The organism is Actinoplanes regularis (genome assembly GCF_900188005.1).
GTDB lineage: Bacteria > Actinomycetota > Actinomycetes > Mycobacteriales > Micromonosporaceae > Actinoplanes > Actinoplanes regularis.
Window position 1 is genome coordinate 1 of record NZ_FZNR01000038.1, and the last position, 41,859, is coordinate 41,859.

The following is a 41,859-nucleotide window of genomic DNA, read 5'->3' on the forward strand; positions in this document are numbered from 1 at the left end:
CGCCGCCGGTGTGCCGGGCGGCGGAAGTTCCGCCGGTACCGGCGCGACCGCGTTCCCCTCGGCCTCGGCTCGATCGCCCGTTTCGCCGCCGCTGGTGCGCAGCGGCGCGGTCACCGATCGCCGGTCCTGGTCGAGGGGTTTCGCATCGATCGCGGCCTCGTCGTCCGTCTGCACCGACACGGAGTCGGTGTGAATCGACGTCACGACCCGATCGTGGATCTCGGGTCCGGACTCCAGCGGCTGAACGGCCGCCTTCAGGAGTCCACCGACCACGGGTTCGTCGCCGGTCGCCGGTTTGGCAGCACCGAACGCGGTCTCGAGGGAGGAGCCGCTCACCGGCTCGAGCTCGGGACCCGCGGCATGCGCGGCGGCGCCGGTGAGCAGCCAGGCCGCCCCGGCCAGGCCGCCGATGACGAGTGCACGCAGGACCCACCGGGAACCGGCACGTCCGGCGCGGCGCTCCAGCCGCCGCTCCACCCCCTGGCTTGGGGGCGGCATGAACGGGGAGCCGCCGAGGGCGGACGACACGGCACCGGACGCCGCGCGCGGCGTGCGCTCGACCCTCCAGCCCGGCATCGGACCCACCCCTCGTCGTCGGCCTCGCTTTAGTATTCCGGTTCTTCCGGAACAGGCGATGTCGGCCACTCGGTATTGGTAACGAGGTGAGCGAGCGGAAAGTCACGCGAACAAAACGGGAAAATGATCGCCGGAATCGGTCGTAAAATCACACCAGCCGGGTACGCGGACCGGCCCTCAGAACGCCCGACGAAAGGGAGCGGCCGACCAGACGTTCGGCCAGTCCGGCCGCATCGATCAAACTATCCAGGTCGATTCCGGTGTCGAAACCCATATCGTGCAGCATGTGCACGACCTCCTCGGTCGCGACGTTGCCGGACGCGCCGGGAGCGTAGGGGCATCCGCCCAGTCCGCCGGCGCTGGCGTCGAACTCGACAATCCCCAGTTCCAGCGCCGTCACGATGTTGGCCAGGCCGGTACCGCGCGTGTCGTGGAAGTGGAGCAGGTCCGGGCGTACCACGGAAAGCAGGTCACGGACCCGGCGCGGAGTCGCCATCCCCGTCGTGTCACCGAAGGCGATGCGATCCGCGCCGTCGGCGCGGACCCGCTCGACGATGCCCGCCACCCGCTCCGGCGCGATGTCGCCCTCGTAGGGGCAGCCGAAGCTGGTCGCGACGATCACCTCGAGCGTCCCGCCGGCCTCGTGCACCAGCGGAATCAGCCCGGCGATGTCCTCCAGCGACTCGTCGGTGGAGCGGTTGAGATTGCGCCGGTTGTGGGTGTCGCTGGCCGAGACGACCACCTCGATCTCCCGGAAACCCGCGGCCAGCGCGCGCTGCGCGCCTCGGGTGTTCGGGATCAGCGCGGAGTACCGGACGTCCTGGCTCCGGGTGATCCGCGACCAGACCTCGTCCGCGTCGGCCATCTGCGGAATGGCCTTGGGGTGTACGAACGAGACCGCCTCGATCCGGCCCACGCCGGTCCGGCTGAGCGCGTCGATCAGCTCGACCTTGCCGTCGGTCGGGACCGGCTCCTCGTTCTGGAGGCCGTCCCGGGGTGCCACCTCACGGATGCTGATGAAGGTCATGACTCATCTCATCCTTTCATCCGGGGCACGATGCCGGTGTCATAGTCGCCGGAGACGAACTCGCCGTTCTCCAGCAGCTCGGCGAAGAACGGCAGATTGTTCTTCGGGCCCTCGATCCGGAAACCGGCAACGGCCTGACGGGCCTTCGCCAGCGCGTCCGCGCGGTCGGCGCCGAAGAGGACCAGCTTGGCCAGCAGGGAGTCGTAGAACGGCGTGACCGTGTTGCCCTCGGTGTAGCCGGAGTCCACCCGGACGCCCTCGCCGGCCGGTTCCACCCAGGTGACGACCTTGCCGGGGCCGGGCAGGAAGCGCTTCGGGTCCTCGGCGTTGACCCGCAGCTCGATCGCGTGACCCGTCGTCTCTCGATCGACGTCGAAGTTCACCGCCAGACCCGAGGCGATCCGCAGCTGCTGCTCGACCAGGTCGATACCGTGGATCAGCTCGGTGATCGGGTGCTCGACCTGGAGCCGGGTGTTCATCTCCAGGAAGAAGAACTCGCCGGTGGCCGGGTCGAGCAGGCACTCGACGGTGCCCGCGTTGCGGTAGTTCACCGCCTCTCCCGCCTTCACCGCGGCAGCCTTCATCCGCTCGCGCAGCTCCGGGGTGATCGCCGGGGACGGGGCCTCCTCGACCAGCTTCTGGTTGCGGCGCTGCACCGAGCACTCCCGCTCGGAGAGGGCGATCACCCGTCCGTCGGCCAGGCCGAGAATCTGCACCTCGACGTGCCGCACCCGGGGGAAGTAACGCTCCAGCAGCACCGAACCGTCACCGAACATCCGCTCGGCGAACGCCTGGACCTTGCCGAACTCGGTGCGCAGGGCGGCCTCGTCGGCCGCCACGCCCATGCCCATCCCGCCACCGCCGGCAGCTGCCTTCACCATGATCGGATAGCCAATTCCGGCGGCCGCCTCGATCGCGGCGTCGACGTCGGCGACCGGCTCCGCCGTGCCGGAGGCGACCGGGACGCCGGCCGCGGCCATCAGGTTGCGGGCGTTGATCTTGTCGCCCATCGCGGTGATCGCGTCGGCGCCGGGTCCGATCCACACCAGGCCGTTGGCTTCGACGGTACGGGCGAAGGCCGCGTTCTCGCTGAGGAACCCGTACCCGGGATGGATAGCCTGGGCGCCGGTCGCCTTCGCCGCGGCCAGGATGGCTTCGGTGTTCCGGTAGCTCTGTGCCGGGTTCGCCGGGCCGATACAGACTGCTTCGTCGGCCTCCCGGACGAACGGCAGGTCGGCGTCGGGCTCGGAATGCACCGCGATGGTGCGGATGTTGAGACGCTTCGCGGTACGGATGATCCGGCGGGCGATCTCGCCGCGGTTGGCGACGAGCAACGACTCGATCATGAGGCTCCCAGTGTTCGGCTTGCCGGCCCACCCTGTGGGGCGGCCGGTTTTCCGCAGCCGTCAGCCTCTTGTACGGCTGTCCGGCTCTGCTCGATGGCGAATCTTCAGCGACCGGTCAGGGCGTGCAGGGTGGCTTCGCGCAGCAAGTCGGCGCTCCGGCGTTTCTCCACCTCACCGCCCAGGAACGGCGTCGAGTTCATCAGGCCGAAGGCGGCATGGGCCAGCACCCGGGCCTCGGCCGGCTCCAGCTCGGGGCGGAGCAGGGTGAGCACACCCACCCACTCCTCCACATAGAGCCGTTGCAGACGCCGGATCTGCCGGCGCGGCTCCTCCGGCAGGCGATCCAGCTCATGCAGGTGCAGGGCGATCACGGCCGGGTTGGCCAGCGCGAACTCGACGTGGAAGTCGATCAGGTCGGCAAGGGCCGCCTCGGCGTCGGCCGTGTGCCGGGCGACCCGCTCGCGGCCGCCCTCGAGCAGGCTCTCGCTGACCGGGATCAGCGCGGCGACCAGCATCGCCTCCTTGCCGGCGAAGTGGTGATACAACGCCGGGCCGGTGACGCCGGCCGCCGAGCCGATGTCGTCCATCGAGACACCGTGATAGCCCCGGGCCGCGAAGAGCCCGACCGCGATCTCCAGAATCTCCTCGCGTCGAGACCGCCGCCGGGGCGCCGGTGGGGTGGTCCGGTGCCGCTGATCTACCGTCGTCACCTCGCCACTTTAACGCGTCGTCAAGTCCTCGCTTAACGGTCGTTCAGCCGATCGACGACTTCCCGCGCTTCGTCGTACACCTCGGGAATCCTCGCCTCCGGCGGCAACGTCTCCAGCAGGCCCAATGCCTCGACCGCCCGACCGGACCGGAGCAGCGCCTCGGCTCGCATGCCGGTCACCCGATCAGCCTCCCGGTCCGCCCCGATGGAGCGAAGCCGCTCCGGGGCGCCGGCCAGGTGCGGCACCGCCTCGGCCCACCGGCCACGACGCATCAGCAGATTGCCGATCTCGAAGGCGAACACCCCGCGTTCCCACTGCACGGCGGGCTCTTCGACCAGCTCGGCGGGGAGTTCCGCACACCGGCTCGCATGGAGCGGGATCACCTCCTCGGCCTCGGCGACCTGGCCGGCATAGTTCAGCGCCATCAGCCGGCGCCGCAGCACCCGCAGCTCACCGACCGGGTCACCGGCCTCACGAAGCGCCTCGGCCGCGGCCTGGAAGGTAAGCGCCGCCTCGGCGTCCCGGTCCAGTTTGTAGAGCAGGTCGCCGGCCTCCTCGCCGATCTGGCCGCGACCGTCCGGGTTGTCGGCCAGCGCCTCGATCAGCTCTCGGAACAGGCCCAAGGCCCGGTCACTGTCATCAAGATCACGATAAACGCGAGCGAGTAGGAACCGGGCGTCATTGGCCCGCTCGACGAAGCCCAGCCGCTCCAATCCGAGCAGCGCCTCCTCGGCCACCTCGGCCGCCTCCACCAGACGACCGGCCATCCGGTACGCCTGCGCCAGGTCCTGCCGGGCGAACATCCCGGACCGCTCGTTCTCCTGCTCGGCGCAGATCGCGACCGCCTCGACCAGATCGTCGATCGCCTCGTCCTGCCGCTCCAGGGCGATCAGCGCGCGGCCACGCAGCGCGTGCCCGACCAACTCGGCGCCGGGCACCCCGCCGGCCAGCGACTCGGTCATCGCGGTCACCACCTCGGCCGGGTCTTCGGCAAGCTGCCCGTAGACGGTCGCCGCCTCGGCACCAGACCGTCCCGGGCCGTGTTCCCGGTAGAAATTCCAAGCGATCCGGGCAGCCTCGCGCGCCTCGTCGAGCCGGTTCGCCGCGCCGCGGTTCTGCGCCCGGATCAGCGCGTGGTACGCCAGCCGACGGTGTTCGCCACACTGGGCGGCATGCTCGTCGGCCCGGTCGCCGGCCTTGTTGGCCTCATCCAGCCGGCCAAGCATGAAATACACCATGGACAGCCGCAGCCAGGCGCTCGACCGATCCCGGTGAGTGCCGTTGTCATCCTGATGAGCGATGTCGGCCTTGATCGTGGCCAGCGCCTCATCCGGATCACCGAGCTCGGCCCGGGCCCGCTCCGTCGCGATCCGCGCCCGGAGGCCGCTCGCCTTACCGGGCTCTCCGGCCTCCTCCCACGCCGCGGCCGCCCTCTCCCAGGCCGCAATGGTGCCCTCGTGGTCGTCGCCGGGAATCTGAATGCCACGGAAGGTCCAGAGGCGCCCGGCGAGCCGCGGGTCGACCGGGTCGGGGAAGCGGCTCGCATAGGCCTCGAGCACCGCGCCGAAGCTGTCGAAGTCGTCCTCGTCGAGGTGGCTCTCGGCCAGGTCGAGCAGCTCGGCCTCGGTGGCCTCCACCGGGATCTCGACGGTTTGCGGCCGCGATTCGATCTTCGGTGCCTCCGGCACCGGTGTCCGACGGGCCGTCGGGGACAATCGCAGACCGACCGCGTACGGCACGGCGGACATCCGCTCCGCGATCGATTCGCCCTGGTGGTCGGTGCCGTTGCGGGCATCGAAACGGCGGGCCAGCTCGGTCGCGTAGGCCGCCAGTTCGTCGGCGAGTGCAGCGGCCGTGATCTCCTCCCGCCCGGTCCGGCGGATCAACGTGTCGCCGTGGTCCAGCGCGACGAGCCGGCGCAGCAGCGCAACGCCGGCGGCCGCGAAGCTCATCCCGGCGGACGGCGACGGCGCCCGGTCCAGCCAGTCGATGTGCCGCTGCAGGATCTCCAGGCCACGGGCCTCGTTGCCGGTCCGCGCGCAGAACAGGATGTGGTCGCCGATCCCCGCGAGATCGGCCAGATTGCCCCGCTCGACCAGGTAGGAACGCCGGTGCGCGTCGGCGGCCTCGGCCGGGCGACCGCTCTGCACGTACGACACCATCAGCTCGCTGAGGATGCTCTGCGGCTGCTCGGTGCAGTTCAGCCGACCGGCCAGCACCGGAGCGGCCAGTTCCACCGCCTCGTCGTAGCTACCCCGGTCGTTCAGGTGCCAGACCAGGGTGGTGGGGTCGCAGCCCTCGCAGTCGGAGAGCTCGGTCCGCGGCGCGGCCCGCCACTTCTCGAACCAGGAGTGCGCCTCCTCGGCCGCGCCGATGTGGCTGGCGACCAGGTAGCGGTGCTTGTACACCGGCTGCATGCCGTGACCGCTCTCGCGGTAGCGACGCTCCATGTCGTCGAGCACCGCGTAGGTCCGCGCCAGCGGAATCTCGGGGAACTTGGTCAACGCGCTGATCATGGTCTTGAACAACCAGAGAAGATTGTGCGTCCAGCGCTCGTGGTACGGCTGTGGATTACGGTCGAAGTCGCTGACACACCAGGAGAAGGTCGCGAACGCCTTCACCGACTCGCCGCCGTAGATGTACGCGGTGGTCGCGAAGAGCCGGGTATAGAAAGCCAGCGCCGGGTCACCGGCCCCGTCGGCGTACCGCAGCACCTGTTCGACCAGCGCGATCTGGGCCGCGCCGTACGGAAGGTCGTGTGCCTCCTCGATGACGTCCCAGAGCTCCTCCGCCGTCTTCATCGGCTCTCCTCCCCGTTTCCGCCGGGAACGGCCCGGTCCAGCAGGCCCAGGAACGAGGTCGTCAACAGGGCCGCGTCGGCCGGCCGGATCGGATGATGGCCGAGCAGCAGGGCCTGGCCGTAGAGCGACTCGACCGCCAGGGCGGCGAGTTCGGCGTCACCGAGCGCCGCCACCCGCCGGATCAGCGGGTTGCGGTGGTTGAGGACCAGCTGCGGCCGGTCGTTCGGCACCGTCGAGGAGAGTGCGTCGAGCACCCCGCCCCACAGGTCGTCGGCCTGGTCACGGCTCGCGGTGAACTCGTCGTGGAAGGCGGCGGCACGGCTCACCAGATAGAGCGCGGGAAGGCCGGCCGGGTCGAACGAGCGCACCACGACCTCGCAGCCGAGCCGATCCAGGCGGCGCTGGGCGGCCGACAGGAACGGGCGCAGGCGCAGCTCGGTCTCCGCGTCGACGGCGGTGAACCGGGTCGTCAGATCGGTCGGGTCGAGACGTTCGGCGTGAACCTCCGGATCGACGGCGGCGAGACGCTGGATCAGGTCGGCGTCGTAGACGTAACCGCCGTTGATCAGGCCCACGTCCTGCGCGCCCGCGACGGCGGCGAGCTGCCGGAACTCGTCGGCGGTGGCGGCGTAGCGGAGCACCCCGTACCGTGCACGGAACTCGGCCAGGGTCAGCTCGCCCATGTTTGTCTGCATCGGATACCACTGCTCGACCAGGCGCAGCATCTCGTCGTCGTGCAGAGCCAGCGCCTTCACGCCGAGATGGTGGATCTGCAGGAACTGGGCGAGGCGGCGCGGGTCGGTGGTGGCGAGCCGGACCAGCCAGCCGCGCAGTTGGTCGGCGATCGCGTCCCGCGTCTCGGCCAGCATGCCGTCGTCGTAGAGCGCCTCGCGGCTCGCGGTCGGCCGCAGCTCGGTGCTGTCGACCACGCAGCGGGCGAAGAACGCCCAGTCGGGGAGCAGGCCCTCCACGTTCTCGGAGAGCAGCATGCGCTTGAGGTAGACCCGGTGACCGCCGCGGGTCGCCGGGTTGACCGGGGTGGGCAGCACGAAGGCCGCGCCGGTCAGGCCGGCACCGGGCACGTTCAGATCGATCACGTCGAAGGGGCGGAACCCGAGCATCGACTCCGCGTACGTGTTGCGTTCGCTCGCCGGGAGTGCCCAGGGCACCGTTCCGGTGGTGACCTGGTGACCGTCGGCGGTCACCTCCACCGGCAGCAGCGAGCCGTAGAGCCCGGCCAGCTCGACGACGGTCGCGCTGGTCAGATAGTGCTCGGAGCCACGGCGCGGCAGCAGGGTGACGGTGGTCCCCGGCTCGCGCTCGTCACCGGGCCGCACGTCGTAGCGGCCGTCGGAATATCCGGTCCAGAGGACCGGGGTCGCACCCTCGCGCCGGGTGTGCACCCGGATCTCGTCGGCCACCAGGAAGCAGGAGAGCAGGCCGATGCCGAACTGGCCGAGAAACTCGTGCCGGGCGAAACCCAGCTCATCCCGTTTCGAGCTGCGGCCGATGGTGGCGAGCAGCTCGTGAACCTGCGCCTCGGTGAGCCCGATGCCGTTGTCGGTGATCCGCAGCGCCTCGCCGGTGGTGATCTCGACCCGGCCGGCGTGGTCGGGGCCGACGGCGGTGATCGCGTCGACGGCGTTCTGCAGCAGCTCTCGGACGTAGACGCGTGGGCTCGCGTAGAGGTGGTGACTGAGCAGGTCGACGATGCCCCGAAGATCGACCTGGAACGTGTTGCTCACGGCGACGCACGGTACCGGGTCCGTCTGACAAAAGCGGCGTCATTTGGGATGGCGCGGCCTTCCCCGGCCGCGCCATCCCAGACGTCCGCTGCGGAGGATCAGCTCAGCCCGCCGGGCTCCGCTCCCTTGGCGATCGGCGCCCGGACCAGGTTGCCCCACTCCGTCCAAGAGCCGTCGTAGTTGCGAACCTGCGGGTACCCCAGCAGGTGGTGCAGGACGAACCAGGTGTGGCTGGACCGCTCGCCGATCCGGCAGTACGCGATGATGTCGTCCGCCGACTCCAGGCCGAGCTCGTCCCGGTAGATCTTGACCAGCTCGTCGTGCGCCTTGAAGGAGCCGTCGTCGTTCGCCGCGGACTTCCACGGCTTGCTGACCGCGCCCGGGATGTGCCCGCCACGCAGCGCGCCCTCCTGCGGGTACGCCGCCATGTGGGTCAGTTCGCCGGTGTACTCCTGCGGGGAGCGCACGTCGACCAGCGGCCGTCCGCTGGCGATGTGGCCCATCACCTGGTCACGGAACGCCCGGATCTCCGCGTCGTTGCGGACCGGCACCGCGTACTCCGCCCTGGGCCGGGTGGTCTTCTCCCGGGTCACCGGGCGACCCTCGGTCACCCACTTCTGCCGGCCGCCGTCGAGCAACCGCACGTCGCGATGCCCGAAAAGGCTGAAGACCCAGAGTGCGTACGCCGCCCACCAGTTGAAGTTGTCGCCGTAGAACACGATCGTGTCGTCCCGGCCGATGCCCTTGGCCTCGCACATCGCGGCGAACGCGGCGGGGTCCAGGTAATCACGGGTGACCTGATCGTTCAGCTCGAGGTGCCAGTCGACCTTGACCGCACCCGGGATGTGGCCGGTGTCGTAGAGCAGCACGTCCTCGTCCGACTCGACCACCACCAGGCCGGCGGTGTCCAGATTCGCGGCGAGCCACTCGGTGGTGACGAGTTTGTCGGGATGTGCGTAGGCCTGGAACGCCTGCGCCGGATCGTTCGGAACGGACATGCCTGTCACGTTAACCCTTCTCAGTCGCTGATCGGTCCCAGCACCGGTCGCTTTGCCGTGACGAGATCGCCCAGCGAACGTCCGCGCAGGTGCCGCCCGACCCAGGGCGCCAGGTGCTCCCGGGCCCAGCGCAAATCCGCGCTGCGCGCCAGCAGCCACGGTGTCGGCTGCGGCGCCGGCGGGACCAGCATCCAGTCCTCCTCGGCCCCGACGCCGAGCGCATTCAGCACGTGCCCGGCGACCCGCCGATGCCCGGTCTCGGAGAGGTGCAGCCGGTCGTCGCTCCACATGTCGCGGTGCAGATAGGCATGGTCGGCGAAGAGGTCGACCAGATACGCCCCATGCCGCTCCGCGATCTCCCGCATCCCGTCGTTGAGGGTGGCCGCGCGGCCGCCGATCATCCGCTGCCCGCCCGGAAGGTGCACGGCGACGTCGGCGAATCGGAACAGGATCACGTCCGCCCCGGTCGCACGGATCCGGGCGATGACCGGGGCGATCTTCTCCACCAGGGACCACGGATCGACCCGTGGCCGCAGGATGTCGTTGCCGCCGGCCGAGAAGCTGACCAGGTCGGGTTTCATCGTCAGGGCTGCTTCGAGTTGCTCCTCGATCACCTGGTCCAGGAGCCGGCCACGAATCGCCAAATTGGCGTAGCCGAAGTCCGGGCCGGAATCGACCGCGAGGCGGGTGGCGACCAGATCGGCCCAGCCTCGGTACGTGCCGTCCGGGTATTCGTCGCACATGCCCTCGGTGAAGCTGTCACCCATCGCCACATAGCTGCGCCAGACCATCGCGCCCCCCCTAACGCCTGCTCAGCTCGGCCAGTTTTCCACCGAACAGCCAGCGATCGGTACGTGACGATGGCGACACCTAGATAAGCACGTGATTTAGTCGTAGGGCGCACCGGCTTCGGCCACCGCGCGGCCGGCGGCTCTACACCCGATCGCGCGACCGTCGTACGGGCGGGGGTGCACCCTTTGTGGACACCGGCGGGGTAATCGCGGGAAGACTGGGTAGGCGACGTGTCGACGGCGGGAGGGCTCGAGTATGGCCAGGTTGGTTGCTGAGGCGATGACCCGACGGGTGGTCTACCTGCCGGCGGACACTCCTCTCGACGAGGCCGCACAGGCGATGCGGGACCAGGGCATCGGCGATGTGGTGGTGACGCGCGGCCCGACCATGTCCGGGATCGTCACCGCCCGGGACATCGTGGTCCGGGCCGTCGCCGAGGGTCTGTCCCCGGCGGCGACCACGCTCGGCGCGATCACCACCCGCGAGATCATCCTCATCGAGCAGGGCGCCACAGTGGAGGAGGCGGTACAGGCCATGCGGTCGCGGGCCGTTCGCCGCCTTCTGGTCTGCGACGCCGACCGGAAGATCGTCGGCCTGATCGGTCTGAGTGATGTGGTTCTGCGCTCGAATGCGGCCGCCGCCTGACCTGCTCGGGCCCGCCACCGGGGTTGCCGCCGACACCGCCTGCTCACCCCGTCCGTCCGCATTGCCCCGCTGCCGCCCACACCGCCCGCTGTCACCACCCGGATGCCGCCCACACCGCCCGCTGACACCACCCGGATGCCGCCCACCCCACCCGGGCGCCGCGGGCATCACCCATCCGCACCACCTGGCCGGCCCCTGCCGCGCGGCCACCGCCTGGTCAAATTTGGGATGTAGCACTCCTCTCGAGTGCGGTTGGCCGCTCGCTCTCTGCGCGTAGTTTGGTCGTCGTGAGTGACATGCCGCCGAAGCTGGCCGAGATCGTCGAGGACTTCGCCTCCGCACCCCGCGAGGTGGTCCTGGAGATGCTGCTGGAGTTCTCCGATGCGGTGCCACCGCTGCCCGCCGAGCTTGCCGCACACGACGGCATGGAGCAGGTTCCCGAGTGCCAGACGGCGTTCTTCCTCAAAGCCGAGGTGCAACCGGACACCACCGTGGTCACATGGTTCGACTGCCCGCCGGAGGCACCGACCACCCGGGCGTTCGCCGGCATCCTCGCCGAAGGACTGGCCGAGGCGTCGGCGGCCGAGATCCTCGCCATTCCCGATGATCTCTACGCTCGCATGGGCCTCGCCCAAGCGATCAGCCCGCTCCGGATCCGCGGCGGCACGGCGATTCTGGGTCGCCTCAAGCGTCAGATCGCCGAACAGCTGAACTGAGTTCCAACCTCACCCCTTGACTTCACCCTGAACGGAGAAGCATGGACATCCAGGTCTGGTCCGATGTCATCTGCCCATGGTGCTACATCGGCAAGCAGCGTCTCGAGAACGCGCTTGCCGAGTTCGACACGGAGGCGACGGTCACCTATCGGGCCTACCAGCTGGACCCGTTGCCGTTGCCGCAGCCGGTTCCGATCAGGCAGGTGATGGCCGCGAAGGCCGGTGGCGCGGAGCGGGCCGAACAGATGTTCAAACACGTCGCCGAGATCGGCGCGGGTGAGGGCCTGGTCCTCGACTTCGACCGGGCGATCGCCGCCAACACGTTCGCCGCGCATCGACTGATCGCCTGGGCCGCCGGCCAGGATCGGCAGGCCGACATGCTGAACGCCCTGCAGCGGGCCCACTTCGCCGACGGCATCAACGTCGGCTCGCTCCCCGCGCTCGCCGGAGTGGCCGGCTCGATCGGACTGGACGCGGCGACCGCCCTCGCCTACCTAGAATCCGACGCCGGCACCAACGCGGTCACCACCGATCTGATCGAGGCCCGGGAGCTGGACATCACGAGCGTCCCGACCTTCGTAGTCAACGGGAAGTACAAGGTCCAGGGCGCCCAGGAATCCGCCGCCCTGCTGGATGCCTTCGCCGAGATCACGCGCCGCGAAGGCGTCAACGCCGGTCGATAGCGTTTCACGTGAAACGATATCGGCGACCATCACTCAAATGATCGGGCCATTCAAAGGTCTGAGGGCCCGCCCGCCGATGTCGCCGCCACATGTCGCGTCATTCACGCTTCTGACAGTGGGGTCCCCTACTCAGGTTTCAGCTGATCCTGCCGAACGTCTGGGTTGTGGGGGATGGCAGCGCTCAGGAACGCCGCAAGGCTCGCGTCGGGACCCTCAGCGGTCTCGCATTGATGACCGGTGCAACGGCGATGGCCGCGGTGGGCCATCACTCCGTCTTCGCGACCAGCCTCCTGGCACTCCTGGCGCTCGGCATGGCGCACTCCTTGACCGTGGAGATCCAGCGCCAGGCCCATCGCCGCAGCGGGCGCTGGGAGCGGCACGACGTGGTCAACACCGTGCTGCTCGCCAGCTGGGCGGTCGGCTCGCTCACGATCGCCGCACTGCCCTATACGTCCCGCCCGATCCGGGTCCTAGGCCTGATTCTGGCCCTGAGTTACGCCTTCGCCTGCGCCTACTTCGTCGCCGAGCGCCGGCGGGCCGTCGCGGCGCCGCTCTCGACCGCTCCGTCGGTGTCCGAATCATCGCCGGTCTGACGACCAGCCTGCGAGGCCATCGTCGGCAGCACCACCATCAGCGGCGGCACCGGTACACCGTTCGTCTCGATCGGCAACTCCGGCACCGGCAACCAGTCCAACCCGAGCGGTTCGGGACCGATCCCGTCATCGTGCCCGGCCCGCGGCTCGCCGTCGGCCACCGACACCGCGAAGACCGAGGTCATGCCGGATGGGTACGGCATCTCCAGCACATACCTCAGGTCGCTGACGACCAGGCCGGTCTCTTCGAAGACCTCACGCCGCACGGCGTCCTCGGCGGTCTCGCCTGGCTCCAGCCCGCCACCCGGCAGGGTCCACCATTCGCCGCCACCGGATCGCCGGCTGCGCTCGTGCACCATCAGCACACGGCCGTCCCGCACGATCACGGCGGCGGCCCGTCTTCGTTCGCTCACGAGTCGCAGGCTAACCGTCGAACAGGCCTTCCGCAGGATTCCTTCATTCCTCTGTGGATACTTGGCAGCCCCAGATCGGGCATATGCGTTGCTACACCGTCGGAACGGTGACCAGCAGATACATCCTTGCCTCCAGCAGTTCCCCGGTTAGATGGAGCCGGGTTCGCGCGTCGATGCACGTGATCGCCGTCTCGATGGGATACGTCACGTCCGTCTCGAGCCGCCCCTCCCGGTGGACGCGCAGCGACCCCTGCCGCATGGCGTCGCACCGATACTCGGTCCCCGCCGACAACGGCTCCACGATTGTGCTGTCCAACCCGACGCCGTCCTCCAGGAGCAGCGGCCGACCGCCCCCGGATTGGCGACTCCGGCGAAGACGGCCCGCGCCCCGGCCCCACCAGTTGAGACCAGAAGACGGTCTCGTGACCCGTCCCACCGATCGTCGGAACCACCCCGGTTCGACCGCACCCCACACACCATGGTCAGATGGAATCGTGCCCCAAACGGCTCACTCAGAGATGCGCCTCGTCATCGTTCACAGGTTCGAAAGCCATCCGCGATCCGCCGCACCCGGTCATTGCCGCAAGCACCGTCGCCGCCGTCAGAAGAGCCAGCCGCGTCACCACGCCAGGAGATCGAAGCTCGCATCGACAGATGCCCCCGGCAAGGAGGCCTCCGTCTTCATAGGATCTCGACACAACCAGCTTGAATCAGTCGAAACGACTGATGCCCTCGCTGGCGACGGGTAAGAGCTTCATCACGTGGAGCCTAATGAACTTGAACCCGAATGCATGATCATCAATGAAAGAGCTCCTTGTCGCTCCTAAACTGCGGCTCCTTAGATCACCTTCTGTTGCCTGACATCGCCTTCTTGCTGATCATCCAAACGTTGCTCCGTCGAGGCCAGATTATGATCTTGCTCATTGCAGGAACAAATTTATGCATGGTTAAGTCACGAGAAGCGATCTATAGATCTGTATTCTTCTGACCGAACGGGGTTTCGATGCACAACATCTTGAAGCAGGCGGGAATCGTGCTGGCTGTCTCCGGTGCCGTCCTCGCGGGAACGGCCACCGCGGCCCAGGCGACGAGTCGTAGCTGCTCGGTCAACGGATATAACCCTCTGCTGCCCAACACTTGCCAGACCGCTAGCGTAGGGGCGTACTCGAACCACACCGTGAAAATCAGCGTCGGCGCGTACGCCGGATGCAAGTTCGACTACAAGGTCCGGGACATCGCCAACAACAAGGTGGTGAACTCCGGACGCGTGGAAACTCTGAGCAAGACCATCTCCGGCGTCTACAGCTTCTACCGGCTCGAACTGTCTCGCGTTGGCCGCGGCTGCGGCGGCGTCGGTTCGATCGAAGGCGTCTGACAAGACTGCTTGAATACGCGTGCTGGCATGCGGCCCAGGATCTGTTCAGTGGCCTGGGCCGCGTGCCAAGCCGTATCCCGACCAAGTGGCTTCCAACGGTCTTAGCCGGCGCACCGGCCGAAGGCCGCCAGCAGGCCGAGCGCGGCCGGCCCGCGCCGCGCTTGCGCGGCGCCTTGATCCAGAACAGCCCAATTCGGCAGTACAACCCCGAAGACCTCTGCCCTCCGTCAAGTGATGCGCGATAGTCGTCCGCCAAGTGATCTGCGACCGGCGAGCACGAATCGCGGCATGTGAGCATGTCGACACAAGCGGCCAAGGTCCACTCTTGCTCCTGCACTGGGATAGATCCCGTCAACTATGCGGTGGAACCAGAAATGGCCCCACTGAGCGTCGATGGCCACCTCCTTGATAGCCGCTCTGATGGCGAAGAACGTCCATGTTAGCGGCGCCCGGAAATCAGAGGTGTTGTAGTGCGAGATGCCAGGGGTAGGTACTCAGGCGATCACCTCCGGCTCCGGGAACGTGGGGTTCAAATTCGCCCTGCCCGAAAAGGACCTGGATTCCTTCGGCTCGTAGTTGTTCGATGCTGCGGAGGAACGGTGCACGGCCGGCAAGCGCGCTGTTGACGAAGGGCAGAACAACGACGGGGATGTCGAGTCCGGGTGCCTCGGCAAGGAGACCGAGGGCGTAGGTGTCGGAGATTCCCTGGGCAATCCCGTTGATCGTGTTGTAGGTGGCCGGGGCAACAATGATCGCGTCGGCTCGGAGACTTCGAAAATCGCCGGGTTTGCGGTACTGGCTGCATCCGGGACGGCCGGTCTGTTCCTCCACCGGCGGGGATGTCGATGAAGTCAAGGGCTGGTGGCGTGGCGATGATCTGGACGGTCCAGCCATCGTCCTGGGCGAGTTTGACGAGCTGGCCGACTTCGCCAGCAGGGCCAGCGGCGCAGACGACGATGTAGAGGACTTTGCTGTCGGTGCTCATCCGGCGATTCCGTGAGCGTCGGCGAACTCACGGGCGTCGCGGCGGACGCTGATCGGTGCGGTGGCGACCAGGTCGCCGACGAGTTGGCGGATCCGAGGGCGTCCGGTGATCTCTTCCGGCGCGATCTGACCGGCGGCCTGGATCGTACGGAGGGCCTGGTCGCGCTTGCCCCACATCAGGAATGCGCGTGTGACGTCGAGCAGAAGGACGGCCTTGCGTTCGTTGATGGGGCAGCGCGTCGAGGTCGACGCGACGGGCGTAGTCGATGGCAGTGCCGGCGTCGCCGAACCGTAGGGCGGCGCTGACGCGGTGACACAGGACGTTGTTGGGGCCGAAGGCGGTCCACATGTGGTTGCCCTCGTGGCCCAAGCGGTCGCCAGCCTGCTCGGCTTCGTCGAGGAGTTCGGTGCTGGTGTGGCGGTCGCCGTTATGAGCGGCTGCGATCGCACCACGGAGCAGAAGCGAGCCGTAGACCGACAGGTCGTCATCAGTCGGCTGGCTGAGAGCAGCGTCCATGCGCTGGGCTGCACTGCTGGCGTTGCTAGCTGCGGCGCGGTGATGGCCGCCATCCATCAGGGCGTGGGTGATGATCCGGGCGCTGAAGCCGATCATCAGTGGGATCTCGGTCTGCTGAGCGGCCTGCACGCTGCGGTCCGCGGCAAGCCAGGCCAGTCCCTTGTCGCCCTGTTTGAGCAGGGTGGAGGCGGCGAAGCCAGCGGAGTGAAGATCGGGCAATCGCGCCGATCTTCAGAACCGCCGTCCCCCAGAGTCTCAAAAAGTTCCATCGACGCCCTTGACGATGTGCAAGCCCGGTCGACCAGGCGGCATCAGGACGTTCCTGACCTGCCTCGTCAGAAGGTCGGCCCGCCGAAGGACGTGCAGCGGGCGCTTCGGCCGGCTTCGCCGTCGATCACATTGGAGGCCTATGTGCACTTCTGGCCGCGCCGTGAGCGTCGTCGCGGGGTCGTCGGCGAGGCGTTGAAAGCGGCTGCCGCTGGTCGGTGGGACCTGGGATGAGGTGGTCCCAAAGTGGTCCCAACGATCTTGGTCTTGCGTTTCGCCTGGTGAGAGGCTTGAAATGTGGAGCCTAGGGGACTTGAACCCCTAACCCCCGCCTTGCAAAGGCGGTGCTCTGCCAATTGAGCTAAGGCCCCGGACAGCGCCTCAGCGCAGGTCGGGAGCGGTGGTCGCCTCATGCCACAGGGCACGCTCGTCGCTGGAGGCCTTGACTTTCTTGACCACCAGCGCAGCCGCACCGACGACAGCCGCCACGATGAGAAGCTTCTTCAGCATCGAGTACCCCCAAATCCGGGACCGCAGACGCACAAAGGGCCATAAGACATAACGGGCGATCCTTGATCCGCTCGACTTGCGGATCGGAATCGCCCGATCGCCTGTGGGGCTAGCTGGAATCGAACCAGCGACCTCAGAGTTATCAGCTCTGCGCTCTAACCGACTGAGCTATAGCCCCCTCAACTGCGGATTGAACGTTACCGCATCGGGTTGTGAGCCACCAAAGCGGGGGTGGCCCACAACCCGATCAGGTACGTCAGTCTCGCTCCGCGAGCGTCAGCTCGATGCCGCCGACCAGGTCGGCGCACACGTTGTAGATGAACGCTCCGAGCGTCGCCAGCGCCGTGAACAGCACGACGTTGACCGCGCCGATCAGCATCGACGTGCCGATGACGCCCCACGCGGTGATCCGGAAGCCGCCGGTGTCACCGGTACCGCCGCTCGCGCTGACCAGTTCCTTGAGGCTGTCGTTGACCGAGGTCCAGACGCCCATCGTGTCCAATGCCAGGTAGAGCACCGAGGTCGCGACGACCACCACGATGAACAGCACGATCGAGACCGCGAACGCGAACTTCATCACAGACCACGGGTCGATCCGCTTGAGGTTCAGCCGGGCCCGACGCGGACCACGTGCCGCGGCCGAGGAGACCGTGGAACGGGCCGAACGAACCGCTTCGGAGACCCGGGCGGCCCCCACTGCCGACGTCCCACCCGGACCGGCCGGCGCCGCGGCCGACCCGGAGACCGGCACGGTGCGCTGATTCGCGGCACCGGGCGGGGTCACCGTGGGCACACTGCCCGCCGGGCGCGCAGCGGCGCCCGTAGGGGCGCCAGGCACCGTTCCAGGGCGCGCCGAGGCGGCCCCGGGCGCGGCGCCCTTGCCCTTGGTCACGACCGGCACCGCCGCCGAAGCCTTGGCCACAGCGGGACCGCTGGGCCGTTTGGCGTCTGCGTCCGATCCGGCGGCGGATGGCTCACCGGGCGGCGGGGCCATCCCCGGCGCCCTGGTGAACTTCGGCGGGGACGGGGCATCGGCGGGGACAGCGGCGCGCCCAGCGGTCTCGCGTCCAGTCGCTGCGGCGCCGTCCTTCTTCGCCGCATCGCCCGGAGTCGCTGAGGTCCCGGGGCCCCCCGACTTCGCCTGTGTCTCCGGCATCAACTAGTCCTGTTCGTCAGGCTCGTCGGCATTGCGAGCAAGCGCCACGATGGTTACACCTTCAGGGAGGTCCATCAGCTTGACCCCCATTGTGTTCCGATCCCGTGTGCGCCGTACAGGCTTCACGGGAGTCCGGATGACACCACCATTACTGGTGATGGCAAACAGTTCATCCTCCGGGCTGATCACCAGAGCGCCGACAAGTCCACCACGACGTTCGGTGATCTTCGCGGTGAGCACCCCCTTGCCGCCACGCCCCTGCACCGGATACTCCTCGATCGGTGTCCGTTTGGCATACCCACCGTTGGTGGCAACCAACACATCCATGCCCTCGCGGACGACCTCCATGGCCAGGAGCTCGTCGTTGTCACCGAATCGCATGCCGATCACACCGGACGTCGCCCGCCCCATCGGGCGCAGCGCCTCGTCGGTCGCGTTGAAACGAATGGCCTGGGCGTTCTTGGAGACCAGCAACAGGTCATCCTCCGAAGCCGCCAGGGCAGCGCCCACCAACTCGTCATCCTCCCGCAGGTTGATGGCGATGATGCCACCGCTGCGGTTGGAGTCAAACTCGTCGAGGCGGGTCTTCTTCACGAGACCATTCTTAGTGGCGAGCACAAGGTACGGCGCGACCTGGTAATTCGGGATCTGGATGACCTGCGCGATGTGCTCGTCCGGCTGGAAGGCCAGCAGGTTCGCGACGTGCTGTCCCTTTGCGACGCGATTCGCCTCGGGCAGTTCGTACGCCTTTGCCCGATAAACCCGGCCCTTGTTCGTGAAGAACAGCATCCAGTCATGCGTGGAAATCACGTAGAAGTGCGACACGATGTCGTCCTGGCGCAGGGTCGCACCGCTGACACCCTTGCCGCCGCGCTTCTGCGATCGGTACATGTCGACCTTGGTGCGCTTCGCGTAACCAGTTCGTGTGATGGTCACCACAACGTCCTCGCGCGCGATGAGGTCCTCCATGGAGACCTCGCCGTCGAACGGGATGATCTGGGTGCGCCGGTCGTCGCCGAACTTCTGCACGATCTCGCCGAGTTCCTCGGAGATGATCGACCGCTGCCGCTCCGGCTTCGCGAGGATGTCCTTGAAGTCGGCGATCTCCAACTCGATCTTCACCAGCTCGTCGACGATCCGCTGCCGCTCCAGGGCGGCCAGGCGGCGCAACTGCATGTCGAGGATCGCGGTGGCCTGGATCTCGTCGACGTCGAGCAGCGTCATCAGGCCCTGACGGGAATCCTCGACCGTCGGCGACCGCCGGATCAGGGCGATCACCTCGTCGAGCATGTCCAGCGCCTTGGCCAGACCACGCAGGATGTGCGCCCGCTCCTCGGCCTTGCGCAGGCGGTACGCGGTCCGCCGGCGGATGACCTCGATCTGGTGCTCGACGTAGTACCGGATGAACTGGGCGAGGTTCAGCGTGCGGGGCACGCCGTCGACCAGCGCCAGCATGTTCGCGCCGAACGTCTCCTGCAGCTGGGTGTGCTTGTAGAGGTTGTTCAGCACCACCTTGGCGACCGCGTCCCGCTTGAGGACCAGGATCAGCCGCATACCGGTACGTCCGGACGACTCGTCCCGGATGTCCGCGATACCGGTGAGCTTGCCCTCCTTGACCAGCTCCGCGACCCGCTCGGCCAGGTTGTCCGGGTTCACCTGGTACGGCAGCTCGGTCACCACGAGACATGGCCGGCCCCGGGTGTCCTCCTCGACCTCGACCACCGCGCGCATCCGGATCGAACCCCGCCCGGTCCGGTACGCGTCCTGGATTGCCTGCTGACCGACGATCAGGCCGTACGTCGGGAAGTCCGGGCCCTTGACGATCTCGAGCAGCGCGTCGAGCGTGGTCGCCTCGTCCGCGTCGATGTTGTCCAGGCACCACTGGACGGCCGCCGCGATCTCGCGCAGGTTGTGCGGCGGAATCTTGGTCGCCATTCCGACCGCGATGCCCTCGGACCCGTTGACCAGCAGGTTCGGGAACCGGGCCGGCAGGATCGTCGGCTCCTTGGTACGCCCGTCGTAGTTGTCCTGCATGTCGACGGTGTCCTCGTCGATGTCCCGCAGCATGTCCATGGCCAGCGGGGACAGCTTCGACTCGGTGTACCGCATGGCGGCCGGCGGGTCGTTACCCGGCGAGCCGAAGTTGCCGTTGCCGTCGATCAGCGGGTACCGCAGCGACCACGGCTGGCCCATCCGGACCAGGGCGTCGTAGATCGACGAGTCGCCGTGCGGGTGGTAGTTACCCATCACGTCACCGACCACGCGCGCGCACTTCACGTACCCGCGGTCGGGCCGGAAGCCGGCGTCGTACATCGCATAAAGAATCTTGCGGTGTACGGGCTTCAGGCCGTCCCGCACGTCGGGCAAAGCGCGGCCGACGATGACGCTCATCGCGTAGTCGAGATACGAGCGCTGCATCTCGACCTCGAGCCCGACGGGCTCGACGCGCTGGGTCACCCCACCGCCGTTCTCATCCTGGGATTCGTCGCCGTCGGTGGGTTCGGGAATGTCAGTCACTGTTAACCCTTACTCAAGGTGTAGCCAGGCAAATTCGGCCAAAGCCCGCAAATAGCTGTGGATAACATTGTGGAAAGGTGCCCCACGCTGTGGACACGTGACCAGCGATGCCAGCCAGGGGTCAGATGTCGAGGAACCTGACGTCCTTCGCGTTGCGCTGGATGAACGACCGCCGAGCCTCGACGTCCTCACCCATCAGCACGCTGAACAACTCGTCAGCCACCGCGGCGTCGTCCAGGGTCACCTGACGCAGGGTCCGGGTGTCCGGGTCCATAGTGGTGTCCCACAGCTCGTGGAAGTTCATCTCGCCGAGACCCTTGAACCGCTGGATGTCATCCGGCTTGGCGTTCGCCTTCTTCTGCTGACGCAGGGCGATCAATCCATCACGCTCACGGTCGGAGTACGCGTACTGCGCGTCGTCGCCCCGCTTGTTCCACTTGATCTTGTAGAGCGGCGGCGACGCCAGGTAGACGTGCCCCTGCTCGACGAGCGGCCGCATGAAGCGGAACAGCAAGGTGAGCAACAGCGTCTGGATGTGCTGGCCGTCGACGTCGGCGTCGGCCATCAGAATAATCTTGTGGTACCGCAGCTTCCCGATGTCGAACTCGTCGTGGATACCGGTGCCCAGCGCGGTGATCAGCGCCTGGACCTCGTTGTTCTTCAACACCCGGTCGATCCGGGCCTTCTCCACGTTCAGGATCTTGCCGCGGATGGGCAGGATCGCCTGGTACTTGCTCGACCGGCCCTGCTTGGCCGAACCGCCGGCCGAGTCACCCTCGACGATGAACAGCTCGGTCTCGCGCGGGTCAGTGGACTGGCAGTCGGCCAGCTTGCCCGGCATCGAGCCGGACTCCAGCAGCGACTTACGGCGGGCCAGCTTGCGGGCCTGCTGTGCGGCGATCCGGGCGCGAGCGGCCTGGTCGGCCTTGGTGATGATCAGCTTGGCGTCCGCGGGATTGCGGTCGAACCAGTCGGCAAGCTGCTCGTTGGCGACCCGCTGCACGAAGCTCTTCATGTCGGTGTTGCCGAGCTTCGTCTTGGTCTGACCCTCGAACTGCGGCTCACGCAGGGTCACCGAGATGATCGCGGCGAGACCCTCGCGGATGTCCTCACCGGACAACTTCTGGTCGCTCTTGAGGAACTTCTTCTCGATGCCGTACTTGTTGACGATCGTGGTCAGCGCGGCCCGGAAGCCCTCTTCGTGGGTACCGCCCTCGTGGGTGTTGATGCGGTTCGCGAAGGTGTAGACCGACTCACCGTAGGACTCGTTCCACTGCATGGCGATCTCGACGCCCATGCCGGCCTCGTTGTCCTCGGTACCGAACTCGATCACCGTCTTGTGGATCGCGCTCTTGGTGGCGTTGAGGTGCCGGACGAAGTCCGAGATGCCGCCCGCGTACATGAAGGTGACCTTGCGCGGCTCACCGTTCTCGTCCGCGAACTCGGTGCGCTCGTCGGTGAAGTTGATGGTGAGCGCGCGGTTCAGGAACGCCATCTCCTGGAGCCGGCGGTAGATCGTCTGGAAGTCGAACTCGACGGTCTCAAAGATGTTCGGGTCCGGCCAGAACTGCACCGTCGAGCCGGTGGACTCGGTGGTCTCGCCCTTGATCAGCTCCTCCGGCACGGAGGCGTTGTACTTCTGCCGCCAGACGAAGCCGTTCTTGTGGATCTTCACCGCCATCCGAGTGGAAAGCGCGTTCACCACCGAGACGCCGACGCCGTGCAGACCGCCGGAGACCTTGTAGGCCTGGTTGTCGAACTTGCCACCCGCGTGCAGCACGGTCAGCGCCACCTCGACGCCGGGCTTCTTCAGCTTGGGGTGCAGGTCGACCGGGAAACCACGGCCGTTGTCGGTGACCGAAACGCCACCGTCGGCCAGCAGCACCACGTCGATGGTGTCGCAGTACCCCGCGAGCGCCTCGTCGACGGCGTTGTCCACCACCTCCCAGATCAGGTGGTGCAGACCCCGCTCGCCGGTAGAGCCGATGTACATGCCGGGACGCTTGCGAACCGCTTCAAGGCCTTCGAGCACGGTGATTGAATCGGCACCGTACTCCTGATTGTTCTCTGCCACCCTCGGCCGCTTTCTCGCACCGGACCCATGGGGCCCCGCACGGGGTTGGCAGGCGTCCAGCAGCAATCAGCGCACACGAGACACCAGCTTGATGACACCGCGGAAGAAAGCGGACCACCGGTGGAACCGTGCACGCCGGTCGCCGCGGGCTGCCCGCGGATCGTGATCGGCTGGAAAAACCGCGTAGCGTGACGAAAGTGGCTGCGTGTAACAGCTCAACCACCGTCAAGCACAGTTTTCCCGGTCGCTGTCGATTCTACTCCGCCGAAGCGAGTTGGCGAGGGTCCGGCACCCCTTCTGGGGGCCTGAGACATCCGTAGCGCGATTTAGCCCGCCTCCCGCGTCTCCCCCTACACGGAACAGCTTGCTCGCAGAATGGCAAACGCTGCGGGCCGGGCGCGCCTGCCGGACCCGGCCGACGCCCGCTGCCACACTGCCTGTCAACAGCAGGCGTTGGTGTCGTAACCTCGCCCGCACAGGCCGTACATGGCCGAACGGCCATGAGGTCGGGTCGAGAAAGGGTTGCCCCGATGGCGCACGACAAGGGCCTGGACAACGTCGCGGTGCACTGGCCGCGGACGAACCAGTACTACGACCCGGTGGCTCCCGCCGAGTTCGTCGACTTCGGGGCGATCGCCGACGCTCCCGAGATCGCCGCGCCCACCGGGGCACTGGCGCTGCACATCGCCAAGACCGGCACGGTGCGCGCGACCGCCTACACCGAACTGGTCGACCTGCTGCTCGGCCTCGAGGGCGTGCTCTACGCCACCGACGCGGCCGCGGAGGACGAGGACCCGGTGATCGACCCGGACGGCTGCGCGTGGATCGCCGGCGGCTTGGAGCGCTTCGTCGAGGGTCACGAGAAGTTCGGTGACCTGGTCACCTTCGACACGGTGGCCGAGGTGATGCGGACCGCGATCGCCGGTGGGCGCCTGGCCGACCAGCAGTTGCGCTGGCTCGACCACCGGCTCACGGCGTTGCGCGACGACGCGGGCAACGCCCCGCACTGGAGCTTCGCCCGTACCGAACTGGCGATCCTGGCGGGTTTCTACCGCCGCTGCGCCGATCGTGGTTTCGCGGTCTTCGCGGACTACTGATCCTCGCACCGTCCGCGAGCGGTCACGGTCACACCAGGCCGGAGATTCCCGGACCCGCCGCGGTCAGCCATAGGTGTCGCGAGGGCCACGGCCCTGCACCCGACGTGGGCCGCGGTTCCACGACGGCGCCGCCGGCCCGTGGATGTTCAGCTTGGTGACCACCTTGTGCCCGACCTCAGCGGCGATCTGCTTCAGCAGCCGGGCGGTGAGCATCCGCAATTGGGTGGCCCACGCGGTGGACTCCGCCTCGACGGTCAGCACCCCGGCCTCGAGCTTCACCGGCCGGCTGTGCGCGGCGATGTCCGGCCCGACCACCTTCTCCCAGGCGCCGAAAACGGTCGCCTCGGCCTTCGGCCGCTCCCAGCCCCGCGCCTTCATCAGACGCTCCAGCATCGTCCCGAACAGCTGGGGATCACGCGGATCCGGTCCCGGACCGGAATAGCCGCGGAGCCGCTTCTCGCCGCTTCCGCCGCCGGTCCGCCTGCGCGGCTGGCGGGCCGCATCCCGGCGCTTCGCCAGAGCCGCGTCCAGGACCGCCCGCGCCAGTTCCGGCCCCGCCTTCCCGGCCTCCGAGGCGAGGGGACCATCCGCACCCGAAGCGGCGGACTGTCCCGCAGGGCCGCCATCGCCGCTCGGAGCAGCCGGTTCGGCTGCCCGCGACGGCCGCGAGCCAGGTCGCCCGTCGTCCGTCCCGCTCACCTCACGTGGCATTCCGTCACCTCCTGTGGACAACCGCCACTCGTGCCACCGGCCGACACCCCGTCAACAAGCTCACCAGGGCCCGCAGAATCCACGATCCACACCCAACCCGGCGTCCGGGCCCCACACCCGCTCCACGACACGCTCAGGGCCGCAGAGCGACGACTAGACCGCATCGGCGAGCCGTGCTCGACGCTGTCGGCCGTTGCGGGTCGAACAATCCGTGCGGTTCTTCGCGAATCACCGCAACAGTTATCCACAGGTTGTGGAACCCTCCGCAGAAATCATGACGCACGGATCACCGACCCGCTGGTCACGTCGAACCGCGCGCCCCGCAGCGCCGCCGGCACGTCCTCGGGAACCGCACAGGTGACCAGCAACTGGGCCGCATCGGACACCAGCGCCGCCAACCTGTCTCGCCGACCGGCGTCCAGCTCGGCGAAGACATCGTCCAGCACCAGCACCGGCTCGATCCCGTCCGACCGCAGCAGGTCGTACGCCGCGAGACGCAGGGCCAGCGCGAACGACCAGCACTCGCCGTGGCTCGCATAGCCCTTGGCGGGCAGCTCGCCCAGCGACAGGGCGAGGTCGTCGCGGTGCGGGCCGACCAGCGTCGTACCCCGCTCGATCTCGGCCGGCCGCCGCTCCCGCATGCTTGCCAGCAGCCCCGCCTCCAGGGCTGCCCGGTCCGGCGTCACGTTTTCGCCGAGGCGGGACGCGTACGCGATCGAGGCCGTCGACTTCCCCGCCGCCACCGTGTCGTACGCCTTGGTCAAATGCGGCCCGAGAGCCGCGGCGAGCTCCAGCCGGCCGGCCAGCAGCTCCGCCCCGTGGTACGCCAGATGCTGATCCCAAACGGCCAGCGTCGACAGGTCCTGCCCACGCGTCCCGCCCACCTTGCGGGTCAGGTACGCCGTCCGCAGCAACGCGTTGCGCTGCTTGACCACCCGGTCGTAGTCCGCGCGTACCCCGGCGTACCGCGGCTGCCGGGCGACCAGCAGATCATCGAGGTAACGACGGCGCTCGGACGGATCGCCACGGACCAGTTCCAGGTCCTCCGGCGCGAAGAGCACCATCCGCAGGGCGCCGAGCACCTCCCGCGGCCTGCGGACCGGTGATCGGTTCAGCCGGGCCCGGTTCGCCTTACCGGGCACGATCTCCAGCTCGACCAGCAGTTCCCGGCCATCATGGACGATCGCGCAGCGGATCACCGCCGAACCGGCACCGAAACGGACCAGTGGGGCGTCGGTGGCCACCCGGTGACTGTCCAGGGCGGCCACGTAGCCGAGTGCCTCGATGAGGTTCGTCTTGCCCATGCCGTTCTGCCCGACCAGCACGGACACGCCGGGATCGAGATCGACAGCCACCCGCTCGTAGGAACGGAAGTCGACGAGCTCGACCCGGCGTACGTGCATGGATCAGCGCTTGACGGCGTGGCCGCCGAACTGGTTGCGCAGCGCGGCGACGGCCTTCATCGCCGGAGAGTCGTCCTGCCGCGAGGCGAACCGGGCGAACAACGACGCGGAGATGACGTGAGCCGGCACTGCGAGGCGAACCGCCTCGTCGACCGTCCACCGGCCCTCGCCGGTGTCGTCCGCGTAACCCTTCAGACCGGCCAGCTTCGGGTCCTCGTCGAGAGCCCGGTCCAGCAGGTCGAGCAGCCACGACTTGACAACGCTGCCCTCCCGCCAGCTCTTGATCACGGCGGGCACGTTCTCGACAAGCTCAGACGCCTCGAGGATCTCGTAGCCCTCGGCGTACGCGTGCATCAGGCCGTACTCGATGCCGTTGTGCACCATCTTGGCGTAGTGACCGGCGCCCGGACCGCCGGCGTGCGCGAACCCGAACTCACCGGCCGGCTTGAGCGCCTCGAAGATCGGCATGCAGTGCGCCACCGTCTCCGCGTCGCCGCCGACCATCAGGGCGTACCCGTTGGTCTTGCCCCAGACGCCGCCGGAGACACCGACGTCCATGTACTTGATGCCCTTCTTCGCGAGGCGCTCGGCCCGCGGGGCGTCGTCGGTGAACTTGGAGTTTCCGCCGTCGATGATGACGTCGCCGGGTGACAGAACCTCGGCGAGAGCGTCGATGGTGTCCTCAGTGATCTTGCCGGACGGCACCATGGTCCAGACCACCCGAGGCGTGGCGAGCTTCTCGGCCAGGTCGGCCAGGCTGCTGGCATCACTGACAGCCAGATTCTGGTCGAATCCGACGACTTCATGCCCGGCGGCACGAAGTCGTTCCCGCATGTTGCCACCCATTCGACCGAGACCGATCAGGCCGAGTTGCATCGTCTCTCCCCTAGGAGTGCGAATGTTGCTCGCTCAGTATCAGCGCGTTACCCGGATCGGCATGATCAGATAGCGGTATCCCGGGATGATTTCGCCGCTTTCGCCCGCGGGCGAGATCACAGCGGGCTTGAACGCGTCGACGAAGGAGAACACCGCGGTCGGGGCTCCGAGGTTCTGCAGACCGTCGATCAGGTACTGCGGATTGAAGCCGATCGTCAGCGCCTCACCGGTGAACGACGCCTCCATCGCCTCGCTGGCGCGCGCCTCCTCGGTGGTACCGGCCTCGACCACCAGACCGTCCTCGCTGAAGCTGAGCAGCACCGGAGTGGTGCGCTCGGCGACCAGCGCGACGCGGCGGACAACCTCGACCAGTGCGGAGACGGCGATCCGGGCCTCGGCGTTGTGCGAGGCCGGGAAGAGCGAACGGACCGGCGGGTAGTTGGCGCCGTCGAGCAGGCGGCTGGTGGTCCGCCGGGTGCCACCGGCGAAACCGATCATGCCCTCGCCGGCATTGCCCTGCGCCAGGGCCAGCGTGACCGAACCGCCCAGCGGGCCGAGCGCCTTGGCCGTGTCGTTCAGCGTCTTCGCCGGAACCAGAGCGTTCAGGCTGATCTCCGGGTCGTCCGGGGTCCACTCGATTTCACGCATGGCCAGCCGGTAGCGGTCGGTGGCGAGCATCGCCATCGTCGAGCCGTTCAGCTCGATCCGGACACCGGTCATCATCGGCAGCGTCTCGTCCCGGCCGGCGGCGATGGCCACCTGGGAAACCGCTGAGGCGAACGTAGCGGCGTCGACAAGGCCCGCGCTGGACGGCATATCCGGCAGGGTCGGATAGTCCTCCACCGGCATCGTGGGGAGGGTGAAACGCGCGCTGCCACAGACCAGCTCCAGGTGGGAACCGACAGCGGCGATGTCGACCGGCTTGCCGGGCAGCGCCTTGGTGATCTCGGCGAGCAACCGGCCGGAGACCAGCGCGGCGCCGTCCGCGTCCGACTGGACCTCGACGGAGACCTGGCTGGAGACCTCGTAGTCGAACCCGGAGACCTGCAGCCGGCTGTCGGTGACTCGCAGCAGGACACCGGCGAGCACCGGCACTGACGGCCGGCTGGGAAGGCTCTTGGCTGTCCAGGCCACGGCGTCGGCGAGCGAGTCTCGCTCCACCCGGAACTTCATGCTGTCCTCCGCGATGCTTCCTCTACGGGGCGTGGAGCCCACTGGAACTCTATGGCGCTGACCGTGTTCACGTGTGCCCGACCCCGGGGTCGCGAGGCCGGGCCCGCCTTGCCTTTACGACCGACCTACCTTGCCTTGCTCCGGCCCGGAAGCGAAATGTCGATGCCCCGCCGGAGTTGACGATCTTCCGACTGAGGGCTGGACGCCCCGGGATCCGGCCCACCGAGGTACCGGCTTCTGTAGGTGCCAACTCTCCATCGACTCCGGAGGGTGCGTCCACACCACTTCACCGGAGCGAGGCCGCAGTGCTCCGGAAGCAGGGCACCGGTACCTCTCGGTGCTGGCTTCTCTTCGAGCCGAGAACCGGGACCTGCCGAACTTCCACAGCCCTACTATTTCTTTTTCTCTCTTAGAGAAATATCTAGTCGTCTTCATAGGGCCTGTGCAAACTGTGGAAAACCAGCGTTTTCGCAGGTGACAGCGTTATCCACCGGTGAGCCACATGTGGGAAACCCGGGTACAACCTGGGGTCTGTGTCCACAACCACCGGCTGCGCGGCCCGTTGTCCACGGTTATCCACCGGCTATCCACCGGTAATCCACCGGGTTGGTCACCTGACCTGTGGACAGCACTGGGACGGTACCGACTCGTCATCCCCAGAACCTTCAACAGGTAATCCACATTCATCCACAGGCAGCTGACTAATCGCTAACTCTCCGTGTCTGTCCACATCGATTTCCCCAGGGTCAGTCCACATCTGTGGAGTACGGGCCGAGCGTTGTCCACCGACTGGGGAGAACGCCTGTGGATGCCTGTGGATGAGTGTGGATAACGTTGGCACGAAACAGACCCGTTCCGACGTTGACAACTTTGCCTCGGCCGCCCTCAAAAGTTGGCATCGAAGTGAGCCAATTTATGCAGGTCACCGGCCGATCTGGGGGTAACTCTGTGGAAAACCCCGTGTAAAACCGGTGGATAAACGTGTGGATCCCGCGTTGCCCCAGTTCAGCCCCGTTGTCACCTGCCTGTGGGTAACCGCGTGTTCCTGTGGGTAACTCGAATCCGCACATGTCGGCGCTCTGGATCCCGTTGCGATCTCGGATCGGGCCGGCCGCCCGGGCGGAGGTTCCGTGCCGGGCGCGATGCTCCAGGACGGCGACCCTCGATGCGCGGTGGAGACGGTGAACGCGCTACCCAGGATCCGAGGCCGTTCGAGGCGGGGAAACGCTTCAGCCCGCCGGCGGGATGCGCGACGGGCTGGCGGCGTTGCGGTTGGACCGGGCTCAGGTCGTACCGGATCAGGAGTTCTGTTTGATCCTGTTGGTGAGCTCGGCGATCTGGTTGTACAGCGAGCGGCGTTCGGCCATGTGTTGACGGATCTTGCGGTCGGCGTGCATGACCGTGGTGTGGTCGCGGCCGCCGAAGGCCTGTCCGATCCGGGGCAGGGAGAGATCGGTCAGTTCGCGGCACAGGTACATGGCGACCTGACGTGCGTTGACCAGCACCCGGCTGCGGGAGTGGCCGCGCAGGTCCTCCAGGGAGACGCCGAAGTAGTCCGCGGTGGAGACCATGATCTGGTCCGCGGTGATCTCCGGGCCCGCACCGTCCGGCATGAAGTCGCGCAGGACCTCCTCGGCCAGTGACAATTGGACCGGGGAACGGGTGAGACTGGCGAACGCGGTCACCCGGATGAGGGCACCCTCGAGCTCGCGGATCGAGTTGGAGACCCGGGACGCGATGAACTCCAGTACGTCGTCGGGGGCGTACATGCGCTCCTGCGCGGCCTTCTTCTGCAGGATGGCGATTCGCGTCTCGAGGTCCGGCGGCTGGATGTCGGCGAGCAGACCCCATTCGAAGCGGGTACGCATCCGGTCTTCCAGAGTGGCCAGCTGCCGCGGCGAGCGGTCGGAGCTGATCACGATCTGCTTGTTCGCGTTGTGCAGCGTGTTGAAGGTGTGGAAGAACTCCTCCTGCGTCCGCTCCCGGTTCTCCAGGAACTGGATGTCGTCGATCAGCAGGATGTCGACGTCCCGGTAGCGACGCTGGAACGCCTGCGTCTTGTCGTCCCGCAGGCTGTTGATGAAATCGTTGGTGAATTCCTCGGTCGAGACATAGCGCACGGAGCGTGCATGCCCGAGGGTGGTTGCGTAATGGCCGATGGCGTGCAGGAGGTGGGTCTTGCCCAGCCCGGAGCTGCCGTAGATGAACAGCGGGTTGTACGCCTTCGCCGGTGACTCGGCCACCGCGACCGACGCGGCGTGCGCGAAACGGTTGGACGAGCCGATGACGAATGTCTCGAACATGTACTTCGGGTTGAGCCGATTCCCGTCGTTACCGCCGGGACGCGGCGACGCGCCGGGGCCGCGCAGGTCGATCGGGGCGCGGCCGGGACCGTTGTCGCCGGCGCGCATCGGCATCTGGTCGTCGCGGCGGTTGTCCGGATGGCGCTGGTTCTCGCGCAGCTGTGCCGGGTCAGCGGGCATCCGGAGAGCGGCGGGCTCGTTCGGTGCCGGGGGAAGCTCACGCTCGGGGTGCTTCTCCGGGGCGTGGGCGGTCTGCGGCGCGGGCGGCATCGGGTCGGCGAAGAGCGCCTCCTGGCCGTCCCGGGCGGTGGGCACGCTGCGGATGTACGGCGAGGCCGGCGCGGAGTGCTGCGCGGAGCCGGTGGGGTACGGCTCGGGCGCGCGGTCCGGCGGTCCGAAAGCCGGCGGCTGGTATGGCGACTCGGCCGGGTAGGGGGGCAGCTCCGGCTGGTAATGCTGTGGATCCGGGCTGCGTGGTGGCTCGGCGTAGTGCATGGGCGGCGCCTCGCGGGGAGCCGGCTCGGTGTCCGTCTCGACCGGGGTGCCGTAGACCGTGCCGGGCATGCCGGTGCCGTCCTCGGGCGGGCGGACGGTGACGGCCACCTGGATCGGCCGGTTCAGCCGCCGGGTGAGCGCCTCGGTGATCGCCGGTCGCAGCCGCAGCTCGATCACGTCGCGGGTGTACGCGTCCGGAACCGACAGCAGCGCGGTGTCCTCGACTATCGCCCGCAACCGGGTGAACCGGAGATAGGCACGCTGCTGCCGCGAAGCGATCTCCTCGGACAGTTCGCTGAGCGTGTCCTGCCACAGCATGCCCAGGTCGACCTGATCGGCCACCGCCGCGCCACCCCCATCGCCACCGACCCCCGGTGGACCTTGTGTCCGGCCTTCCCCTGTGCCTGTCGGCGCCAGTGCAGGCAACCGATCGGCTCCCCCAACCCAGCACAGTTAACGCGCTGAACACGCACGGCGCCACCGGCTATCCACAGGTTATCCACAACCCGTGGTGGTGCCGATGGCGCTCCCGGCCGGATGGTCGGCAGATTCACCGGAGCCTGTAGCGGCGCGGGCTTAAAACAGGCTCACCTTGGCGAACGATCCACCTGCTTGTCCGGTTTTGGCCGCTGCCTCGCGGTATGCGAACGACCGGGTAAGACCAGCAACCGCGCACGCTAACAGCGCTTGTGGGGGGACTACAACCGCTGTCCCGACCATCCCCTGCTCGTTCGCAGGAAAAGATTCACTTTGTGCGTGGAAAGACCTGCTGGCCGCTCGGAGGTTCGTGCATGTCGGCGTGCCGACCCAGGATATGGTTGACCGCTGCAACAGCCCTGCGTAGGGTTATGCGGTTGCTCCGCCGCGCTCTGATAAAGTGGCGTCTTGCAGCGGATGCCCCCTGACGTAGTTGAAGACGGAGTTCTGACGTGAGCAAGCGCACCTACCAGCCGAACAACCGCCGGCGCGCCAAGACCCACGGCTTCCGGCTGCGCATGCGCACCCGTGCCGGCCGTGCCATCCTTTCCGCCCGCCGTACCAAGGGCCGCGACAAGCTGTCGGCCTGAGTCGGCGCTTAGTCGGGTCGGAATGTCCAGGTAGTCGTGCTGGCCGCGACGCAACGACTGCGGCGTAGCGCGGACTTCGCCGCGGCGATCCGCGGTGGCCGTCGAGCCGGTCGCGGAACTCTGGTCGTTCACCTGCTTATCGAGGAGCCGGCGCACGCCTCCACGGCGCGCGCCGGCTTCGTCGTATCCAAAGCCGTTGGCAACGCGGTGGTGCGGAACAAGGTCCGGCGCCGACTGCGTCACCTGGTCCGGCCCCTGCTCATCGACCTTCCGCCGGGTGCTTCGCTGGTGGTACGGGCGTTGCCGCCGGCCGCCGAGGCGGGGTACGCGGATCTCGCCACCGACCTCACGGGCGCGCTCGCGTCCGCTCGTCGTCCCCGGCGGCCCCGATGAGCCTGGCCGCCCGGCTCCTGACCGCGGCTGTCGTCGCGTACCGTCGATACTTGAGTCCGGCGCTGCCGGCACGCTGTCGGTTCTATCCCTCGTGCAGCGCGTACGCCCAGGAGGCCCTGGCGCGGCACGGCGCGTTGCGAGGGACGGGCCTGGCGATCTGGCGGCTCCTGCGTTGTCATCCCTTCCACCCTGGCGGGTACGACCCGGTCCCTGACCCGATCCGTCACCGTCCTGCCGATGTGACTGGAGCTTAGATTGAGTCTCGACTGGATCTACTACGCCATTTCGTGGATCCTCCTTCGCTGGCATTCCCTCTGGGACGCGATCGGGATTCCCGAAGACCGGGTGCTCGGCACGAACTGGGCCTGGGTTCTCTCGATCTTCTTTCTGGTGGTGACGCTGCGCGTCATCCTGTTCCCGGTCTTCGTCAAGCAGATCAAGAGCCAGCGGGCGATGCAGGCACTGCAGCCCAAGGTGAAGGCCCTTCAGGAGAAGCACAAGGGTGACCGGGAGACGCTCCAGAAAGAAATGATGGAGCTGTACCGGACGGAGAAGGCGAACCCGCTGATGGGTTGCCTTCCGATGCTCCTGCAGATCCCGGTCTTCCTCGGCCTGTTCCACGTGTTGCGGCACCTGGACCCGAACTTGCCGGAACGTTACAAGACGATCTATGGCTGGACGCTCGAGCAGTTCAACAGCGCGTCCGCGGCGCGCCTGTTCAACGTGCCGATCAGTGCCAAGTTCGGCTCGACCGACGCTGAGCTGGCCGCCATGAACGCGAACGGGACCACGGTTAAGATCCTGGCCGGCGTCCTGATCCTGGTCATGATGGGCACGACGTTCCTGACCAGCCGCCAGATGATCCTCAAGACCGGCTGGGCGGAGGACCCGCAGCAGAAGATGGTGCAGCGACTGATGCTCTACGGCATCCCGTTCTCGCTGCTGATCTCCGGCTCGCTGTTCCCGATCGGTGTGGTCATCTACTGGGTGACGAACAACCTGTTCACCCTGGCCCAGCAGCAGTGGGTGCTGCGTAAGTTCCCGCCGCCGCAGATGGCCGGCGCCAAGACCGGTTCGAGCGCGCGCCCGAGTTCTTCTTCGCGTGGCAACGACCCGAAGAACCCGGTGCAGCCGGGCCGCAGCGGCGGCCTGTTCGGCCGCAAGAACGCCGTCGAGGAGCCCGTCAACCCGGTTGTCGACACTCGGGCGCTCGCTCCGAAGCCCGGCGCCAAACCGGTGAATCCGAAGAAGGGCGCCCGACCGGCGAACAAACCCAAGGGATGATCGCGGCGCGGGGCCGGCATGCCGGCCCCGCGCGCTCCCCTTGCTACAGACCTCCCCACGACCTGTACGCATGCCGGGCGGCGTGGGAAACAGCGGACCGATCTTGGTCCGGCCGAATGACAACGGAGATGAAACCGTGACCGACACCAGTACTCCCCCCGCTTCCGACTCCTCTGCTCCGGTCTCGGAACCCGCTGAGGAGACGGCTGCTCCGGAAGCCAAGAAGTCGGAGAGCGTCGCGTCGGACAGCGACCTGTTCCGGCAGAGCGAGATCGCTGCGGACTACGTCGAGGGTCTCCTGGACATCCTCGACTACGACGGTGACATCGACGAGCTGGTCTCCGCCGGCCGTCCGATGGTCGAGGTCGTCGGTGGCCGGCTGCAGCCGCTGGTCGGTCAGCGTGGTGCCACCCTCGAGGCGTTGCAGGAGCTGACCCGGCTGGCGATCTTCCGGGCCACCGGATCGCCGAGCCGACTGCTGTTGGACATCGGCGGCTACCGGGCGGCCCGGCGCAAGGAGCTGGCCGCGGTGGCGCGGAACGCCGTTGAGAAGGTCAAGGAGCACGGTGAGCCGGTTCGGCTGGAGCCGATGTCGGCCTTCGAGCGCAAGTGCGTGCACGACGTCGTGAATGCCATCCCGGGCGTGCAGAGCGAGTCCGAGGGCGTGGAGCCGGCCCGGCGCATCGTGGTTCGTACGGCGGAGTGAGATGACTGACCCACGCTTCGGCGCGGGTGACCTCGGCCCGGGCGTCACAACGCCCGGGCCGTCGTCTTTCCCCGCCGCTTCTTCGAGTCCGTCCGGGTTCGATCCCTCCTCCTCCATAGGTGATTTTTCAGTGGTTGATGTTCGGCAGCCGCCGGCCGAGGTGACCGCCGCGGCGGTCGAGGTGTTCGGTGATCGGTTGGCGCTGGCGGGTCGGTTCGCTCAGTTGCTGGCGACCGACGGTGTTGTACGCGGCTTGATCGGGCCACGGGAGACGCCTCGACTCTGGGAGAGACACCTCGTCAACTGCGGGGTAATGGCCGAATTATTCCCTATCGGGGCATCTGTCGTGGACGTCGGTTCTGGTGCTGGTTTGCCCGGTATCGTGCTGGCAGTGGCCCGGCCGGATCTCGACATCACGCTGGTCGAGCCGCTCGCTCGGCGTACCGCCTTTCTGACCGAGGCAGTCGACGAGCTCGGCCTGGACAACGTCACGGTTGTGCGGGGGCGAGCCGAAGAAGTCATCGAGCAGGTGGCCGGTGCGGACATCGTTACGGCGCGAGCGGTGGCCGCCCTGGATCGACTGGCGGGTTGGTGTCTGCCGTTGGCGCGAGTCGGGGGCAGGCTGCTGGCACTCAAGGGGGCGTCGGCGGACGAGGAGATCGGTGAGCACAGGGCCGCGATCGAGCGGATCGGTGGCGGGGAGCCGCAGATCCGGTTGTGCGGGGTCGGGCTGATCGACCCGCCGGCGACGGTGGTGGAGATCGTCAAGGAGCGGGAGGTGGAGGTCGGTCGGGGCCGCAGTGGCGGATCCAGCCGTCGTTCCAGCGGTGCCGCCGCGGATGGCTCGGTTCGGGGCAGCGCTGGTAACGCTGCGGGCCGCTCCAGGCAGAGCGGCGGTGGTGGGCGGTACGGGCAGAGTGGCCGGGCTGGTGGGTCCGGCGGCCGGGCGGCCGGTGAGGGCCGCGGCGGCGGACGGGGGAACAAGCGGAGGGGTTAGATGGGTCGGCGGGGTGCGAGGAAGCGAACTGCGCGCAGGGCGCACCCTCCTACCGTACGGATGGAGCAGCCCCGCGCGGCGGCTGAGCCGAAAGGCGGTCCGGACCCATTGGAACCACCTGAGCAGGGCGGCAGTTTGCGGCGTGTGCCGGGCATAACGCCTTTTGCCGAAGCGGCCATGAACGAGAATGCGACGTTGCGCTCGACTCATCCTGTGCACGGACGTGGCGACGCTCGCCTGTCGGCCGTAGGCTGGCCAAGCGTCGATAGTGTGGACCGGATCTCTCCCGCCGGGACACTCGTTTCGCCGGCCGACCCGTTCCTAGCCAACAGGGATAAAGCGGTGCATGAGTACGGTGTTTCACGTGAAACCGAGTCGCCTCTCGACCGACCGTCGGCAGTAAGCGCGGGTGGACTCCACGCCGGTGGGCAGGGCGTTCCTCAGCCACGGCCCAGCGGCTACTACCCGACAGCTTCCGGGGCAACCTACGGGTACGGCGCCGGTACGCCGCACCAGCCGGAGGACCCACACGCCCCCGCCCCGGCACCGAGGTCTGGCCCTCCCGCGGTGGGCCAGGTGTCCGTCGCGCCCACTTCTGCCTCGCCAGCCTCCGGGTCCGCCTCTTCTGGTGCGTCTGTTGAGCCTGACGAGCATGTTTCACGTGAAACGCCGGGTCGAATTGAGGACGATCCGCCCTTAGCCATGGAAGCGTTGCGAGCTGTGCAGATCCTCAACCCGAGCGGCGAGATCATGATGCCGCGTCCGGACCACTCTCGGGTGATTTGCGTCGCCAACCAGAAGGGCGGCGTCGGGAAGACGACGACCACCGTGAATCTGGCGGTGGCGCTCGCGCTTCACGGCAACCGGGTACTGGTGGTCGACCTGGACCCGCAGGGTAATGCGTCCACCGGTCTCAGCGTGCCGCACCATGCCGGCGTTCCGGATGTCTATGACTGCCTGATCGACAACGTGCCGCTGGCCGAGGTCGCCCAGGGCGTCGAGGGCATTCCGAACCTGTTCTGCGTGCCGGCCACGATCGACCTGGCCGGTGCCGAGATCGAGTTGGTGTCGGTGGTGGCTCGCGAGTCACGGCTGGCCCGAGCGATCGCCGGTCATCCGGAGAAGTTCGACTACGTTTTCATCGACTGCCCGCCGTCGCTCGGCCTGTTGACGGTCAACGCACTCTGCGCGGCGCAGGAGGTCCTGATTCCGATCCAGTGCGAGTACTACGCGCTTGAGGGCCTGAACCAGCTGATCAACAACATCAACCTGGTCCGGCAGCATCTGAACCCGACGTTGGACGTCTCCACCATCCTGCTCACCATGTACGACCGACGTACCCGCCTGGCCGACGCGGTGGAGCAGGATGTCCGGAACCACTTCGGAACCAAGGTTCTGAACGCGGTGATCCCCCGGAACGTGCGAGTGTCCGAGGCTCCGAGCTACGGCCAGTCGGTGATGACCTACGATCCGGGATCAAGAGGCGCAACTAGCTACTTTGAGGCGGCTCTGGAGATCGCGGTGCGCGGGGTCAACACGGGAGGCACGGCATGAAGAACCGTCCGCGGGGAGGCTTGGGTAGAGGCCTCGGCGCGCTGATCCCCACGGCGCCTGCGGCCGAGCCGGCGGAGAACGGGTCGGAAGCCACCGCGTCGGCAGTTCCCGCCGGGGCGGTCGCCGTTGTACCCGATAGCCCACCCGCATCGCCGCTAGCTCCGGCCGTGCCGGTACCGGTGCAGGCACCCGTCATGGAGAACGAGCTCGCACCGGTTCCTGGAGCGCACTTCGCCGAGCTGCCCGTCTCCTCGATCGAGCCGAACGCGAAGCAGCCGCGACATGTCTTCGACGAGGAGGCGCTCGAGGAGCTCAAGACCTCGATCCAGGAGGTCGGCTTCCTTCAGCCGATCGTCGTGCGGGACCTCGGTGACGGCCGGTACGAGCTGGTCATGGGTGAACGCCGGTGGCGTGCGGCCCAGGCCGTCGGGATGGAGAGCATCCCTGCGATCGTCCGTAACACGCCGGATGATGCCATGCTGCGGGACGCGCTGCTGGAGAACATTCACCGGGCGAACCTCAACCCGCTGGAAGAGGCGGCGGCGTATTCGCAGTTGCTGGAAGAGTTCCGGGTTTCGCATGAGGAACTGGCTCGGCGGATAGGTCGCAGTCGGCCGCAGATCTCCAACACCATTCGGCTGATGAATCTGCCTGCGCCGGTGCAGCGGCGGGTCGCGGCGGGAGTGCTTTCCGCGGGGCATGCTCGGGCACTGCTCGGGTTGGACGGTGCGGAGGCGCAGGAGGAACTCGCCGGGCGGATCGTGCGGGAAGGGCTCTCCGTTCGGGCCACCGAGGAGATCGTTCAGGTGGCGCAGCAGGAGGGGCCGACCAAGAAGGCAGCCCCGGCTCGGCGAGCGAAGGTGCACGCGCCGGCGCTGAATGATCTCGCCGAGCGGCTGTCCGATCGGTTCGACACTCGGGTGAAGGTCGACATCGGCCGGAACAAAGGCAAGATCACGATCGAGTTCGCGACCGTGGACGACTTGGAGCGGATCGTGGGCATGATCGGTGTTGAAGAGGAGGGGGCGCGCTCCGATACAGAGGAGTAGATCCCCGTTTGGCAAGGAGGAGCGCGCGTTCTGAATGCGCGCTTTTCTCGTTTTCAGGTTCTGTGAGAGCCATTCTCCTGGGGTTTCGTAGGAGCGGGAAAGTCGGCCCAGCGGCCTTTCAGAAGCCCGAATTCGGGCGTTGAGGGGTGCCCGAGCGCACTCGCGGTCCGTGCAGCGCCATGACCGCTCCCCCTGCTGTGATGCGTTATGGGGCCGCTCCTCACTCTGGTGCGTCACGACCTCATTGCTGTAGTGCGTTACGGCCTCTCTCTGCCGTGGCACCTATCCCTCGCTGTGGTGGCTAGAGCCGTCCGTCTTTACGGCGGCGCGGCGCTCTTCCGTGCCGTGGCGCTCCGACGTCTCTGCCTCCTCATGGCGTGGTGGCTTTTCGTCGTTGCTGTGTTCCGTTGCAACCGTGCCGTCTTCCGGTGGCGCGGCGCCTTCTTCGTGCTGTGGCACAGCGACGGGCTCTGCCTCCTCGTAGTGCGGTGGCCTTCCGTTGTTGCTGTGCTCCGTTGGAACCGTGCCGTCCTACGGCGGCGCGCACCCCCTTCTCGCTGTGGTGCCGCGACGGCTCTGCCGCCTCGTAGTGCGGTGGCCTTTCGTTGTTGCTGTGTTCCGTTGGAACCGTGCCGTCTTCCGGCGGCGCGGCGCCTTCTTCGTGCTGTGGTGCCGCGACGTCTCGGCCTCCTCGTGGCGTGGTGGCCTTTCGTAGTCGCTGTGTTCCGTTGCAGCCGTGCCGTCCTACGGCGGCGCGCACCCCTCCTTGCTGCGGCGCTGCGACGCCCCTGCCTCCATCGCGCGACTGCGCTCGTCTTCGCTGTGGCTCGCGACGACCTTTTTGGCCTTGCTGTGGCAGATTCGTTGTTGGCCCTGGCCTGACCCTCCCCTCCGATGGCATAGCAGCCCGAGACTTGTTAAGGCCATTGCGATCGTCTTCCCTGCTTTGCGCATCGCGACCAGCCTTGCTTTCTGTGGTGAGCGTTCGCCGTTAGCGATCTCCGGGCATCGGGGCGCCCAATGGAGCCTGACGGTGGCGGGATCCCCGAGTTGCGCGACCCCCTTTGCCGTTTCACGTGAAACGCCGGCTTGACGGTTGCTGGCTTGAGGGGCGAGCGCCGGACCCCTGCGTCGCGGGCGCAGAACCTGGAGCGAGGCCAGACAGGCGGGCATGGGGAATCCAGGGGTCGGCGGGGAGTCCAGGGCTTGAGCCGGGGAGGCGGCAGGCGTCGGGAACGGAGACAGGGAGGCCCAGCGGCGGTGATGGGGAATTGGCAGAACCTTCGACCGTGATACCGGCGCCGATCCGTGCCTGCTGCCGTCTGGAGAGCCGAGGACGGAGAGAAGAGGAAGCAGCGGCCTGGGAGGAAGCGGCGGCCCCGGGGGGAGATCGGCGGCCCAGGGAAAGCGGTGGGCCCGGGGGTCCAGGGGAATCGGCGGCCCAGGGGAAGCGGTGGGCCCGGGGGTCCAGGGGAATCGGCGGGCCCGGGGGAATCGGCGGGCCCGGGGGGTCCGGGGGGTCCGGGGGGTCCGGGGGGGCGGGGGGAAGCGGCGGGGCCGGAGGAAAGCGGTGGGCCCGGGGGGTCAGGGGGAAGCGGCGGGCTGAGTCGGAGAGCTAGGAGTCGGAATCCGAGAGCCGAGGGCAGAGACGAGTCCGAGAGCCGACAGGGGAAGCAGAAGGCGGAGACGGGGAGCGTCCGGCGAGGGTGATGAGAATTGGCGGCGGCTTTGGAGAGCGAAGGCGGAAAGGGGAAGCAACGACCAGATACGGAAGGGGCGGGCAGAGAGCGGAAGCGGCGGGGAAGGGGCGAGTGGAGAGGGAGCGGCCGGTGGGGTCGGAGAGGCGCTGGGCAGAGGCGGGGGCCTGGGGAATCGAGGCGCGCCAGACGTAGGCGCGAGGAGACCGCGGCCAGCAGCAGAGGGGGTAACCGTCACTGATCGAGCCGGTCGAGTGTGGCCGCCGACACATGGGTCGGGCCCACTATCCACAGGCTGTGTGTTGAGCCGGTTGGACAACCAGTGCGACCCGTTTCACGTGAAACGACGCCGATGCGGCGAGAGTTGTCCACGGCGCTATCCACAGGGCTTGCAAGCGTTCTACGTCGTGTTTCACGTGAAACAGGAGGGGCTGTGGATAACTTCTGTGGATAACTACGCGTCCTGTGCACCGGGGTACCTGCGCTGACAATTGTCGAAGCGTGAAGGGTGCGAAGATCCCCGGATTTGACCCGGCGCTGACTCATTAGGAACATCCCCCCGATCGTGCGAAATTGACCCGGGACAGCCCGTCCTGACCTGGGCTAAGGTCACGTCGTGTCTGAGAACACCGCCCCCATGCCCGACTTCACCCGCTGGCCGTCGTTCCCGTTCGAGGGGGACATGCGAGTCAAGAAGCTCGCCCCGCCGGTGGAGGTTGAGCCCCCACGGAGCGGTGAGGACGGCTCCGAGTGCGTGGCCTGCGGGACGCCCGATGACGCGTACATCTGGGTCTCGGAGCGCTGGCGAGTTCGGGCGATGGATCGGCCCACCGGCCTGCCGATGGTTTTGATCCTGGAGTGCCGATCACATCTGGACCTGGGCGACCTTCCCAATCTCCTCGCGGCCGAGCTTGGCGTGATGACGGTCCGGCTGGAACGTGCGATCCGGTCACTCGACGGCGTGGCTCGTGTCCATGTCAACCGGTGGGGAGACGGTTCCGCGCACCTACACATGTGGTTTCTTGCGAGGCCCTATGGCCGGCTTCAGCTCCGCGGGACCTTCCTCTCGCTGTGGGACGACATACTGCCGGTCATCCCCGAGCAGCGGTGGCGGGAGAACCTCGCGCTCGTCGCTGCCTGGCTGGCCGACTTCGGCGGCACGGCCATCGCGGAGCCGGCGCACATCGAGTGGGAGTCGTCGGGCACCTTGAACGTTCCGACGACCGGCGCTGAAGAGGAACGCCGCCCCGCAACGTTGGGCGACGTCCAGACAGCCGGAGGTCCGGCTGATTCTTGGGCGCGGCATGACGACTCCCCCACAGCCGGCGGCGTTCCCGGACAGCCGAATTCGGCAAGAGGTCTCGTGACACAGGCGGGCCCGGCCGACATCGAAGAGATCGTGCCAGGATCTGAGACCTCCGGGCTGGGAGTCGCACCGTCTCGCGATGCATCGTTGGGGACAGCCCGCAACGCAGCAGGCTTTTCCCCGGGAGGCGCCACCTCGGCGGGCTCTGCCCCGGGAGGCTTTGGAACGGCAGGCGCTGCTGCGGCAGGGTTTGGAACCGTAGGTTCTGGAGCAGGAAGGTCTGAAGCGGCAGGGATTGGATCTGCGGGGTCTGGATCTGCGGGGTCTGGAACTGCGGGGCCTGGGACCGCGGGAGCTAGGACCGCGGGAGCTGGGACCGCGGGAGCTGGGACCGCGGGAGCTGGGACCGCGGGAGCTGGGACCGCAGGGGCTGGAACGGCAGCTGGCGGATTCGTCGGTACGGGCGTACTCAGCACCGGCGCCGGGGGCGCGGCTGCTGGTGCCGGAAACATAGAGCCCTAGGCCCTATCCGCCGCTCCATGTTTCACGTGAAACGGCCGCCGAAATCAGCGCCCGCTTCACAGCGACAGAACGCCGCGGCGGATGAGACCGCAAGGTACTGAAAGGCAAACGGGCACAGCTTCTCGAAGCTGTGCCCGTTCCTTAGACCGTGGTTCGAGGCCAAGGCTTGAGGGGTTAGCCGAGGCCGGGCGATCGGAGGTCGCAAGGCGCTGGATTGGTAACGGGCACGGCTCCTAGGAGCCGTGCCCGTTTTAGCTCCTGATCGACGGCCGCGCGCGAGGAGAGAAAGTCAGGCAGAGGCGAGGGGGCCAGCCGAGGCTCCGAGAGTAAGTCGACTGAGGTGAGCCGGGAGGTCTTGGCCTGGGGCGAGGGGTCGACCGGGGCGAGAGCGGGAGGTTAGCCGGGGCGACAGATCGGTCGTGGGTGAGGGGCGACAGGTTAGTTGGAGGTACGACTTCGACTGAGGCGTGGGCCGTGGGGCGTGGGCCGAGAAGTCGGCCGGCGGCGAGAGGTTGCCAGGCACAGGACCGAGAAGTCGGTCGGGAGGCGAGGGGCCGGCCAGCGCGCGGGGACACAGTCGACCGGGGTGCACGCGAGAGGTTGGCTGGGCGCGAGTTCGGCTGAGGCGAGAGCCGAGAAGTCTGCCGGCGGCGAGAGGTTGCCAGGCACAGGGCCGAGAAGTCGGTGGTCACGTCCACCGAAGTGGTGTACGACCTGGTTTTCCGAGTGAACGGAGGCGGCCATCGCAGATCCTTCGGATTGATTGAAGATCACGAAGGAG

The 41,859-nt window shown here is 67.6% G+C and carries 36 protein-coding genes, 2 tRNA genes and 1 pseudogene; 16 read left to right on the forward strand and 23 right to left on the reverse strand.

Annotated elements, in window-relative coordinates; genetic code table 11:
* From CHC09_RS43180 to CHC09_RS43215, 8 genes are all read right to left on the reverse strand, one after another.
* On the reverse strand, positions 1–576 hold a 576-nt coding region (locus tag CHC09_RS43180), incomplete at its 3' end, for a hypothetical protein (RefSeq protein WP_143232922.1).
* Positions 577–724: 148 nt separating this feature from the next.
* A complete protein-coding gene (locus CHC09_RS43185; RefSeq protein ID WP_089299079.1) occupies positions 725–1,603 on the reverse strand; it encodes a hydroxymethylglutaryl-CoA lyase in 879 nt (292 codons plus the stop codon).
* Between the two features lie 8 nt (positions 1,604–1,611).
* Positions 1,612–2,949, reverse strand: a complete 1,338-nt coding sequence (locus CHC09_RS43190; RefSeq protein WP_089299080.1) for an acetyl-CoA carboxylase biotin carboxylase subunit — start codon at positions 2,947–2,949, stop codon at positions 1,612–1,614.
* Between the two features lie 104 nt (positions 2,950–3,053).
* The gene (locus CHC09_RS43195) at positions 3,054–3,659 is read right to left on the reverse strand and encodes a TetR/AcrR family transcriptional regulator (protein WP_089299081.1); all 606 of its coding nucleotides are present in this window, start codon (positions 3,657–3,659) and stop codon (positions 3,054–3,056) included.
* 32 nt (positions 3,660–3,691) lie between these two features.
* Entirely contained in the window at positions 3,692–6,460 is a 2,769-nt protein-coding gene (locus CHC09_RS43200; protein WP_089299082.1) for a tetratricopeptide repeat protein, read from the reverse strand.
* On the reverse strand, positions 6,457–8,205 hold the full coding sequence (locus CHC09_RS43205; RefSeq protein WP_089299083.1) for an HSP90 family protein: 1,749 nt from the start codon (positions 8,203–8,205) through the stop codon (positions 6,457–6,459). The genes CHC09_RS43200 and CHC09_RS43205 overlap by 4 nt, the downstream gene beginning before the upstream one ends.
* Positions 8,206–8,303: 98 nt before the next feature.
* On the reverse strand, positions 8,304–9,203 hold the full coding sequence (locus tag CHC09_RS43210) for a sulfurtransferase (RefSeq protein WP_089299084.1): 900 nt from the start codon (positions 9,201–9,203) through the stop codon (positions 8,304–8,306).
* Positions 9,204–9,223: 20 nt separating this feature from the next.
* Positions 9,224–9,994: an SGNH/GDSL hydrolase family protein gene (locus CHC09_RS43215; RefSeq protein WP_089299085.1), complete on the reverse strand. Its 771-nt coding sequence runs from the start codon at positions 9,992–9,994 to the stop codon at positions 9,224–9,226.
* Between the two features lie 256 nt (positions 9,995–10,250).
* Here CHC09_RS43215 and CHC09_RS43220 point away from each other — a divergent pair, with 256 nt between their 5' ends.
* The 4 genes from CHC09_RS43220 (at position 10,251) to CHC09_RS43235 (ending at position 12,632) form a co-directional block, all read left to right on the forward strand.
* Positions 10,251–10,640 carry a CBS domain-containing protein gene (locus CHC09_RS43220; protein ID WP_089299086.1) on the forward strand — a complete coding sequence of 130 codons (390 nt, stop codon included), beginning with the start codon at positions 10,251–10,253 and terminating at the stop codon, positions 10,638–10,640.
* Positions 10,641–10,927: 287 nt separating this feature from the next.
* On the forward strand, positions 10,928–11,356 hold the full coding sequence (locus CHC09_RS43225; RefSeq protein WP_089299110.1) for a SufE family protein: 429 nt from the start codon (positions 10,928–10,930) through the stop codon (positions 11,354–11,356).
* Positions 11,357–11,397: 41 nt separating this feature from the next.
* On the forward strand, positions 11,398–12,039 hold the full coding sequence (locus tag CHC09_RS43230; protein ID WP_089299087.1) for a DsbA family oxidoreductase: 642 nt from the start codon (positions 11,398–11,400) through the stop codon (positions 12,037–12,039).
* 230 nt (positions 12,040–12,269) lie between these two features.
* On the forward strand, positions 12,270–12,632 hold the full coding sequence (locus CHC09_RS43235; protein WP_089299088.1) for a hypothetical protein: 363 nt from the start codon (positions 12,270–12,272) through the stop codon (positions 12,630–12,632).
* On the opposite strand, the gene CHC09_RS43240 is transcribed toward CHC09_RS43235, so the two are convergent.
* Together CHC09_RS43240 and CHC09_RS43245 are read right to left on the reverse strand one after the other, a co-directional pair.
* Complete coding sequence (locus CHC09_RS43240; RefSeq protein WP_275407986.1) at positions 12,551–13,045, reverse strand: NUDIX domain-containing protein; 495 nt, start codon at positions 13,043–13,045, stop codon at positions 12,551–12,553. The two genes, CHC09_RS43235 and CHC09_RS43240, sit on opposite strands and share 82 nt — an antisense overlap.
* Before the next feature lie 91 nt (positions 13,046–13,136).
* Positions 13,137–13,361: a hypothetical protein gene (locus tag CHC09_RS43245; RefSeq protein WP_089299090.1), complete on the reverse strand. Its 225-nt coding sequence runs from the start codon at positions 13,359–13,361 to the stop codon at positions 13,137–13,139.
* Between the two features lie 687 nt (positions 13,362–14,048).
* Between CHC09_RS43245 and CHC09_RS45955 the strand changes: the two genes are divergently transcribed.
* Positions 14,049–14,420, forward strand: coding sequence for a hypothetical protein (locus CHC09_RS45955; protein ID WP_143232923.1), 372 nt, complete (start codon positions 14,049–14,051; stop codon positions 14,418–14,420).
* Positions 14,421–14,876: 456 nt separating this feature from the next.
* On the opposite strand, the pseudogene CHC09_RS43260 reads toward CHC09_RS45955, so the two are convergent.
* Both CHC09_RS43260 and CHC09_RS43265 read right to left on the reverse strand, forming a co-directional pair.
* A pseudogene (locus CHC09_RS43260) lies at positions 14,877–15,405 on the reverse strand (flavoprotein).
* The gene (locus tag CHC09_RS43265) at positions 15,402–15,581 is read right to left on the reverse strand and encodes a hypothetical protein (RefSeq protein ID WP_089299093.1); all 180 of its coding nucleotides are present in this window, start codon (positions 15,579–15,581) and stop codon (positions 15,402–15,404) included. Before CHC09_RS43265 ends, CHC09_RS43260 begins: the two are co-directional and overlap by 4 nt.
* Before the next feature lie 184 nt (positions 15,582–15,765).
* Between CHC09_RS43265 and CHC09_RS48230 the strand changes: the two genes are divergently transcribed.
* Positions 15,766–16,422 (forward strand): hypothetical protein, encoded by a 657-nt coding sequence (locus tag CHC09_RS48230; RefSeq protein WP_239138909.1) that lies wholly within the window; start codon positions 15,766–15,768, stop codon positions 16,420–16,422.
* A 64-nt stretch (positions 16,423–16,486) separates the two neighbouring features.
* Here the strand turns inward: CHC09_RS48230 and CHC09_RS43275 are convergent.
* The 6 genes from CHC09_RS43275 to gyrB form a co-directional block, all read right to left on the reverse strand.
* Positions 16,487–16,559: transfer RNA gene (locus CHC09_RS43275), tRNA-Ala, on the reverse strand.
* A 10-nt stretch (positions 16,560–16,569) separates the two neighbouring features.
* The gene (locus tag CHC09_RS47310) at positions 16,570–16,698 is read right to left on the reverse strand and encodes a DLW-39 family protein (protein WP_212847121.1); all 129 of its coding nucleotides are present in this window, start codon (positions 16,696–16,698) and stop codon (positions 16,570–16,572) included.
* A 104-nt stretch (positions 16,699–16,802) separates the two neighbouring features.
* Positions 16,803–16,876 (reverse strand) — tRNA-Ile (locus CHC09_RS43280).
* A gap of 78 nt (positions 16,877–16,954) precedes the next feature.
* Positions 16,955–17,854, reverse strand: a complete 900-nt coding sequence (locus CHC09_RS43285) for a DUF3566 domain-containing protein (RefSeq protein ID WP_089299095.1) — start codon at positions 17,852–17,854, stop codon at positions 16,955–16,957.
* A gap of 3 nt (positions 17,855–17,857) precedes the next feature.
* Positions 17,858–20,371 (reverse strand): DNA gyrase subunit A, encoded by a 2,514-nt coding sequence (gene gyrA, locus CHC09_RS43290; protein WP_089299096.1) that lies wholly within the window; start codon positions 20,369–20,371, stop codon positions 17,858–17,860.
* Positions 20,372–20,492: 121 nt separating this feature from the next.
* Positions 20,493–22,445 carry a DNA topoisomerase (ATP-hydrolyzing) subunit B gene (gene gyrB / locus CHC09_RS43295; protein WP_089299097.1) on the reverse strand — a complete coding sequence of 651 codons (1,953 nt, stop codon included), beginning with the start codon at positions 22,443–22,445 and terminating at the stop codon, positions 20,493–20,495.
* 530 nt (positions 22,446–22,975) lie between these two features.
* Between gyrB and CHC09_RS43300 the strand changes: the two genes are divergently transcribed.
* On the forward strand, positions 22,976–23,542 hold the full coding sequence (locus CHC09_RS43300; RefSeq protein ID WP_089299098.1) for a hypothetical protein: 567 nt from the start codon (positions 22,976–22,978) through the stop codon (positions 23,540–23,542).
* Between the two features lie 63 nt (positions 23,543–23,605).
* Here CHC09_RS43300 and CHC09_RS43305 read toward each other — a convergent pair whose 3' ends face one another.
* The 5 genes from CHC09_RS43305 to dnaA form a co-directional block, all read right to left on the reverse strand.
* Positions 23,606–24,253, reverse strand: coding sequence for a DciA family protein (locus tag CHC09_RS43305; protein ID WP_089299099.1), 648 nt, complete (start codon positions 24,251–24,253; stop codon positions 23,606–23,608).
* A gap of 272 nt (positions 24,254–24,525) precedes the next feature.
* Positions 24,526–25,656: a DNA replication/repair protein RecF gene (gene recF, locus CHC09_RS43310; protein ID WP_089299100.1), complete on the reverse strand. Its 1,131-nt coding sequence runs from the start codon at positions 25,654–25,656 to the stop codon at positions 24,526–24,528.
* 3 nt (positions 25,657–25,659) lie between these two features.
* The gene (gnd, locus tag CHC09_RS43315; protein ID WP_089299101.1) at positions 25,660–26,532 is read right to left on the reverse strand and encodes a phosphogluconate dehydrogenase (NAD(+)-dependent, decarboxylating); all 873 of its coding nucleotides are present in this window, start codon (positions 26,530–26,532) and stop codon (positions 25,660–25,662) included.
* Between the two features lie 39 nt (positions 26,533–26,571).
* Entirely contained in the window at positions 26,572–27,705 is a 1,134-nt protein-coding gene (gene dnaN / locus CHC09_RS43320) for a DNA polymerase III subunit beta (RefSeq protein ID WP_089299102.1), read from the reverse strand.
* A gap of 1,298 nt (positions 27,706–29,003) precedes the next feature.
* On the reverse strand, positions 29,004–30,845 hold the full coding sequence (gene dnaA / locus CHC09_RS43325; protein ID WP_373872032.1) for a chromosomal replication initiator protein DnaA: 1,842 nt from the start codon (positions 30,843–30,845) through the stop codon (positions 29,004–29,006).
* Positions 30,846–31,432: 587 nt separating this feature from the next.
* Here dnaA and rpmH point away from each other — a divergent pair.
* From rpmH to CHC09_RS43375, 9 genes are all read left to right on the forward strand, one after another.
* On the forward strand, positions 31,433–31,570 hold the full coding sequence (gene rpmH / locus CHC09_RS43330) for a 50S ribosomal protein L34 (protein ID WP_014448226.1): 138 nt from the start codon (positions 31,433–31,435) through the stop codon (positions 31,568–31,570).
* Positions 31,571–31,606: 36 nt separating this feature from the next.
* On the forward strand, positions 31,607–31,963 hold the full coding sequence (gene rnpA, locus CHC09_RS43335) for a ribonuclease P protein component (protein ID WP_089299103.1): 357 nt from the start codon (positions 31,607–31,609) through the stop codon (positions 31,961–31,963).
* Positions 31,960–32,217 (forward strand): membrane protein insertion efficiency factor YidD, encoded by a 258-nt coding sequence (gene yidD / locus CHC09_RS43340; RefSeq protein ID WP_089299104.1) that lies wholly within the window; start codon positions 31,960–31,962, stop codon positions 32,215–32,217. The genes rnpA and yidD overlap by 4 nt, the downstream gene beginning before the upstream one ends.
* A 1-nt stretch (position 32,218) precedes the next feature.
* Entirely contained in the window at positions 32,219–33,247 is a 1,029-nt protein-coding gene (gene yidC, locus CHC09_RS43345) for a membrane protein insertase YidC (RefSeq protein WP_089299105.1), read from the forward strand.
* 136 nt (positions 33,248–33,383) lie between these two features.
* Positions 33,384–33,953, forward strand: coding sequence for a Jag family protein (locus CHC09_RS43350; protein ID WP_373872031.1), 570 nt, complete (start codon positions 33,384–33,386; stop codon positions 33,951–33,953).
* Position 33,954: 1 nt separating this feature from the next.
* Positions 33,955–34,950 carry a 16S rRNA (guanine(527)-N(7))-methyltransferase RsmG gene (gene rsmG, locus CHC09_RS43355; RefSeq protein WP_143232924.1) on the forward strand — a complete coding sequence of 332 codons (996 nt, stop codon included), beginning with the start codon at positions 33,955–33,957 and terminating at the stop codon, positions 34,948–34,950.
* 342 nt (positions 34,951–35,292) lie between these two features.
* Positions 35,293–36,504 carry an AAA family ATPase gene (locus CHC09_RS43360; RefSeq protein ID WP_373872033.1) on the forward strand — a complete coding sequence of 404 codons (1,212 nt, stop codon included), beginning with the start codon at positions 35,293–35,295 and terminating at the stop codon, positions 36,502–36,504.
* Complete coding sequence (locus CHC09_RS43365; protein ID WP_089299108.1) at positions 36,501–37,553, forward strand: ParB/RepB/Spo0J family partition protein; 1,053 nt, start codon at positions 36,501–36,503, stop codon at positions 37,551–37,553. The genes CHC09_RS43360 and CHC09_RS43365 overlap by 4 nt, the downstream gene beginning before the upstream one ends.
* A 2,538-nt stretch (positions 37,554–40,091) precedes the next feature.
* Positions 40,092–41,078 (forward strand): hypothetical protein, encoded by a 987-nt coding sequence (locus CHC09_RS43375; protein WP_089299112.1) that lies wholly within the window; start codon positions 40,092–40,094, stop codon positions 41,076–41,078.
* Positions 41,079–41,859: the final 781 nt, after the last annotated feature.

Excerpts from the sequence above, each read along its gene's own strand:
- CHC09_RS43185 (WP_089299079.1), bottom strand. The coding sequence starts at position 1,603 with ATGACCTTCATCAGCATCCGTGAGGTGGCACCCCGGGACGGCCTCCAG.
- CHC09_RS43190 (WP_089299080.1), bottom strand. The coding sequence starts at position 2,949 with ATGATCGAGTCGTTGCTCGTCGCCAACCGCGGCGAGATCGCCCGCCGG.
- CHC09_RS43200 (WP_089299082.1), bottom strand. The coding sequence starts at position 6,460 with ATGAAGACGGCGGAGGAGCTCTGGGACGTCATCGAGGAGGCACACGAC.
- CHC09_RS43210 (WP_089299084.1), bottom strand. The coding sequence starts at position 9,203 with ATGTCCGTTCCGAACGATCCGGCGCAGGCGTTCCAGGCCTACGCACAT.
- CHC09_RS43215 (WP_089299085.1), bottom strand. The coding sequence starts at position 9,994 with ATGGTCTGGCGCAGCTATGTGGCGATGGGTGACAGCTTCACCGAGGGC.
- CHC09_RS43220 (WP_089299086.1), top strand. The coding sequence starts at position 10,251 with ATGGCCAGGTTGGTTGCTGAGGCGATGACCCGACGGGTGGTCTACCTG.
- CHC09_RS43230 (WP_089299087.1), top strand. The coding sequence starts at position 11,398 with ATGGACATCCAGGTCTGGTCCGATGTCATCTGCCCATGGTGCTACATC.
- CHC09_RS43235 (WP_089299088.1), top strand. The coding sequence starts at position 12,270 with ATGACCGGTGCAACGGCGATGGCCGCGGTGGGCCATCACTCCGTCTTC.
- CHC09_RS45955 (WP_143232923.1), top strand. The coding sequence starts at position 14,049 with ATGCACAACATCTTGAAGCAGGCGGGAATCGTGCTGGCTGTCTCCGGT.
- CHC09_RS43265 (WP_089299093.1), bottom strand. The coding sequence starts at position 15,581 with ATGTGGGGCAAGCGCGACCAGGCCCTCCGTACGATCCAGGCCGCCGGT.
- CHC09_RS47310 (WP_212847121.1), bottom strand. The coding sequence starts at position 16,698 with ATGCTGAAGAAGCTTCTCATCGTGGCGGCTGTCGTCGGTGCGGCTGCG.
- CHC09_RS43285 (WP_089299095.1), bottom strand. The coding sequence starts at position 17,854 with ATGCCGGAGACACAGGCGAAGTCGGGGGGCCCCGGGACCTCAGCGACT.
- CHC09_RS43300 (WP_089299098.1), top strand. The coding sequence starts at position 22,976 with ATGGCGCACGACAAGGGCCTGGACAACGTCGCGGTGCACTGGCCGCGG.
- CHC09_RS43305 (WP_089299099.1), bottom strand. The coding sequence starts at position 24,253 with ATGCCACGTGAGGTGAGCGGGACGGACGACGGGCGACCTGGCTCGCGG.
- recF (WP_089299100.1), bottom strand. The coding sequence starts at position 25,656 with ATGCACGTACGCCGGGTCGAGCTCGTCGACTTCCGTTCCTACGAGCGG.
- gnd (WP_089299101.1), bottom strand. The coding sequence starts at position 26,532 with ATGCAACTCGGCCTGATCGGTCTCGGTCGAATGGGTGGCAACATGCGG.
- dnaN (WP_089299102.1), bottom strand. The coding sequence starts at position 27,705 with ATGAAGTTCCGGGTGGAGCGAGACTCGCTCGCCGACGCCGTGGCCTGG.
- yidD (WP_089299104.1), top strand. The coding sequence starts at position 31,960 with ATGAGCCTGGCCGCCCGGCTCCTGACCGCGGCTGTCGTCGCGTACCGT.
- rsmG (WP_143232924.1), top strand. The coding sequence starts at position 33,955 with ATGACTGACCCACGCTTCGGCGCGGGTGACCTCGGCCCGGGCGTCACA.
- CHC09_RS43365 (WP_089299108.1), top strand. The coding sequence starts at position 36,501 with ATGAAGAACCGTCCGCGGGGAGGCTTGGGTAGAGGCCTCGGCGCGCTG.
- CHC09_RS43375 (WP_089299112.1), top strand. The coding sequence starts at position 40,092 with ATGGTTTTGATCCTGGAGTGCCGATCACATCTGGACCTGGGCGACCTT.